General features: G+C 42.6%; 40 protein-coding genes, 1 tRNA gene and 7 pseudogenes. 31 read left to right on the top strand and 17 right to left on the bottom strand.

Features of this window, described 5'->3' with window-relative positions; genetic code table 11:
• From AC058W_RS09860 to AC058W_RS09850, 3 pseudogenes are all read left to right on the top strand, one after another.
• Positions 1 to 391 (top strand): annotated as a pseudogene (locus AC058W_RS09860) (MogA/MoaB family molybdenum cofactor biosynthesis protein); the annotation flags it as partial.
• An 82-nt stretch (positions 392 to 473) separates the two neighbouring features.
• Positions 474 to 906 (top strand): annotated as a pseudogene (locus tag AC058W_RS09855) (MOSC domain-containing protein).
• A gap of 128 nt (positions 907 to 1,034) precedes the next feature.
• Positions 1,035 to 1,812: pseudogene (locus AC058W_RS09850) on the top strand (TatD family hydrolase).
• Between the two features lie 59 nt (positions 1,813 to 1,871).
• Here the strand turns inward: AC058W_RS09850 and AC058W_RS09845 are convergent.
• Positions 1,872 to 3,461 (bottom strand): CapA family protein, encoded by a 1,590-nt coding sequence (locus tag AC058W_RS09845; protein ID WP_479390021.1) that lies wholly within the window; start codon positions 3,459 to 3,461, stop codon positions 1,872 to 1,874.
• A 192-nt stretch (positions 3,462 to 3,653) separates the two neighbouring features.
• On the opposite strand from AC058W_RS09845, the gene AC058W_RS09840 reads away from it, so the two are divergent.
• The 3 genes from AC058W_RS09840 to AC058W_RS09830 are packed head-to-tail and all read left to right on the top strand — an operon-like array spanning position 3,654 to position 6,278.
• Entirely contained in the window at positions 3,654 to 4,091 is a 438-nt protein-coding gene (locus tag AC058W_RS09840; protein ID WP_117675687.1) for a MarR family winged helix-turn-helix transcriptional regulator, read from the top strand.
• A 20-nt stretch (positions 4,092 to 4,111) separates the two neighbouring features.
• Positions 4,112 to 5,224 (top strand): phosphoribosyltransferase domain-containing protein, encoded by a 1,113-nt coding sequence (locus AC058W_RS09835; RefSeq protein ID WP_330489870.1) that lies wholly within the window; start codon positions 4,112 to 4,114, stop codon positions 5,222 to 5,224.
• 1 nt (position 5,225) lies between these two features.
• On the top strand, positions 5,226 to 6,278 hold the full coding sequence (locus AC058W_RS09830) for a cysteine protease StiP family protein (RefSeq protein ID WP_479390020.1): 1,053 nt from the start codon (positions 5,226 to 5,228) through the stop codon (positions 6,276 to 6,278).
• A 71-nt stretch (positions 6,279 to 6,349) separates the two neighbouring features.
• On the opposite strand, the gene AC058W_RS09825 is transcribed toward AC058W_RS09830, so the two are convergent.
• Positions 6,350 to 6,745, bottom strand: a complete 396-nt coding sequence (locus AC058W_RS09825; protein WP_479390019.1) for an HpcH/HpaI aldolase/citrate lyase family protein — start codon at positions 6,743 to 6,745, stop codon at positions 6,350 to 6,352.
• Entirely contained in the window at positions 6,711 to 7,313 is a 603-nt protein-coding gene (locus tag AC058W_RS09820; protein ID WP_479390018.1) for an HpcH/HpaI aldolase/citrate lyase family protein, read from the bottom strand. The genes AC058W_RS09825 and AC058W_RS09820 overlap by 35 nt, the downstream gene beginning before the upstream one ends.
• Positions 7,314 to 7,628: 315 nt before the next feature.
• On the opposite strand from AC058W_RS09820, the gene AC058W_RS09815 reads away from it, so the two are divergent.
• The 9 genes and pseudogenes from AC058W_RS09815 (at position 7,629) to AC058W_RS09775 (ending at position 17,332) form a co-directional block, all read left to right on the top strand.
• The gene (locus tag AC058W_RS09815; protein WP_117845331.1) at positions 7,629 to 8,219 is read left to right on the top strand and encodes a rhomboid family intramembrane serine protease; all 591 of its coding nucleotides are present in this window, start codon (positions 7,629 to 7,631) and stop codon (positions 8,217 to 8,219) included.
• 15 nt (positions 8,220 to 8,234) lie between these two features.
• Positions 8,235 to 10,262, top strand: coding sequence for a YceG family protein (locus tag AC058W_RS09810; protein ID WP_479390017.1), 2,028 nt, complete (start codon positions 8,235 to 8,237; stop codon positions 10,260 to 10,262).
• A gap of 37 nt (positions 10,263 to 10,299) precedes the next feature.
• Positions 10,300 to 10,506 (top strand): YceG family protein, encoded by a 207-nt coding sequence (locus AC058W_RS09805; protein WP_479390016.1) that lies wholly within the window; start codon positions 10,300 to 10,302, stop codon positions 10,504 to 10,506.
• A 6-nt stretch (positions 10,507 to 10,512) separates the two neighbouring features.
• Positions 10,513 to 11,674 (top strand): annotated as a pseudogene (locus AC058W_RS09800) (toxic anion resistance protein).
• 104 nt (positions 11,675 to 11,778) lie between these two features.
• Positions 11,779 to 12,360: a TerD family protein gene (locus AC058W_RS09795; RefSeq protein WP_117675675.1), complete on the top strand. Its 582-nt coding sequence runs from the start codon at positions 11,779 to 11,781 to the stop codon at positions 12,358 to 12,360.
• Between the two features lie 12 nt (positions 12,361 to 12,372).
• Positions 12,373 to 12,954: a TerD family protein gene (locus AC058W_RS09790; RefSeq protein ID WP_117675673.1), complete on the top strand. Its 582-nt coding sequence runs from the start codon at positions 12,373 to 12,375 to the stop codon at positions 12,952 to 12,954.
• Between the two features lie 11 nt (positions 12,955 to 12,965).
• Complete coding sequence (locus tag AC058W_RS09785; protein WP_117845333.1) at positions 12,966 to 13,586, top strand: TerD family protein; 621 nt, start codon at positions 12,966 to 12,968, stop codon at positions 13,584 to 13,586.
• 218 nt (positions 13,587 to 13,804) lie between these two features.
• Positions 13,805 to 16,441, top strand: coding sequence for a cation-translocating P-type ATPase (locus AC058W_RS09780; protein WP_117845334.1), 2,637 nt, complete (start codon positions 13,805 to 13,807; stop codon positions 16,439 to 16,441).
• Between the two features lie 99 nt (positions 16,442 to 16,540).
• Positions 16,541 to 17,332: an HAD hydrolase family protein gene (locus AC058W_RS09775; protein ID WP_117675717.1), complete on the top strand. Its 792-nt coding sequence runs from the start codon at positions 16,541 to 16,543 to the stop codon at positions 17,330 to 17,332.
• Positions 17,333 to 17,359: 27 nt separating this feature from the next.
• On the opposite strand, the gene AC058W_RS09770 is transcribed toward AC058W_RS09775, so the two are convergent.
• From AC058W_RS09770 to AC058W_RS09760, 3 genes are all read right to left on the bottom strand, one after another.
• Positions 17,360 to 18,064 (bottom strand): AIM24 family protein, encoded by a 705-nt coding sequence (locus AC058W_RS09770; protein ID WP_117675667.1) that lies wholly within the window; start codon positions 18,062 to 18,064, stop codon positions 17,360 to 17,362.
• Between the two features lie 13 nt (positions 18,065 to 18,077).
• On the bottom strand, positions 18,078 to 18,944 hold the full coding sequence (locus AC058W_RS09765) for a TerD family protein (protein WP_118629686.1): 867 nt from the start codon (positions 18,942 to 18,944) through the stop codon (positions 18,078 to 18,080).
• Between the two features lie 368 nt (positions 18,945 to 19,312).
• A complete protein-coding gene (locus AC058W_RS09760) occupies positions 19,313 to 21,073 on the bottom strand; it encodes a DUF885 domain-containing protein (RefSeq protein ID WP_117845336.1) in 1,761 nt (586 codons plus the stop codon).
• Positions 21,074 to 21,163: 90 nt separating this feature from the next.
• On the opposite strand from AC058W_RS09760, the gene trxB reads away from it, so the two are divergent.
• Both trxB and AC058W_RS09750 read left to right on the top strand, forming a co-directional pair.
• Positions 21,164 to 22,084: a thioredoxin-disulfide reductase gene (gene trxB / locus AC058W_RS09755; protein WP_117675661.1), complete on the top strand. Its 921-nt coding sequence runs from the start codon at positions 21,164 to 21,166 to the stop codon at positions 22,082 to 22,084.
• Between the two features lie 339 nt (positions 22,085 to 22,423).
• Positions 22,424 to 23,149, top strand: coding sequence for a C40 family peptidase (locus AC058W_RS09750; protein WP_117675659.1), 726 nt, complete (start codon positions 22,424 to 22,426; stop codon positions 23,147 to 23,149).
• Positions 23,150 to 23,894: 745 nt separating this feature from the next.
• Here the strand turns inward: AC058W_RS09750 and AC058W_RS09745 are convergent.
• The 9 genes from AC058W_RS09745 to AC058W_RS09705 all read right to left on the bottom strand — a co-directional run bounded on the left by AC058W_RS09745 (position 23,895) and on the right by AC058W_RS09705 (position 32,663).
• On the bottom strand, positions 23,895 to 24,512 hold the full coding sequence (locus AC058W_RS09745) for a V-type ATP synthase subunit D (RefSeq protein ID WP_117675657.1): 618 nt from the start codon (positions 24,510 to 24,512) through the stop codon (positions 23,895 to 23,897).
• A gap of 18 nt (positions 24,513 to 24,530) precedes the next feature.
• On the bottom strand, positions 24,531 to 25,913 hold the full coding sequence (locus AC058W_RS09740; protein ID WP_117675715.1) for a V-type ATP synthase subunit B: 1,383 nt from the start codon (positions 25,911 to 25,913) through the stop codon (positions 24,531 to 24,533).
• Between the two features lie 20 nt (positions 25,914 to 25,933).
• Complete coding sequence (locus AC058W_RS09735) at positions 25,934 to 27,706, bottom strand: V-type ATP synthase subunit A (RefSeq protein WP_479390015.1); 1,773 nt, start codon at positions 27,704 to 27,706, stop codon at positions 25,934 to 25,936.
• Positions 27,699 to 28,286 carry a V-type ATP synthase subunit E gene (locus AC058W_RS09730; RefSeq protein ID WP_117675654.1) on the bottom strand — a complete coding sequence of 196 codons (588 nt, stop codon included), beginning with the start codon at positions 28,284 to 28,286 and terminating at the stop codon, positions 27,699 to 27,701. Before AC058W_RS09730 ends, AC058W_RS09735 begins: the two co-directional genes overlap by 8 nt.
• Positions 28,287 to 28,298: 12 nt before the next feature.
• A complete protein-coding gene (locus AC058W_RS09725; RefSeq protein WP_008705340.1) occupies positions 28,299 to 28,607 on the bottom strand; it encodes a V-type ATP synthase subunit F in 309 nt (102 codons plus the stop codon).
• 1 nt (position 28,608) lies between these two features.
• A complete protein-coding gene (locus AC058W_RS09720; protein ID WP_019163225.1) occupies positions 28,609 to 29,040 on the bottom strand; it encodes an ATP synthase subunit C in 432 nt (143 codons plus the stop codon).
• Positions 29,041 to 29,175: 135 nt separating this feature from the next.
• Positions 29,176 to 31,116, bottom strand: a complete 1,941-nt coding sequence (locus AC058W_RS09715; RefSeq protein ID WP_340284145.1) for a V-type ATP synthase subunit I — start codon at positions 31,114 to 31,116, stop codon at positions 29,176 to 29,178.
• Positions 31,117 to 31,271: 155 nt separating this feature from the next.
• On the bottom strand, positions 31,272 to 32,315 hold the full coding sequence (locus AC058W_RS09710; protein WP_118411571.1) for a V0D/AC39 family V-type ATPase subunit: 1,044 nt from the start codon (positions 32,313 to 32,315) through the stop codon (positions 31,272 to 31,274).
• Between the two features lie 36 nt (positions 32,316 to 32,351).
• Complete coding sequence (locus AC058W_RS09705; protein WP_117845343.1) at positions 32,352 to 32,663, bottom strand: hypothetical protein; 312 nt, start codon at positions 32,661 to 32,663, stop codon at positions 32,352 to 32,354.
• Between the two features lie 259 nt (positions 32,664 to 32,922).
• On the opposite strand from AC058W_RS09705, the gene AC058W_RS09700 reads away from it, so the two are divergent.
• From AC058W_RS09700 to AC058W_RS09685, 4 genes are all read left to right on the top strand, one after another.
• Positions 32,923 to 34,188, top strand: coding sequence for an amidohydrolase family protein (locus tag AC058W_RS09700; protein WP_117675646.1), 1,266 nt, complete (start codon positions 32,923 to 32,925; stop codon positions 34,186 to 34,188).
• 106 nt (positions 34,189 to 34,294) lie between these two features.
• Positions 34,295 to 34,951 (top strand): tRNA (guanosine(46)-N7)-methyltransferase TrmB, encoded by a 657-nt coding sequence (gene trmB, locus AC058W_RS09695; RefSeq protein WP_118411570.1) that lies wholly within the window; start codon positions 34,295 to 34,297, stop codon positions 34,949 to 34,951.
• A gap of 212 nt (positions 34,952 to 35,163) precedes the next feature.
• On the top strand, positions 35,164 to 35,319 hold the full coding sequence (locus tag AC058W_RS09690) for a hypothetical protein (RefSeq protein WP_181977679.1): 156 nt from the start codon (positions 35,164 to 35,166) through the stop codon (positions 35,317 to 35,319).
• Between the two features lie 124 nt (positions 35,320 to 35,443).
• Positions 35,444 to 35,516: transfer RNA gene (locus AC058W_RS09685), tRNA-Lys, on the top strand.
• Positions 35,517 to 35,675: 159 nt separating this feature from the next.
• Here AC058W_RS09685 and AC058W_RS09680 read toward each other — a convergent pair.
• Positions 35,676 to 36,110, bottom strand: a complete 435-nt coding sequence (locus tag AC058W_RS09680) for a tyrosine-type recombinase/integrase (RefSeq protein ID WP_117675642.1) — start codon at positions 36,108 to 36,110, stop codon at positions 35,676 to 35,678.
• Between the two features lie 169 nt (positions 36,111 to 36,279).
• On the opposite strand from AC058W_RS09680, the gene AC058W_RS09675 reads away from it, so the two are divergent.
• From AC058W_RS09675 to guaA, 6 genes are all read left to right on the top strand, one after another.
• Positions 36,280 to 38,130: an AAA family ATPase gene (locus AC058W_RS09675; protein WP_479390014.1), complete on the top strand. Its 1,851-nt coding sequence runs from the start codon at positions 36,280 to 36,282 to the stop codon at positions 38,128 to 38,130.
• A 246-nt stretch (positions 38,131 to 38,376) separates the two neighbouring features.
• On the top strand, positions 38,377 to 40,755 hold the full coding sequence (gene recD2 / locus AC058W_RS09670; RefSeq protein ID WP_479390013.1) for an SF1B family DNA helicase RecD2: 2,379 nt from the start codon (positions 38,377 to 38,379) through the stop codon (positions 40,753 to 40,755).
• Positions 40,643 to 41,035 carry a DUF4186 domain-containing protein gene (locus tag AC058W_RS09665; protein WP_479390012.1) on the top strand — a complete coding sequence of 131 codons (393 nt, stop codon included), beginning with the start codon at positions 40,643 to 40,645 and terminating at the stop codon, positions 41,033 to 41,035. The genes recD2 and AC058W_RS09665 overlap by 113 nt, the downstream gene beginning before the upstream one ends.
• Before the next feature lie 96 nt (positions 41,036 to 41,131).
• Positions 41,132 to 41,293, top strand: a complete 162-nt coding sequence (locus AC058W_RS09660) for a hypothetical protein (RefSeq protein ID WP_242986755.1) — start codon at positions 41,132 to 41,134, stop codon at positions 41,291 to 41,293.
• 203 nt (positions 41,294 to 41,496) lie between these two features.
• Positions 41,497 to 43,890, top strand: a complete 2,394-nt coding sequence (locus tag AC058W_RS09655) for a glycoside hydrolase family 31 protein (protein WP_117845348.1) — start codon at positions 41,497 to 41,499, stop codon at positions 43,888 to 43,890.
• Positions 43,891 to 44,549: 659 nt separating this feature from the next.
• The gene (gene guaA, locus AC058W_RS09650; RefSeq protein WP_008705330.1) at positions 44,550 to 46,127 is read left to right on the top strand and encodes a glutamine-hydrolyzing GMP synthase; all 1,578 of its coding nucleotides are present in this window, start codon (positions 44,550 to 44,552) and stop codon (positions 46,125 to 46,127) included.
• A 292-nt stretch (positions 46,128 to 46,419) separates the two neighbouring features.
• Here the strand turns inward: guaA and AC058W_RS09645 are convergent.
• Positions 46,420 to 46,951 (bottom strand): annotated as a pseudogene (locus tag AC058W_RS09645) (helix-turn-helix domain-containing protein).
• A gap of 448 nt (positions 46,952 to 47,399) precedes the next feature.
• Between AC058W_RS09645 and AC058W_RS09640 the strand changes: the two are divergent.
• The 4 genes and pseudogenes from AC058W_RS09640 (at position 47,400) to AC058W_RS09625 (ending at position 50,151) form a co-directional block, all read left to right on the top strand.
• A complete protein-coding gene (locus tag AC058W_RS09640; protein ID WP_009247528.1) occupies positions 47,400 to 47,588 on the top strand; it encodes a helix-turn-helix domain-containing protein in 189 nt (62 codons plus the stop codon).
• Positions 47,589 to 48,680 carry a site-specific integrase gene (locus AC058W_RS09635; protein ID WP_009247527.1) on the top strand — a complete coding sequence of 364 codons (1,092 nt, stop codon included), beginning with the start codon at positions 47,589 to 47,591 and terminating at the stop codon, positions 48,678 to 48,680.
• A pseudogene (locus tag AC058W_RS09630) lies at positions 48,670 to 49,006 on the top strand (plasmid mobilization protein). The gene AC058W_RS09635 and the pseudogene AC058W_RS09630 overlap by 11 nt, the downstream one beginning before the upstream one ends.
• Positions 48,996 to 50,151 (top strand): annotated as a pseudogene (locus tag AC058W_RS09625) (AAA family ATPase). The pseudogenes AC058W_RS09630 and AC058W_RS09625 overlap by 11 nt, the downstream one beginning before the upstream one ends.
• Positions 50,152 to 50,158 lie beyond the last annotated feature (7 nt).

The raw sequence follows: 50,158 nt of genomic DNA, 5'->3' as shown, positions 1-50,158 counted from the left end.
ATGAGGTTGTATCTGAAGATATTTTACCGGATGACAGAAAGATGTTATCAGAGAGAATGGCAGAGATTGCGGATAGTGGTGCCGCAGAGTTGATCCTGACTACGGGTGGAACCGGTTTTTCCCCGAGAGATACCACACCGGAGGCAACAGAGGATATTATTGACAGACGTGTTCCGGGGGTTTCCGGAAGCAATGCGTGCGTATAGCATGACAATTACCAAGCGAGCAATGCTCAGCCGCGCGACAGCAGGAATTCGTAAAAAAACGCTGATCATTAATCTGCCGGGAAGCTCCAAAGGCGGTGAAAGAGAGCCTGGAGTATATTATTGATGCGCTGGGACATGGCATCGAGATTATGACGGGTGAAGGCTGGAAGACTGGCGCAAGATGAGTTGGATTAATGGCATCATTTTATGGGATTGCTATAAATAAACGGTGACGAATAAAATCAGGAAGGTAAAAGGGATAATCTTATGGGAAAAGTAATTGCGGTCTGTACAAGTGAGGCGAAGGGAACACAGAAGAAGAGTGTTCCGGAAATAAAGGTCGTTGAAGATTGGGGCATTGAGGGTGATGCACATGCAGGAAAATGGCATCGCCAGGTAAGCCTGCTTTCTTTTGACAAGATTGAAGATTTCCGCGCGCGCGGCGCTGAAGTGGAGGATGGAGCATTTGGAGAGAACCTGGTGGTTCAGGGGATTGATTTTGCGACACTTCCGATCGGTACAAAATTTGGATGCAATGATGTGGTTCTGGAGCTGACTCAGATCGGCAAAGAGTGCCATAGCGGATGTGCGATCTTTAAGAAAATGGGTGAGTGCATTATGCCGAAGCAGGGGAGTCTTTACAAGAGTTCTGCATGGCGGTGTGATTCATCCAGGAGATGAGCTTACAATACTGGATTAAAGATAATATCTGTTTAACCGGATAATAATCAGCAATATTTATAAAGTCGCTGTCAGTAATTTCTCTGACGTTTCACAAGGAATATAAGTTAGCGGATACATGGCGACCATACGAGGAGAACGAAGAAAATGATTATTGATACACATGCACATTACGACGACGACCTTTTGACGCAAGACAGGGAGGCGCTTCTTGTCATCTATGCATGATGGCGGGATTGAGAACGGATGAGTTAATGTCTGCGCTTCTGTAGACGGTTTACACGATACAGTGGAGCTGATGGAGAAATATCCTTTATATATGGAGCTGTGGGAGTTCATCCGGATGATGCGGATAAGATGACGCAGGAAACTCTGGATGAGATCCGCAGACTTTCTTGTATGGATAAGATGGTGGCAATCGGTGAGATCGGTCTGGACTATTACTGGCATAAGGGGAAAGAAGAGCATGAGATTCAGCAGAAGATGTTTCGTGCCCAGCTTGATATTGCGAGAGAAGAAAAAATGCCGTTTATGATTCACAGCAGGGATGCTGCGGAGGATACTCTTAATATTATCAGAGAGTATATGCAAGGCGGTATGTATGGCGGCATTATTCATTGCTTTTCCTATAGCAGGGAAATTGCGGCTGAGTATCTGAAGATGGGACTGTATCTGGGAATTGGCGGGGTGGTTACTTTTGCAGAATGCGAAGAAAGTCAAGGAGACTGTTCAGTATGCGCCGCTGTCTCAGCTTGTGCTGGAAACGGACAGCCCGTACCTGGCTCCGAAGCCGAACAGAGGGAAGAGAAATTCTTCTCTGAATCTGCCTTATGTGGCACAGGCAATCGCAGAGTTGAAAGGGATTACGGCAGAAGAGGTTATTGAAGTGACCAGACAGAATGCGGAGAGACTGTTAGGTTTATAAAAATAGCATGATATGTAAAAAGGACTATGCAGAGCATAGTCCTTTTTGCATATAAATAATCAATAGCTTTCATCGTAGCTGCTATCATAGCCGCCATCGTTATAACTACTGTCGTCACTGCTATCGTCACTGCTATCATAACTGCCATTGTCATAACTACTGTCGTCACTACTGTCGTCACTACTGTCGTCGCTGTTGTCGCTGTAACTGTCTGAGCTATCTGAACCGTCAGAATTATCTGTGGTGTCAGAGGTATCTGAGCTATCCGGACTATCAGAACCACCTGCAGTGTCTGCCAGGTATTCCCAGGAGTGAATAGATTCTGTATCTTCCACTACATTTCCGGTAGTCTTATCTATCATGTTGCCTTCCCAGTCAAATTTAACGTTCAACAAGTTGGTGTTAGTGGATGGTTTTACATTCATGGACATGATCTCTTTGAATTTGGCTTTCAGATTGTCGAGTGTGAATTCGTCACCAATTACGTTGCGGACACTGTGGGAAGAAGCGAGTTCTTCGGTATAATCATCCAGCATATATGGACCGTATTCTCCGGAGTCATAGTCATAATGCATGACCATAGGCTTCACTGTTGGAGCGAGAATCTGGATGGTGGACTTTCCATTTAAAGTGGATTTCTGAATTGTAAAGCTTGCCATTCCTTCCAGAAGTTCCGGGAGTTCCTGCTGAGTGGAAACAAAGTTTCCCAGAGAATAGAATACAGTAGTGGTATGTCCCTGGTCATCAGAAAGCTGTCCATAAGGCTGAAGTACATGTGGATGTCCGCCGATAATCACATCAACACCTTGCTGCATCAGGAAAGCAGCCCATTGTTTCTCGTATTCATTTGGCATGGTTTCGTCTTCTGTTCCCCAGTGGGCGACGAAGATAATGCAGTCGCTGACTTCTTTGGCCTTCTGGATCATTGTGGTGATCTTGTCTTTGTCAAAGATATCGAGCATATATTCGTAGCCGTCGCCGACACCGGAATTATTGGTGCCATATGTATAGTCAAGGAAAGCAATCTTGATTCCATTGACTTCTTTTACTTTTACCGTATCTGCGTCTTCCTGAGTGGAGTGGATTCCAAGTACAGGAATATCCGGATAGTTGGTGCTCCAGAAATCCAGAGTGTTTTTCAGGTAATCGTAGCCATAATCATCTGCGTGGTTGGTAGCAGATTCTACAACATTAAATCCGGCTTTGATAATGGCGTCACCAACCTCTTCGGGAGTGGCAAATGACGGGTAGGAACTGACTGCGTCATGGCTGGGTGCAAAAACAGTTTCCTGGTCGATCATAGCGACATCAGCAGCCTGGACCTGATCCAGAATGTGCGTATAAATATGGTCGTAATTCCATGTTCCGGAATCATACTCACCAGATTCATATAATTTGCTGTGATAGAGATTGTCACCGACTGCGATTACACTTGCAGTGGAGATCTCCGGTGTTTCTGCCGCTATTTTTTCCTGTTCTTCTTTGAGTGATGCCGCTTCGGCGGCTTCCTTCTGAGGTTTGCGTATCAGGGTATAATCGAGCTGATGGATCACCAGAACGAGCAGGACCATAACCACGATCGAGCACAGAAGGCTGATGCGGGAGTTGATTTTCTCCCGGAAATTAAGAGGTATATTATTTTTTTTCATAAAGTTTTTCCTTTAAGATCTTAGAATAGGCAAAATAAATTTTGTCCTGATGTCTTATCTTTTTATTATATCAAATTTCAGAGTCCAAAGAAAGAAGCCTGCGGGAATTTCTTTGAAAACATCTAAAAATGCTTTGTGAGACAAAGTATTTTAGTGTATAATAGAAGCAATTAAGAAGAGGGAGGTAGCCGGATGAACCATTATGAAGCGATCAATGATGTGCTGGTCAATTTATTTAATGAGATTCTGGACCTGGAAGAGAGAGCATTGATCACTGGAGAATATAAGAATATCTCAGTCAATGATATGCACATTATTGATGCGTTGGGTATCCGGGAACAGAAAAATATGTCAACAGTAGCCAGATTGTTGAATGTGACGGTCGGTACTTTGACAATTGCAGTAAACAACCTTGTGAAGAAGGGGTATATCCAGCGTATGCGAAGTGAAGAGGACAGAAGAGTGGTGCTGATCTCGTTGACTAAGCTGGGAGAGAGGGCTTATTATCACCATAAGGATTTCCACGAGAAGATGGTTCTGGCTGTATTGAAAGGACTAAATGTTGAGGAGACAGAAGCGCTGACTATGGCACTTACGAAGCTACAGACGTTTTTCAGATCATATGAATAATATAAAGGGACGACAGTAAAGTGGAACATAAAATAGAATATGTTGAAAATGACTTAGTCAGGATCGCAAAGAGAGAAAATAATATGAGGAGAAAATATCTGGTGGTAAATCCTCTTCAGGGGAAACATGTTCCGGTAGTACCATCAAAGGCATTAAAGTTGTTTACGGATTTGGCTGATGTATTCCGGAATGAATATAAGAATGAAAAGCTTTTACTTGTAGGTTTTGCAGAAACAGCCACGGCCATAGGAGCGCAGGCAGCAATATCTGTTGGTGCGAAGTATATTCAGACGACCAGAGAAGTAATCCCTAATGTAGAATATCTTTTCTTTTCGGAAGAACATAGTCATGCTACGGAACAGAAACTGGTAAAAGATGATATTGATAGTATTGTAGATGAAATCGACAGAATTGTGTTTGTTGAAGATGAGGTTACTACCGGAAACACGATTCTGAATATTATAAATATTCTTGACAGAGAATATACTGGGAAATTTAAATATTCAGTGGCATCTCTGCTAAATGGAATGGATAAAGAGTATTTGGAACAATACAGAAAAAAAGGAATTCCACTGCATTATCTGATAAAAACAGACCATAGTGATTATAGTGACAGAGCAGAAAAGCTTGCAGAAAAAGGCCATTATTATAAATGTTCAGACCATACGGTAACAACAGATTATATGACCATTAATATTTCTGGACGTATGGATGCACGAAGGATGGTTGATTCTGAGAAATATGGAGCTGCATGTGAGAAATTATGGACAGAGATTCAAACGCAGACCGGAAGTATTTCGGGTAAAAAAATACTGGTTATCGGAACAGAAGAGTTTATGTTTCCTGTGCTTTACATTGGCAGACAGTTGGAGAAAGAGGGGAATTCTGTGAGATGTCATTCGACAACAAGAAGTCCGATCGTAGTGAGTTTAGAGCGGGAATATCCGCTTCACAGCAGATACGAACTGAAAAGCCTGTATGATCCGGATCGAAGAACTTTTCTTTATGATATAGAAAAATACGATAAAGTATTTGTTATTACAGATTCTCCGGAAATTGAGGAAGGGCAGAGAACCTTGATAAATGCTCTTCAGAATTACAATGATGATATTACAGTTGTAAGGTGGTGCTGATTTGAGAAGTTCCTATTCAGATGAAGACGTAATCTTATTACTAAAGGATATTACCGGATTGGTAAAGCCTCAGCCTGCTGAGGAGCGGGAGAAGTTGATCCAATCGGGAAAACATTACAGTGAGATGCTTCCTGTTGAGTATGTCCCTACAGATCAATACATAAAAGTATATAATAATGCGCTGAAAAATTTTGCAAAGCCGGTTGCAAATGCTGTGGGTATACTTTCGGATAAGATTATAGAAAATAAAGGAAAAGAGATTGTTCTGGTATCTCTTGCCAGAGCCGGAGTTCCGGTAGGTATTCTTATAAAACGCTATATGAAGTATAAATATAAGATAAGTGTACCTCACTATTCGATTTCAATTATCAGGGGAAGAGGCATTGATGATAATGCTATGAAGTATTTATTGGGAAAATATAGGCCGGAACAGCTTCTGTTTGTTGATGGCTGGATTGGTAAGGGTGCGATTCTTAATGAATTGAAGAAAGATATATCCGCATACAAAGGGGTATCTTCTGACATAGCGGTTATTGCAGATCCGGCGAATGTTACCCAATTGTGTGGAACACATGATGATATACTGATTCCCAGTTCTTGTCTGAACAGCACAGTATCAGGTCTTATTAGCCGAACCTTCCTGCGAGATGATATTATAGGTAAGGATGATTTTCATGGGGCTGCGTATTATGGAGAACTGACAGACTCTGATTTGTCTTATGATTTTATTGAAACGATTGAGAAAGAGTTTGTCATGGAGAATGTTCCATATCGTAAGAATATGCCTGAGGACAAGGGAATTGATGAAGTCAAGGAGATAGGCAGAAACTTTGGAATAAATGATATTAATCTGATAAAACCGGGAATTGGTGAAACCACGAGAGTATTACTAAGAAGGCTTCCGTGGAAAATATTAATTGATGAACGTTATAAGGGAGATCCTCAACTGGAACATTTGGTCAGACTTGCACAGGAGAAAAATGTGTCTATAGAATATTATCAGCTTACACATTATAAATGTTGCGGGATAATTAAGAAAATAGCAGATGCATGAAATTGCCATAAATGAGTATGAATAAACAGATCAGGGAGATGTAAAATTGAAATTCCATCGCCCTGATCTGTTTATTTTGCGACACCAAAAGACTCAGCCAGATAAATGATCCTCTGGGCCCAGTTGATATGTGTTTTGTATTCATTCATTCTTTCCCTGACGTTATTTCCGGAGACAAGGGAAGCAGAATTTTTATTCCAGTTTAAAATCTCCTGGGCATCTTTAAAATCTTTCTCTGATACCTGATAAGAACAATTGACTACAGGTATCTGTGCAGGATGAATAACTGTTTTTCCAATAAAACCACAAAGCTTATCATCCTGAATTTCCTGGATCATACCATCTTTCCAGTTATCACCTGCATAGTATTCCCATACAGGACCTGACACAACGTAATCCATGCCATATACAGTGATGATATCGGAGAAAATATCAGAAACTGGTCGGATTCTGATGAATGGATTCATTGGAATGTCTCCTGAATCCAAACATATGACATAAATCATTTCCTCCGACGCGAATATTCAGCACAAGATCTTCAACTTGTGACAAGGAATCCTTTAATGAATAAAGAATATCTGTACGATTTCTGAGGTCGATAATAGAAGAATTTTCATAAATTGGCATCATGTAAATATTTTTTGAGGCGAGTTCGTTGGCACGGATTACTTCATTTATATAATCTGATGCGTTATCAAGACTGAACTTCGGAATGATGAAACCGGTGACTATTTCAACAGAACGTCCCAGAGATTTTATTAATCTGTGGATTTGCTGTGGGTTTCGAACCCGGATGAAGATTTTGGGCAAATAAAAAGGTATTATTTCATGTTGCGCAAAGATTGTGTCCAGAGAATGAATAAGTATCTGTTCTGCTTTTGCGACATAAGCATCGTTTATCGTATCTTCCAGACAGAGAGCAAGAGAAAATCTGTTTCCGAATTTTTCGTTTATTAAGGAATCAGTGATGGAAGCTTTATTGGCAGGGCAGTAAAGTAATGGTCCTACGCTGTAATATAAAACGTTATTTTTCATAATACTCCTTATTTATATCTACAGGGATTGTTATACACAGGAATATCTTAATGGCTTAAATGAAGAGAAAACTAGTTTTATTATAAATATTCGTGTGGTTATAGCGCGATGGGTGTGATATTCATAATATCATATTTTAATAAAAATGGAAACGCTAAATGAGTGGTTAGATTTTTTGGAATAGAGTGAATAATAAAATAATTATGTGCATTTGTGGAAAAACAGCAAGCTTTTTAATTGAATTTTTATTGAAATAGAAGTAGTGATATGGTACAATTTTTCTGTGCAGAATTTATATAATTTTCAGGTGAAAAGATGAATTTTAAAAATAAAAAAATACAAATTTCATTTAACTCTCCAGTTATATTAGCCTTTACTATAGCATGTTTTATAGTTTTGTTAGTGGATAAGATTACTGGGGGAGTATCTACAAATGCGCTGTTTAGTGTGTACAGATCATCATTGCTTAGTCCGTTGACTTATTTCAGATTCTTTGGACATGTATTGGGGCATGCTGGCTGGGAACATTTTATAGGAAATATAATGCTTATTCTGGTTGTTGGGCCGTTGCTTGAGGAGAAATATGGCTCAGCAAATATTTTGTTTGTTATTTTGGCAACGGCATTAGTGACCGGTATAGTCAATTTCATATTTTTTCCGTATACGCAATTACTTGGTGCGAGCGGAGTGGTTTTTGCTTTGATTTTACTTTCATCATTTGCTGGTTTTGAGGAAGGTAAAATACCGTTTACTTTTATTTTAGTTGCAGTTATTTATATTGGAGAACAGGTATATCAGGGAATTTTTGTTCAGGACAATATAGCTAATCTTACTCATATTGTAGGAGGAGGCGTTGGTTCTGCTTTAGGATTTGTAATGAACAAGAATAAAATGAGCAGATATTGAAGGTGAGAATGCTACATGTTAGAGCATAAGAAGATTCAGAACCTTAGCGATTATTTTGTCAAACTGGATAACAGACGGGAGAGGGGCGTTTACTTTTACCGGATCAATGGATACTCAGAAGAAGTTGGTGCATTTATCAAAAAATATTACGATGCAGCAAGGAAAACGGGAGTAGTGATCGAGGGTAAGATCCCGAATCCTGATGAGGGAAATCTTTCATATTATAATGAGATAATGGGCATGGATTTTCAGATGAACCCGGGGTTTATTCTGACAAGTCTGAAGAAATGGCTTCCCAGAATGAATGATCTCCAGAGACAAAATGTAGCAGAGTCTGTCTATGACTCATTAGATTCAATGAGAAAAGCCGGCAAAACGGAGAATATGCTGAAGAATGCATATATCAAGTTTATGTGCTGGCTTTATTATAAATTTGAACGAATTGTGAATCAGCTTGGAGAAAATAATATTCCTAAAATATTATATGAAGGAAATATAAGCAGCTATGAATTGATGCTTATATCAATTCTTTCTAATGCCGGATGCGATGTAGTTTTTCTTCAGTATGAAGGTGACAGTGGATATCTGAAGTCAGATCCGGGATCTGTGCTGTCAGACAGCCTGCAGATGAATGGGTTAGGCGCTTTTCCACAAGGGTATTGTATAAAGAAAGTCAGAGATGAGATTCAAAATGAGATCAATAACGAGCGATTGTATGGGACAAGACCAACGATTACAAACTGTACAAATGCCTGGATAAGTGGAAAAGGACTGGATGATATCCGCGAGAGTATCATGCTGAGGGGAAATGACGATCGCTTTTTTTATAACTGCTTTTGCAGGATAAACGGGGCAGAGGACAAGCTTACCTATGCAAATGAATTATTTAAATTACAGCAGGAATTGAAGAATTCAAAGAGGAATCTCGTTATAGTTAATGAGGAGATTCCGAAGCCGACACCGCAGGAGATCGCAGAGATAAAGAGAGACAATTATGCGAACAAAGATCAGATGATCCTTGGACTTGTGGGGAACATCCAATATACAGGAAATGTGGAACTGCAGAGGATTTTGCATAAAACATTTGTCGATGTTATTCTGGCGGAATCCAGGAGAGAAGGCGAGAATCTTAACCGACTGACAAACCGGGCGGTGTATCTGATCTGCTGGCTGCGAAGATATATGTCGAAGCTGTTTGCAGGGTGGAAACCTTCAGATATTGGATGTTTTATTTATATGGGTGGCTGCCGGGATGATAAGGAAGCTTTGTTTATGAGCTTTCTCGGACGGCTTCCGCTGGATGTTTTGATTCTATGTCCTGATCTGAACGTGAAATGCTGTCTTGAGGATAAGCTGTTATATGAAGTGAACTATACAGAGAGTCTTTTACTGACAAGGTATCCGGAAGAGAACTCGCAGGTAAAGATTGGAACGGTCGCATATCACGCGGAAAGAGAACTTGATACGCTGATGTATCAGGACAGTGGAATATATAGAAATCAACAGTATGTGAAAGCAAATGTCATTAATCTGCAGACCATGTATGAAGAAATAAAGATTCTGTGGGATCAGGAATTAAAGTACAGGCCTAATTTCAGTACTGTTGACGGAGTAGTAAATATGCCGGTTATTTTTTCAAAAATATCCGGGGTTAAAGACGGAAAGGTATCTCAGTATTGGAGTTCGATAAAAGAGCTGATGACAGAAGATACGGTCGTTATTAAAAGTGCTCCGTATATTCAGCCGACAACACCGAATCCAATGAAAGCTTTTTCCGCAGAGTTTTATAAAAACTGGAAACTTCAGCGTAATAAAATAAAGAATCATCCGAAATATCCATATGGGCTTCTACGTGAAGAAATGCAGGAGTTCATGCTTGATAAATTGGAGTTTCTGATTGAGCAGAAACTGATAAAAGGAATCGGGGAAAATGGCACAGAATATACAGTTATCGCCCAGGTTCTGAATTTACCGAAGGACATCATTCGTCTGATCCAGAAGTTTGATTTTACTGAAGAAGAATCCGAAATTAATATATATTAATACAGGTGAGACGATGATCTCCCTGGAAGATTCCATTTTGATCGCTTTTTTGAACCTGATAGGATTTGATATTCTGTTTTTTGTTCCGACAGGTTATCAAAGCGTGGAAAAGTATTTTACGGGTAACCTGATGGAAGAGCACCAGATCGGGGAATATAAATATGATATGCAGGTTCCGGATCTGAATAGCATTTCAACGAATGACACACGCCCTTCGTGGCGTAGATTTTTTAAGAGAGGTTAGTGGCTTATGGGACTTGATTTCAGCAGGGGTTCATCAATGGGAAATACACCTCAGGCAGGCAGCGGTTATTCAGCAGAGAAGAATGAGATTGAGGTAGTGGAGCAATACGATATTGTTGCTGACAGGCAGCAGATGAACGACAATTTAGTGAACTCAGAAGAAGTTGATCAGATCGTCAGTACGATTGAAGTTTATAACATGGATACGATCGTATCTTTTGGCGCAAAAGTAGCAGAAGAGATTTCAAAGGCATCGGACGTAGTTCTTAACAGTATGAACATGTCGCAGCTGGATGAGACGAGTGAGATGCTTAAGTCATTAGCCAAGATTATGGATCAGTTTGATATAAATGAGATCAAAGATAATCCGGGACTTTTTGGAAAGCTTTTCGGAAATTTCAAAAAGCAGCTTGATAAGATACTGGCGAAGTATCACACAATGGGCGAGGAAGTTGATAAAATTTATGTTCAGCTTAAAGGATATGAGGCTGAGATTAAGGAGTCAAACAGAAAGCTGAATACGATGTTTGATGTTAACGTAAATTATTATCATGAACTGGTTAAGTATATTCTGGCAGGCGAGCAGGCATGCAAGGAAATCGAAGCCTATATTGCACAGAGACAGCAGGACATGGAGAACACCGGAGATCAGTCGATTCAGTTTGAGCTTACGACATTAAATCAGGCATTGCAGATGATGGAGCAGAGAACACAGGATTCTGAGAACTGCTGAGAATGTTGCGATGCAGTCAATTCCTATGATCAAGACCATGGCATTCAGCAATTATAATCTGGTGAGAAAGATTAATTCAGCATTTATTGTTACTCTTCCGATTTTCAAGCAGGCGCTTGCACAGGCAATTCTTCTTAAGAGACAGAAGATTCAGGCAGATGCTATTTCAGAGCTGGATAAGAAAACGAATGAAATGCTTATCAAAAATGCCCAGAATACCGTTGATGTTTCAAAGGCAACAGCCAGAATGGCATCGGGAAGTTCGATTCAGATCGAGACTCTGGAGAAAACCTGGAGAACCATTACAAGTGGAATCGAGGAGACGCAGAGGATTCAGGAAGAAGCCAGAAAGAAACGTCAGGATGATCAGATTCGTTTAGAGGCTATCAAACAGGATTTCAACCGGAATTATCACATGCCACAGGCGAGGAGATAATAGTTACCGGGAACGGAATGAACAGTAACAGATAATATATAACATAGCGATTCAGAATGATAAAGCTGATGAACAGTTAAAAAATATTAAGGAGGACCACTAATATGCCAATCAATTTATCCAAAGGACAGAAAGTAGACTTAACAAAGAAGAACCCGGGACTTAAGAAGATTATGGTAGGTCTGGGATGGGATGTAAATGCGTTTGATTCAGGTTCAGATTTTGACCTTGATGCAGCAGCATTTATGCTTGGCGCTAATGGAAAATGCCCGACAGAGAAAGAATTTATTTTCTATGGTAATCTGAAACATGCAAGCGAATCTGTTGAACATATGGGAGATAACCTTACCGGTGAGGGTGAAGGCGATGATGAGCAGATCATGGTTGATCTTACAAAAGTTCCGGCAAATGTTGAGAGAATCGCATTTACAGTTACCATTTATGAAGCGGAAGAAAGACGCCAGAATTTCGGACAGGTTTCCAATTCTTATATCCGTCTGGTAGATGAAGCAAATAATGTGGAACTGATCCATTACGATCTTGGAGAGGATTTCTCCATTGAGACTGCTGTAGTTGTCGGAGAGCTTTACAGACATAACGGAGAGTGGAAGTTTAATGCCATTGGAAGTGGTTTCCAGGGCGGACTTGCAGCACTCTGCGGTCATTATGGTATTGAAGTAGCATAGGAGGATAAAGATATGCCGATTAGTTTAAAAAAGGGCCAGAAAGTAAGCCTTACAAAAGAAAATCCGGGACTCAAAAATGTGGTTGTTGGTATAGGATGGGATATCAATGCATTTGATACAGGCGGAGATTTCGATCTTGATGCAGCAGCATTTTGTCTGACTGATTCCGGAAAAGTTTCCGATCAGAAGGATTTTGTATTCTATGGAAATCTTACACATCCATCCGGTGCGATTCAGCATATGGGAGATAACCTTACCGGAGCAGGCGATGGAGATGATGAACAGATAAAAATCGATCTTTCAAAGATTCCTGCAAATATAACAAAGATTGCATTTACCGTTACGATTTATGAAGCGGAGGAGAGACGTCAGAACTTTGGACAGGTTTCCAATGCTTTTGTAAGAATTGTTAACGAGGCTACAGGACAGGAGATTCTTCGCTATGATCTTGGCGAGGATTTCTCTATCGAAACTGCAGTTGTATTTGGCGAATTATATAAGAATGGTAATGAGTGGAAATTCAATGCCATCGGAAGCGGTTATCAGGGCGGCTTAGCTGCTTTGTGCAATAGCTATGGTATCGCAGTGGAATAGGAGGAAAACTTATGTCAGTCAGCTTACAGAAAGGACAGAAAGTAAATCTGTCAAAGGATAATGCAGGATTAGCGAAGGTTATTGTCGGACTTGGATGGGATGAAGCGAAACCGTCAGGTGGCGGTGGTGGTGGATTCTTCGCAACGTTGTTTGGCGGCGCTGCTACAACACATCAGGCAATCGATTGCGATGCTTCTGCAATCATGCTGAAGAATGGAAAATTCGTGGACAGAACCGATTTAGTATATTTCGGAAATCTGAAACATAAATCCGGCACAGTAAATCATATGGGAGATAACCTTACCGGAGAGGGAGAAGGAGATGACGAACAGATTGTTATCGACCTGTCAAGAGTTCCGGCTGAATACGATAAGATCGTTATTGTTGTAAATATTTATCAGGCAGTTCAGAGAAAACAGCATTTCGGAATGATTGAAAATGCCTTTATCCGTCTGGTTGATGCCAGAAACAATAAAGAAATGTGCAAATATAATCTGACCGAAAATTATTCAGGAATGACTGCGATGATTTTTGGGGAAATATATAGACATAACGGTGAGTGGAAATTTAATGCGATGGGAAATGGAACAACCGATCCGGGAATTGGAGAACTCTGCCGAAGATTTTCATAATCCTGAGTATTGGAGATAACCATTTATTTACGAATAAGAGGGACTATGCGATAGTTCCTCTTTTGTGAATATCTAACAGTCTTTTATTTCAGAGAGAGATTCTGGTATAAAAGCGTAAGAGTATGAGATATATAAGTCAAAATCCTGTCACTATAGTCAACCTCGCTGGTAGGAATTTGTTCTTATAAGAGATTAAAATGAGGAGGTCATTCAGATATATGAGTGATATGAACAAAAAACAATTAATGTGCGGATTATCCGATTCGCAGGTTAATGAAAGTAAAGCGAAATATGGCACCAATGAGCTTGCCAAGAAGGAAACAGAGTCACTCTGGTCCATGTTTATCGGCGCATTTGATGATATCTGGATCAAAGTTCTGTGTGCGGCACTGGCGCTTAAAGTGATCCTGGCAATTCTTGGAATTTTTGTCCCGGCATTATCTGGCGGAAATGACGTTGTAGAGATCATCAGTATTGTAATCGCAATCGCACTTGCCACCGGATTCAGTACTTTGTCAGAATACAGAAATACTTCAAGAAGTGAAGCACTTCAGGAAGAATACAGTAAAACTTATGCCAAAGTTATGAGAAACGGAAAGCTTGTCAATATTCTTACAAGCGAGATTGTGAAAGGCGACACGATTCTTGTACAGGCGGGAGATAAAGTTCCGGCCGATGGCTTAATATTTGAAGGAAAAATCAAAGTTTCCCAGGCTGCCTTAAACGGTGAGTCAAGAGATGAAAACAAGGCAGCAGTGTCAGATATGGCTGATGCAGAATCCACTGATTATTCCTCAGTAGGAAAAGTTTTCATGGGTTCTGTAGTAACTTCCGGTGAAGGATATATGGTTGCAACAGTCATCGGCGATAACTCAGAATTAGGAAAGATTAATAAAGCACTGACTGATACTGATGAGGAAGAAGAGAGAAAAGATACTTCCAGCCTTAAACTGGAGGGGGTTGCAGCAGGAATCGGTAAATTAGGTGTCTCTGCAGCGGCAATTGCTGGTATCTTACATGTTGTGCTGACTCTTGTAAGAGCGGACGAAGCAATTACAGTTGTTTCAGTTCTTCTTGTTATCGCAGAGGCAGTTATGCTTATGGCATCTATCGTAATCATGGCAGTTCCGGAAGGTCTTCCGATGATGAACAGTCTGGTTCAGTCAATGAATACAGAGTCCATGTATAAGAAGAATATTCTTGTCAGCCATAAAGCAGCATTCTCTGATTCAGCTTATATGAACGTGCTGTTCAGTGATAAAACAGGAACAATCACAGAAGGAAATCTGTCATTGGTTGAGTTTATCACAGGTAAAGGCGATATCATTGATTCTATTCAGAACAAAGAGTTTATTGAGGCAATTACCCTGAATAACCTTGCAAAGGTTTCTGCCGAAGGAAAAGCCATCGGCAGTAACAACATGGACAGAGCGCTGCTTTCTTATGCGCTCAATCATGGATACAATGATTCAGACAACGATCCGGATAAGGTAGAAGACATCAGCGGGTTTGATTCAGAGAAGAAATGTGCAACTGTAACACTTAAGAATGGACTTGTTTACTGGAAAGGTGCTACAGAGAACATCATTGAGAAAGTAACACACTATATGCTTCCTGACGGAGAAGAAAAAGAGTTCACAGAAGCAGATAAGAATAAAGTAAAAGAACAGATGCACGCACAGGCGAAGAGAACAATGAAGCTTCTCTCCGTAGCAAAGATCGACGGTGCGAAAACCGTTCTTATGGCTGTTCTGTGTCTGCGTGATAATGTAAGAACAGATGCAATCGAGACAGTTGAGATTCTTAACCATGCAGGAATCCAGGTAGTCATGGTTACCGGTGATGCGGAAGAAACTGCTGTTGCGATTGCAAAAGAAGCGGGAATCCTTATGGATGAGAAGAAGGATGTTGTTCTCACTCATGAGCAGTTAGAGAAGATGTCTGATGAAGAACTTAAGAAAGTTCTTCCAAATCTGAAGGTAGTCAGCAGAGCGAAACCTCTTGATAAGAAGAGACTGGTATCTATGTCACAGCAGCTTGACAATGTCTGTGGTATGACCGGTGACGGTGTCAACGATGCTCCGGCATTGAAACAGGCAGATATCGGTTTTGCAATGGGAGATGGTACAGCAGTTGCGCAGGAGGCCGGAGATGTTGTTATTCTTAACAACAGTCTGACATCTATTAAGGACTGTGTACTTAACAGTAGAACAATGGCTAAATCTGTTGGTAAGTTCCTTATTTTCCAGCTTACTGTAAATATCAGTACATTGTTAATGAACATTATCGCTCCGATACTTGGATGGACAGAGCCGTTCTCCATTGTCCAGATTCTGTGGATCAACCTGATCATGGATACACTGGCAGCTATGGCATTTGGCGGTGAGCCGATTCTGAACAGATACATGAATGACCAGCCGGCAAAGAGAACAGATAATATCCTGACTTCTTATATTAAATCTGCGATTGGTACGAGTGCTATCTTTATTACTCTGGGATCTATTTTGATTCTTGAGAATATTGGCGGTATTACAAGCTTTGTAACACCGGCATCATGTGCAGATCCGGAGCTTTATGAGAAGACATTTATGTTTGCATTTTTCATCTATGCGATCATCTTTAACAGTCTGAATACGAGATCAGAGAAGTTTAACCTGTTTGAGCACATTAGCGAGAACAAGAACTTCTTACTGGTAATGGGTGCGATTTTTGTGCTTCAGACGATCATCATTGAGATTGGTGGAAAAGTATTCAGCACAACCATGCTTGAGCCTAAGGCTTTATTGGTATCCATGGCACTTGCCATACTGATCATACCGGTGGATCTTATCAGAAAGGCAATCGTTTCAAAGTAAATTAAAAAGTGATATGATTGTGAATGTATGAAGCAGTTATGAAGTTTCATGAATGTGGTGCAGGGAACACTTGTACCACATTCTTTTTGGAGAAAATGGATGAAAAATATTTTGTGCGTTGATATGGATAACACGATTATATATTCATATAAGCATGATATCGGAGAGAAAAAATTAAACGTTGAGTTATATAATGGACGGGAAATCTCATTTATTTCTGAAAGAACCTACTCGTTGTTAAAAGAAGTAAATGACAAGATGCTGATTGTACCAACTTCTACGAGGACGGAAGAACAATACAGACGTATCAATCTGCATATAGGAGCTATACCGTATGCACTTGTCTGCAATGGCGGTGTATTACTTGTGAATGGCGAACGGGACAAAGAATGGTATTACGAATCCTTGAAGATGATCGCGGAAAGCAGACCACAGCTGGATAAGGCCATCGGTATTCTTGAAGTGGATCCGCGGCGGAAATTTGAAGTAAGATTTATAGATGAGCTTTTTGTTTTTACAAAATGTGAAAAGCCGGATGAAGTGATTAAGGATCTGAACAAAACGCTGAAGACGGAACTGGTGGATGTGTTTCATAATGGAGAAAAAGTATATGTTGTTCCTAAGAAGCTGAATAAAGGGATGGCTGTGAAACGACTTCGGAAAAAAATGAATCCCGGATATATTCTGGCTGCCGGAGACAGTGAGTTTGATGTTTCTATGGTAGAAGAGAGCGACTTTGGATGCGTTCCGGATGGATTTGGGAAGATGTTTCGTTTAAAAGAGGATTTAAAAGAAGACTTAAAAGAAAACGTAATGGAGATGGAAAGCGGAAAATTATTTTCGGAAGCATTACTGGAAAAATGCTTAAAGAAAGAGGCAGAACTGACGTGATGAGTTCTGCCTCTTCTTCTATCCGGATTAGTCCATGCTTACGCGAATTCCCCCCTGGCGTTCTGATGGCTGAATGATAACCGTAACGTTGTCTCCGGCGTGCCATTCAAACTGATAAGATTCGCCGGATGCCTGTCCGATGAAGGTTTTCCAGGATACATCGGCAGTAACACTTGGATCGCAGTGGCCGTTTCCTACCCAGCAGATGACTGCATCAGGATCGACAGAAATGGTATTGTTTTTACCAATATTGCTCAGTACGATTGGGTTGCCGTCTGACAGTACTGCAACATATGCATTCTTGCCGCGTGCAGTGAGTGTTGAAGTAGCAAGTCCTTTCTGGGAGAGAACTCCGACACCGATAAAGCGGACGCTATAATCACAGTCCTGAGTAAATGCCAGAATGTTCTCAGATTCAACAGAAATAGTTTCGCCCTGGGCCAGCTGGTAGATCACAACATGTTGTCCGTAGTTTGCATAATATGTAACGGAATCACCGTTCAGATTGACTTTCATCAATGGAAGGTTTTCACCAGTGACTCTTCGTGCCAGCTGTCCGAACAGGGCCTGCCCGAGATTCTGCTGCGGGCCGAGAAGAACTTTTTCAAACCGGTAATTCTTTGGGCCGGAATTGTCTCCGGCTATAAAAGCTCCTGCTTTTACAAAAAGAACATCATTGCCGGTACAGGTAACTTTCAGAGTTAATTCGTTGATGGTTTCAAATGTTAACATGATAGTCCTCCTTTTAAATAACCTGAACTCCGTATAATTCACAGAGTCCGGCGAGATCTCTGGAAACGCCGTTTCCGATCGCGTTAAATTTCCAGATGCCGTTATGCTGGTATATTTCGCCTATCATCATGGAAGTAACGTTGGAATAGTATTCATCCATTTTGAAACTGACTAATTCAGTGTTTGAAGCATCGGTAATCTGGATATACGCGTCTTTGATCATGCTGAAATTCAGATGCTTTTCCAGGGCTTCATTTATGGTAAGGACAAAAACAATTTTTGAAACGGCTGGGTTTAATTTTACGAAATCTATAGAGATCATTTCACGATTCTGTCCCTGATCGGCAAAAAAGACAGTGCTTCCGTCAGGACTGGATTCCTGTCCATAGAATACAAACCATGAATCACCGATAACCTTTCCGGTATTATTCAGAAGAAATGCGGATACGTCTACATCACAGTCCGGATTTGTAATATTCCATCCAAGATGCGCCTTAATTCCTGTAAGCCGGGATTGAGTTTCAAGTGGTATTTTCTGACCTTTTCGGACTGGGTTCTTAAAGGCAGGAATTCTGATAGTTGGAACAGGTCTGGAATTGAAACTATGATTGCCTGAATTTGTAGGAGCAGTATTTGCAGATCTGGTATTTACCGGACCAGCAGATCTGGAATTGGTATTTATATAAGCGGCATTTACAGATTGGGTATTAATAGAACCAGTATGCGTGGAGTTGGAATTGGGAGAAGCAGCATTTACAAATTTGGTGTTTATAGAATCAATATTGCGAGATGACAGAGGCTCCTGGATTTTCTTATTGTTAATATTCATAACGGTCTGTCTGTTGACTGCTCCGGATAAGTTTGATGGTACATTGATCATAATGATTGTCCCCTCGATGATAGCAATTATAGCAATTCCCGAAAATACTGTAATTAATCCAACCCATCAGAGCGTGAAGTCCTGCATCAGATATCTTTGTCGTGCGTTAGCACGCCTGCAGATATCTTCCTTGTCCTTCGCACTCTGCTAGACGGTCTTATTTGCATTATTTTCTGGAATTCCTATAGGAATGTTATAGTTACTGTTCACATTAAACAGTTATAATATTTATCAATATTTTACTGTGTTTCGCTGAAAGTGTCAAATAAAATGAAGTACATAAGCGAAAATTGTGAAAGAAACCTGCTGTCCACTTTGTTTTCAATAATAAAAACAAGATTCTTAAGAACAAAGCAGACAGCCAAAGGCTATTTCAGATATTTTTCCAACACCGGAAACTGTACGGGGCCGATTTCGAGGATCCTGCGGTGGAATTCTTTCAGGTCGAAATCATCGCCAAGTTTTTTCTGGCTGGCTGTTTTCAGATCAAGGAAGTTAAGGTATCCCCAGTAGTATTTCAGATAATTCCCGGGGGTTTCAACAATATACTGGTAGATTTCATTTGCAGTGGAGGCGTTGGTGATGCCGAAAGCTTTTAGAAAAGCAGCAGTGCGGGCGGCGTCCCAGCCACGATAGTGGATGCCAATGTCTATCAGCGAGTAGATGCACAGGTTCATACTACGGTTCAGCCATGCCAGACGGACTGCGCCTTTGGCTGCGGCAGAGTTTTTCATAAGGGAGGCAGCATATTCGTAACCGTAGGATTCCACATAAGTGGCCCAGCCTTCCACATAACCGGAAGAAGTGACAAGGTATCTGATGTCAGAGGGATTGCTCCGGGCGAAGGAAACTGTCTGATACAGGTGTCCGGGAAATCCTTCGTGGGCAAGAGTGCCGAAGAGTTCCAGACTGGTAGTGCGGCCGGAATCATTAATGTAAATCACATTTGGCTTCTGGGTGTCAACAGGTGGTGTGAGGTAAAAGGCCGGACTGAGGAAACTTTTCATGGATGGATGGACAGACCGGATCTCGTAGGTCACATCGCTTAATGTGGGAAAATCTTCAGTCATAAGCTTGGGCAGTGCATCCAGCATTTGTTCCGGGGACAGTGTAAGTTCGCTGACGTATCTGGACAGACCAGAAATCAAGTCAGGATCTTTCTGAAGAAGAGAACGGGTCTGCTGATAATCAGAAAGAAGCTGGGAGGACAGGCGCTGTTCGATTCTCTTGACAGGGACGTAGGTTCCGGTCTGGCTTCTGAGCAGATAAATATAGTATTCACGACCGCCCTCAAAAAAAGCCAGTCCCCGGCTGCTTTTCCCGGTTCCGCGAAGTTTCTCCAGACCATTAATCAGCTCCTGATAGGCAGGAATTACTTCTTCGCAGATTAGTTTGTGATGATATGTACAGAGCTTTTTCTGGTCTTTGTCAGTCAGGGCAGGATTAGAGAAGGCTTTTAATTTCTGAGTGAAAATGTCATCCATATAGTTGGAGTCAGGATCAGCAATAAAGGAACGGCATTGCTTCAGAATCCGGTCAAGGGTTGTATTGCTCATGAAAAGACCAGCCTGGGACTTTTGATTTTCAAGTTTCAGGATGCTCTGGAAATATGGTTTTATGGTACTTAGGAGTTTCAGATAATCGGAAATATCTTCTTTTTTATAGAAAGAATATTCTGCGAGAAGAACCGGGAGCTGTGCCTGCACGCCCAGGCTTGGACCTAGCGGCTCATCCAGAATGCTGTTTTTTCCAAGGGATACCCTGGTGTGGAAGTAGAGAAGGAGCAGATCACAGGTAAGCTGGTTTTCTTTGGAGAGTTTGGAGTAGGCAAAGGATTGCAGTTTTTTTTCATATTTCTGGCAGATGTTGGTTGTTTTGTCTGAGTCTGAGAGGACAGTACCCAGGGTGGCTTCGGGTTTTTTGATTCCTTTTTTGGAGGGATTGGCGAGGGTGTAATGCAGGGTGAGCGTGTTATTGCTTACTTCAGACTGAAATAATTCGTCGGTAAAAGCCTGAAAACGGGAATTTTCTGAAATAAAATGATCGGACAGGCAGCCCAGTCCGATTCCTGTGGCAAAAACCAGGCAGAGGGCAAGGAGTCTTTTGGGGATGCTCTTATAAATACGCATATCCACCTCGGAAGGCGCTTTTTACTATCTTATTGGAAAAGAGGGGTGAGTATGCTATCATATTTGGTAACAACAGATGGAGGTAAGAGGATGTCAGAGATTTATGATATAGCGATTCTGGGAGCAGGTCCTGCGGGAATCAGCGCAGCAATCTATGCTGCCAGAGCGAAGATGAATATTTTATGGCTGGATAAGCAGTTTGCCCAGGGCGGACAGGTACTTAACACTTACGAGGTGGACAACTATCCGGGAATGCCGGGAATCAGTGGGATGGATCTTGGTGAGGCTATGGGAGCACATGCGGCTAAGCTGGGAATTGAACCTGTAAGGGAGAATGTCCTGTCAGTAGAAGATGCCGGAACTGAGAAAATTATCCGAACAAAGAAACATGAATACAGAGCGAAAACAGTGATCCTTGCCTGTGGTGCAAGCCATCGCAGACTGAATATTCCTGGCGAAGAAGAACTGTCCGGAATGGGTGTTTCTTACTGCGCTACCTGCGATGGTGCTTTCTTTAAGGATAAGACCGCGGTTGTCGTTGGTGGTGGAAATATGGCAGTAGAGGACGCAATCTTTCTTTCAAGAATCTGTAAGAAAGTTTATCTGCTTCACAGACGGGATGAATTGCGCGCAGACGAGATCCTACAGGAGAGCTTGTCAGCATGTGAGAATGTGGAGATGATATGGAATAGTGTGGCAGTGGAGATTCAGGGTACAGAATGCGTCACAGGACTGAAAATCAGAAATGTCCTGGATGATACAGAATCCGTAATCGATACAGATGGAGTTTTTATTGCTGTAGGAATCCTTCCGAATACAGAAAAATTCAAAGGTCTGGTGAAACTTGACGAAGCCGGATATATTATTGCGGGAGAAGAGGGAATTACGGAAACACCGGGTGTTTTTGCGGCGGGAGATATCCGCACAAAGATGCTGCGACAGGTTGTGACAGCGGTGGCGGATGGCGCGAATGCGGTGATTTCTGCACATAATTATCTGATTCGGCATTAATGTTATACTTCACTCTGATTTTGAGAATTCGTTAACAGAGAGCTTGATTAGTATATCTATTTCATACTTTTTTTATTTGACATAACTTGGAAACTATGCTAATATACACAAATGCGTAACTTGTTGTAACAAAAACGTAACAATTAACGAAGCTTCATTATTCAAGGAATGTAGAGAATGATGTTTGTTACTGGGCACGGAGTGAACAGTAAATGATGTTCGCCAGCTGATATTTGGAAGGTGTTTGTCTGATTCATGGCAATATGAAATATGCCAAATAGAAGCATAGTGAAAGTGTCCCAGAGATTGGAGTGTATATTAACAGGAGTTGACAGGTAAATGAATAATAAAATAAAAGCAATTTTAATGGCAGTAGCTGTAAGTTCTATGGTTCTGACACAAGGAGTGAGTGCGGCACAGTTTGATGACGGTGAGCAGGTGTTTTCTGATGGAACAGACAGCAGCGAAGCAACCGGAAGTGTGAGTGCTCTGGCAAGTGCTCTTGCGAAGCAGACAGAAGAGGAAACTCAGAAGTTTGTAGCGAAGAAAGAGGAAGCAGCCCAGATCCGCGAGGAGAGAAGAATCGAGAAGGCGGAAAATGCATCTGAGAAAGCAGAGCAGGAAAAGGCAGCAGCGTTGGAGAGTATCCGGCAGACAGTTGAGGATGCAAAGAAGAAAGCAGCCGAAGAGGCAGAAGCAAAGCGTGTCGCCAAGAGACAGGCAGTAGTGGATTTTGCACTGCAGTTTGAGGGAAATCCTTATGTATACGGTGGAACAAGCCTTACAAACGGTGCTGACTGTTCTGGTTTTGTAATGTCTGTATTTGCCAACTTTGGCTATAGCCTTCCGCGTGTGGCAGCAGCCCAGTGTGATGCCTCCACTAAGAAAGATATCAACCAGATTGAGCCGGGAGATCTGGTATTCTATGGAAGCGGAGCTATCGATCATGTAGCGCTTTATATCGGTGATGGAAAGATCATTCATGCCAGCGGTGCTGCTACAGGAATCAAGATTTCCAACTATGATTATGAACAGCCGACAGCGATTGGAACATTCATGGAATAATAAGAAATAATTGTGATTATGTAAAAGCCTCGTTTAGAGCTTACTCTTATATTTGAGTAACGATAAATGAGGCTTTTTATGTGTCTGTTTAACCGAATCAAGTAAGTCCCCTGCGGAGATCGCAGACAGTAATAAGTAGTGAGTAGAGTCTTTCTTGAATATTCATTTATCCACCCATAAGAAGCATAAAACAGAGGATTCGACAAATTGCACAAAGAATGTCGAAAGGTGGGATAAGTGGATAAAGTCATACACATTCTATCCACATGTATAACCTTTAAAAAATCCCGTAAATTAAAGTTATACACAAAGTTATCCACATTATCCACATTTTATGTGTGTGGAATACTTGATTTACATAACAGAAAAAGAAACGAATGTTTTGTGTAAAATGATAAATCCGCATTTTACGACAGAAAAAATCAAAAATCTATTGACTTTTTTATATTCTAAAAATCATATAATATTGCGCGCAAAAGGCAAAATAAAGGATTATATATAAAAATAATCAGAATATTCAAAAAGGTATTGTGCAGATAGACACAACAGAATATAAAAAGAGAATCCGAGTGTGTAAAAGATGAAATTTCCACATAGGAGAGACAGATGTGGATGACAGATACACAAAACAAATAATGATGGGGATAACTTTTTAAATAGTTTTCCACATGTAAAAAGCAGCCAGATGGGTTCAGAATTTTTGGATTCCGGACATACATCTGGCTGTTTTTTAATTACTTTATATTTATTTTTGCTTCATTCGCTTGATGACTTTCAATCTGGTGAATTCCTCACGCTCTTTTTCTTCCAGTGCATTCTGGATATCCTTGGTCAGTGCCTCGTACTTCGGAATTGTGATATTCTTCAGTGCGTTGGCACGTTTCTGCGTCTTTTTGATGTTGGCTGCGAGACGGATGGCTGCGTTTTCCACCATAGAGAGGCGGATGGACAGCTCTTTTACCTTCTCGAATGCAGCCTTGGCTTCGTCCAGGGACATCTTTGTGCTGTAGTAAGCGTAGGTTGGGGTATTGCTGGTTTTGTCATATTCCACAAGAGGAATCTCCGTACCCATAACGCTTCGGGTTTTGATACGGATGGAATTCTCTATGGGAACGGTACAGGCAATCTGCTGGACAAAGGCAATGCCGATTTCCATATTTGCCTTCTGGAGCGCAGCGTAAGCGGCGCGGAAAGTGACATCAATCTGCGTCTGGATATCCTTTGCCTGATCAATCAGATCCATCATCTCGCGGATCAGGATGTTACGCTTCTTGTCCATCAGTTCATAACCCTGACGGGAAAGTTTCAGCGAGTTTTTTGCAAGTATCAGGTTTCCCTTGGTGGGAAAGGTATTCGGATCCATTCAATCACCTCGCTTCTTTTAGCGTACTGTTTCGTGATAGTATTTATCGAGGATCTTCGTATCGATTCGGTCAAGTTCTTCCTTCGGAAGAAGTCCCAGAAGCTCCCAGCCTTTATCAAGAGTCTCGGTGATGCTTCGGTTCTCCGTCTCTGACTGACCGACGAATTCATTTTCAAAAGCCTTACCAAATACCAGATATCGTTTATCCAGTGGAGAGAGCTCATCCTCACCGATAACAGAAGCAAGGGCTCTGGCATCTCCAACCTTTGCATAACAGGAGAAAAGCTGGTTTGCTACGTCCTGGTGGTCGGCTCGGGTGTAGCCTTCACCGATACCATCTTTCATCAGACGGGAAAGGGATGGCAGTACGTTGATCGGCGGGTAGATTGCCTGCCCATGAAGCTGTCTGTCCAGAACAATCTGGCCCTCGGTGATATAACCGGTAAGGTCAGGGATTGGGTGAGTGATATCATCGTTAGGCATGGTCAGGATTGGAATCTGAGTTACAGAACCTGGTTTGCCTTTGACGATACCGGCGCGCTCGTACAGGGTTGCAAGTTCACTGTACAGATAGCCCGGGTAACCTTTACGGGACGGAATCTCACCTTTTGAGGATGATACTTCTCGCATGGCCTCGCAGAAAGAAGTGATATCTGTCAGAATGACCAGGATGTGCATTCCTTTTTCAAAAGCAAGATACTCTGCGGCGGTGAGGGCAATCTTCGGTGTAAGAAGACGCTCAACAACCGGATCGTTTGCCAGGTTCAGGAACATGACTACGTGGTCTGCAGCTCCGCTTTCCTCGAAGGTACGGCGGAAAAATTCTGCGACATCATATTTGACACCCATTGCTGCGAAAACAATGGCAAATTTTTCATCAGAGCCTTCTCCCAGGGATGCCTGCTGTACGATCTGTGCAGCCAGCTTATCGTGTGGAAGACCATTTCCGGAAAAAATCGGAAGCTTCTGACCACGGATCAGCGTGGTCAGTCCGTCAATCGCGGAGATACCGGTGTTGATATAGTTTCGTGGGTATTCGCGGGCTACCGGGTTCAGTGGAAGTCCGTTGATGTTTAATTTGACTTCCGGGGTGATGTCGCCCAGTCCGTCGATTGGCTGGCCGATTCCGTTGAAGGTTCGTCCCAGGATCTCCGGGGAAAGTCCGATCTCCATTGGGTGTCCGGTCAGTCTTGTGTGGGTATTGCTTAAGGACATGCTGTCTGTTCCCTCGAAAACCTGGATTACAGCTTTGTCCTCGTAGATCTCAATAATACGGCCGATCTTGCGAGTCCCGTCGTCCATGTGAAATTCTACGATTTCTTCATAGGAGGCATTTTTGACTCCTTCCAGGACCACCAGAGGTCCGTTTATTTCGCTTAAGCCTAAATATTCAATTGCCATAAACTTCTCCTCTCCCGGCATCAGCCGTTTCTCTTCATAATGTCGTCGTAGAAAGTGTCGATATCCTGTTTATACTGGTCAAATTTCTCAAGCTGATTATTTGCTACATCATATTTAATGGAAATGATTTTTTCAAAAATATTGTTGCCTTCTTTGAGTATGGAAACAGGCATTCCGCGGTTGATCAGTGCGCGGCATTTTTCATAAAGATAGAGAATCGTTTCCATCATCTTAAATTGTTTTTCCATAGGTACGCAGGTGTCTTCTGCGTGGAAAGCATTCTGCTGGAGGAATCCCAGACGGATGACTCTGGCGATTTCCAGTGTCAGTTTCTGGTCATCAGGAAGAACGTCACTACCTATCAGTTTAACGATCTCCATCAGGGAACTTTCCTGATTCAGAATCGCCATCAGCTGGTTTCTGTCTGCCACAAATTTCGGGGAAACATGTTCTCTGTACCATGGTGTCAGGTCTTCCAGATATTCACTGTAGCTGGTCAGCCAGTGGATCGCAGGGAAGTGACGGGCATAGGCAAGAGATTTGTCCAGCCCCCAGAAGCAGCGGACGAAACGCTTGGTGTTCTGTGTGACAGGCTCTGAGAAGTCACCACCCTGAGGGGAAACAGCTCCGATAATGGAGACAGAGCCTTCCGTTCCATTTAAGTTCTGCATCATTCCCGCACGCTCATAGAATGCGGACAGCTTGGATGCCAGATATGCAGGGAAACCTTCCTCGGCAGGCATTTCCTCCAGACGTCCAGACAGCTCTCGAAGTGCCTCAGCCCAACGGGAAGTGGAGTCTGCCATGATGGCTACGTCGTAGCCCATGTCGCGGTAATATTCCGCGAGGGTAACACCTGTATAAATAGAAGCTTCACGTGCCGCAACCGGCATGTTTGAAGTATTGGCAATCAGTGTGGTTCTGTCCATCATCAGGTTTCCGGATTTCGGGTCGATCAGTTTGCTGAAATCTTCCAGAACCTGAGTCATCTCATTACCACGCTCTCCGCAGCCAATGTAGATGATGATATCTGCGTCAGACCACTTGGCAATCTGATGCTGTGTCATTGTTTTACCGGTACCGAAACCTCCCGGAACAGCGGCTGTACCGCCTTTTGCAATCGGGAAAAGGGTATCCAGGATACGCTGGCCTGTGACAAGCGGAACGCTTGCAGGGAAACGTTTGTGTGTCGGTCTTGGGATACGGATCGGCCATTTCTGCGCAAGTGCCAGATCTTTGGTAGTGCCGTCTGCGAACTGAATGGTTACGATTGGTTCCAGAATGGTGTATTCTCCGTCAGGAACCGCATGGATAACTGTGGCTTCTGTGAGATTCGGAGGCACCATGGATTTATGAAGGATAGAATCGGTTTCCTGGGTTTCTGCGATGATAGAACCAGGTCCTACGACATCTCCTTCTTTTACTGTGATGTGTGTTTTCCATTTTTTTTCTGTGTCAAGAGAGTCTACGCTGACACCTCGGGAAATATATTTGCCTGAAGCTTTGGCAATTTCTTCCAGGGGACGCTGGATACCGTCAAAGATGTTGTGAATGATTCCAGGTCCGAGAAGTACGGAGATGGCATCTCCTGTACCTGTAACTGTATCTCCTGGTCTGAGGCCTGTAGTTTCCTCAAAAACCTGTACGGTGGTCATGCCTTTTTTCAGGCCAATGATCTCACCTACCAGATGTTCCGGACCTACATAAACCATCTCGGAGATTTTAAATCCATTGTCGCCCTTCAGATAAATGACGGGGCCGTTGACACCGTAGATAATACCTGTATTACTCATGTTCTGGTCCTCCGTCAAACTTGAATTCTTTGTATGCTGCCTCAAAATTTCCTGCAAAAGAGTGATCGATCAGGATGTTCTTGTGAGGAATCGTGGCGCGGATACCGCCAAGGAAGGAGTCTTTGGCGAGCTGAATGGCTGCGCCTGTGCGCTGTTGAAGCTTCTCTGAAAGTGCGCTGTCTTCCGGGGAAAGATAGATGGAGATTTCATCGTTTTCGGCAAAGTCCAGAGCTTCTTTGATCTTTTCACTGAGATAATCTTCATATTCCGAAGTTTTGGTGAAGGATTTGAGAAGTTCTTTTACCTCAGAGAAGATTTTCTCTTTTAAATCATTCTGTTTCTTGGTCCAGTCGCGTTTGATCGTGAGCTGTTCTGCGGAAAGCGCCTTGTTTACTTCACGTCTTGCATTGGCGGTTTCTGCTTTGATCTGTGCCTGGGCATTTTCCTCACTGAGGGCCTTGCGCTCTTCTGTCATTTTTTCCAGAGTCTGTCTGTGCTCTTCAAGAATGGCGGCAGCTTTTGCGCGGGCATCTTCAACAGTGATATCATAAAAATGGCTGAGTTTTTCATCAATTGTCATGTTAACACCTGCCTATAGTTTTAGTCCAATCGCCTCATTTACATATGAGGTAATAAAATCCGGTTTGCGTCCAGTACCGTGCCTGTCGGGGATTTCGATGATCAGAGGGGTCTTGTGATGAAGCTTTACATCATCAATAATTTCAGGAAACTCCCGGCCGAATTTCTCGGTCAGGAGTATGATTCCGATTTCTTTATTGGAGATGGCTTTCTGCAAAGCATCTTTTAATTCATCATGTGTGTGAACAACTACACCCTCTACACCTGCCAGTCTCATCCCTGTGTAGGTATCGATATTGTCGCTGATCAAAAACATCTGCATCTTATAACTGTCCCAGAATCATGAAGGAGATGATCAGTCCGTAAAGGGCAACACCTTCTGCAAGACCTACGAAGATAAGGGATTTACCAAGGATACTCTGATCCTCGCTGATAGCGCCTAAAGCTGCGCTTGCCGCACTGGCAACGGCAATACCACCACCGATACAGGAAAGACCGGTTACAAGGGCTGCTGCGATGTAGCCCATACCTGTTGCAAGACCTGCCTCAGAACCGGCAGCAGCCTGTACAGAAGAAGCACCTGTGAACATTACGGCGATGGCGATGAGCATTGTGCCAAAGAAGAAGAATGCGTTTACGCCGATGGCTGTTTTGTAACGACCGCGGTTTTTCTCGCCAATGAGATAGTATCCAAATGGAAGGATGATGCTGAGTACCAATGCGATTGCTAAAATAATCTGTGCTATTGTTGTCATAATTAAATCTCCTCTTGGTTTTATTTTAACCGAATAAACTGCGAAGCAGTTATTCGGTTATGAGCAAGTAGCGAAGCGGATTGCGAATATCCGCTTGACTGAAAAGTATTATGCGTTTTGATATTTTTTCTTTATTTATTTTACGGAGCGGAATGGCTCAAATTTACGTCCCGTACCTTTGTAGAAACGGCTGAACATTTCGTAATATTCCAGACGAAGTACCTGGATACCTACGATCAGACCTTCCATACCGCATACAAAAAGGTTTCCAAGGACTACCACTACCCAGTTAAGATTTCCGCTTTCCGCGCCTGCGAGCATGAGGACAACTTCCATCATAGCTGCATGGCTGACTGCGAAAGCTCCGATACGGACAAAGGAAAGGGTATTGGAGAAGTAGCTTAACAGGACTTCAAACATTTCAAAAAGTCCCTGTACAATGAACATTCCTTTTTCCTTCGGCATAACTTCTGATTTCTTCTCGATAAGGGCTGTGAGAGGCTCTTTCAGGAAAATCAGGATCAGCGGCACACCAAACATGATAAACAGTACGATTCCTCCCGGAAGTGTATGACCGGTCAGGATCAGTGCGATGGAAACAACTGCGGATCCGTAGAATACCAGACCTGCTATGGAGTTTGTATCGAACCAGATATGCTCGATATCTCCGGCTTTCCACGCGTTTAAGATGTTAAATACCATACATAAAAGGATGATTCCCATACCAAAACCAATGGCAATGATAAATACAGTATTCAGTTTTCCGATAAACGGAACAGACATCATATTGTTCATCGGACGCAGCCACAAGGCAGGTATCACATCTTCAAATCCGAAGATACTTCCGAACATAAATCCGAAGAATGTGGAGAATACACCTGCGCAGCTGATGATACCTGCCAGTGTGATATGTTTAAATTTATAAAGCAGGAAACCACCGATAAAGAGCAACAATCCCTGTCCGACATCACCGAACATTGCACCGAAGATAAAGGAATAGGTCAGTGCCACAAACCATGTCGGATCCATCTCATTGTAGGCTGGAAGGCCATACATTTTGATATACATTTCAAAAGGTTTGAACAGCTTCGGATTCTTTAATTTGGTCGGCGGCTGCTGGTGCACGCCAGGTTTCAGATGCTCGTCTTCTTCACCATCAATAATGCAGAAGATACGGCTGTCATCCTTGATATCTGCCTGGAAAGAATGTGCATCTTTCTCAGTCATCCATCCACATAAAATATAGAAGACATCCTTATCCCCATGGGTACATGCTGCAAGTCTGCGCACATCAAAATTGCCGGAAAGCTGTGCGATCGCGTTGCGGGATGCTGCGATATCTTCTTTGTTCTGCTGGAGAAAATCAGCTTTTTTCTGGTTCGCAGACTCCAGTCTGGCAGCTACATCGCTGCGTTTTTTGGTGAGTTCTTCGAATGCTGATTTGGCAGTCCCTTCATAAGTATCCGGCATATAAATCCGCTCGAAATGCATGGAAGAGTAGACGGCTTTGACCTTCTGTGCTTCATGTTCCGGCACGAAATATACACCCCAGATATACTGGTCATCTTCGTCACATTTGATAAAGATCGTGTCCAGATTCTCATAAATATACTTCTCAAATTTCTGATAATATTCCTTCTCAATTCTTCCGAAACGGAAGTGGATGAACTGGAATTTCAGGATTGAGGAGAGGTTGTAATTGATGTTTCTGAATGGTCTGATCACTCGCAAAGATTCATCAAGTGCTGCAAGCTGACTCTCCAGATCCGCGCGGGTATTGCTCAGTTCCTGATAATCGGACTGAAGCCGGCGGATGGTATTTAATGCCTCTTCCGTATTCATTGATCGGACGGAAATCTGCTTTGTATCCGTCAGCTCCTCATAAAAGCTGTTAGCAGTAGTGAGTGCTTCTTTATATGGATTAATCTCCATAAAGGGAGAAAGACTCTCCACTGCAGTCAGCTCGGAAAGGGCATTTTCCAGATGGATTTCGTACTTGCATAGGTAGGTGTTTACCACTCTGTCAATATCGGTTTTCGGACCGGTAATGCTCAGAAACTTCATTTTCTCAATCATAAATTCACCTCCTGGTTAGTTGTATTTAATACAGTTTACATAATATGAATATATAACTTGTATGAAATCTGCTGTATTATTCTATAGTTTTTATAGTCTGCAAAAAATATTATGTGCAGATTATAAAGCTTGTGGATATCAGCTCATGAGTTATGTCAGTTATTACATATATAACGCATGGCTTCATCATGCTGTACGCCATAACGGACGCATTCAATAGCAATCGTCAGGCGGTTTACTTCATGTTCCTTATGATATAGGTAGGAATAGATCACTGCCACAGAATAGGGATTCCTGTGCGCTTCTTTTTCCAGGATACTGCGGAGGATATAGTTGTAAAATTCCTCCAGATTGGCAACAGTAAGCTGCCCATATCTGGTGCCGTACCATGTTTTCTGGAAAATCCTTCTGGCATCTTCCGGTGTCGGAGCTTCTACCAGAGCGGTGAGCTCTTCTTTCTTTAATTTATAATTCATAGGGATCAGAAGCGCATAAATACTTGCCGGATCCATGTTGAAATATCGTTTGGAACGTTGGATAAACTGCAGGTTCAGCATATCGAATTTCTCGCCGTAGGTACGGGTGATTTCTTCCAGATCCTTGCCTTTAAACAGCTTCTTGCGTACGTTCCAGATCTGTGTAAAATAGTACAGATCCAGTGCCATACCGTAGTCAAAAAGAAGCGCCGTTTCGTGTTCCTGAATCTTCGAAAGCGGGATATAAAACTCGTTTCCTTTGAGGCAGGAGATCAGTTCTTCCATGGTGGAACAGGCTGTGATCTGGTCTACATCGATGTTGGAATGCAGGCGGAAGAAGTCACGATACGGAGAGACATCAACAGGGTCTGTGTCGCGGTGATCGAAGATATTTGTCATAACTTCTTTCAGTACACGAATCTCATATCGCTTGGAATACAGATCCAGAAACTTACGCTGTTCGAGATTTGCAAAGTGATAGATTCTGGAGAAATTCTGGAAAATAGATTTCTTCAGAAGCTTCTCAATCTGGCCCCGGTGCAGGGTATTTTCATCCAGTGCATCCCATTTGGAAGAATATTCCGGCATTCGTTTCAGATAGGCAGCTACCTGTGTAACGTTGGAGAGCTGGAGAATTTCCTCGAACTGCTCCATGGTAGTGAGTCTGCTCTGCATTGCGCGGATTTTCGTGGAAAGTCCGCTGTAGGAGAGTACGCCTCCCATTATTGCTCACTTCCTTTCCTGATATTTTGTATTTGATTACATAGATAAAATTTTCTCAAATAGTTCCCGGGAAAGCTGTGTGTGCTGCTGCTCATACTGGGCATCAAGAGAAGAAAAGGTAGCCTCGGTGTCTGCCCGTAACTGCGATAGTCGGGAGTCTTTTTCTTCTTCAAGCTGCTGACGGATCTTTAGAATCTGTTCATTTGTCTGAGATTCCAGCAGATCATCGTAATCTTTACATTTCTTTTCCGCTTCTTCAGAAAGCACTTGCTTTTGTCGGTCGCAGTCTTCCATGATGCGTTGGGCTGTAAGCTCGATTTCAGATAATTTGTTAAGTATCTGCTCCATCTTCAACCTCCTTAGTTGTCAAATTTTTACAAAAAAATCAGATTTACTATGTGTAAAATAGTAATATCTGTTAGATATAATACACCCTTTTGTTGAAAAAAACCATCTAAATTTTCTTTAGAGAGAAAAACTTGTTATTTTTTAAACAAGGCGGGGAAATGGATGTTATTGGGTGAATGGGTGTGGTATAATGACTTATCGCAATTGTTCAGTGCATTAACAGTTACGTTTTATGTATAATTAATTCAGGAGGGATAAAATGGCGGATTTTGTATGTCATGGAGATATTTTATATTCGGAAAGTATAGAGAAACTGAAAGTATTTGAGGACAGCTATCTGGTAGTGCAGGATGGTTTCGTTGAGGGAATTTATGAAACTCTTCCTGAGAAATTTCAGGGAGTGGAGGTAAAAGATTATGGCAGAGGTCTGATCATACCGGCATTCTCTGACCTGCATATTCATGCTTCCCAGTTTGTGCAGCGTGGAGTCGGAATGGACAAGCTGCTTTTTGACTGGCTTAATGATTATACATTTCCGCAGGAAGCCCGTTTCGCATCCATGGATTACGCAAAGAATGTGTATGATCAGGTAGTGACAGAACTGCTCAGACAAGGAACGTTTCATGCGAGTCTTTTTACGACGATTCATTATGATGCGTCAGATTACCTGTTCAGGGCGCTGGCTGATAAGGGAATGTATGCGTATGTGGGTAAAGTGAATATGGACATGAATTCTCCTGAGTATCTGTGTGAGACGACAGAAGAATCCCTGAAAGAGACAGAGCGCTTCCTTGCAGAACATCAGGGAAAAGGAACTGTGCAGCCGATTCTGACACCGAGATTTGCACCGACCTGTTCTGAGCCGTTAATGAAAGGACTGGGCGAACTGGCTGCAAAATATCATTGCGGATTGCAGACTCATCTGGTAGAATCTCAGGCAGAGGTGAAATGGACGTTGGAATTATTTCCAGATTATGGTTCGGATGCAGAGATTTATGAGAGAAATGGACTGCTGGAACATGGACCGTCTATTTTTGCACATTATATTTTTCCATCTCAGGCAGATCTGGATATTATCCGCAAAGCTGGCAGCGTAACAGTGCATTGCCCGGATGCAACTACCAATATTATAGCAGGAATTATGCCGGCGAAAGCATTAAGTGAGAAAGGCGTTCCGATCGCCATGGGCTGTGATATCGGAGGCGGACAGCATGCGGCTGTTTACAGACAGGTTGCAAGAGCAGTACAGCTTTCGAAACTGAAAGAGTTTTATGAACCGGAAGGAAATGGAAGCATAACGTTTGCACAGGCATTTCATATGGCAACCAAGGCTGGCGGAAGCGTATTTGACCGCGCAGGTTCTCTGGAGAAAGGCTATCGGTTTAATGCGCTGGTGCTTGACGGACTGGAGGATGAAGGCTTTACCCTGAGCCCGGAGGAAAGAGCGGAGAGATTCTGCTATGCGGGAGATGACAGGAATATAATAGGAAGATTTATTGATGGCAAGGAGATAATTTTGCCGTAATATCAAAGAAAATAGAGATGGAATTGCTATAGTTTATATTGTCTGATATAAAGAGACAGAGGTTGGACGATTAACGTTTTACTAATAAAATATATAAGGAGAGACTATGAGATTAAGAAATATCCCTGGGGCACAGGATTCGATTCTGGAGAGCCCTTATGTGGTGCAGGAGCCACAGACAAAGAAAGGACACTGGGCGGAGGTTTTTGCGAAAAAGCAGCCGCTTCATATAGAAGTAGGAATGGGAAAAGGACGCTTTCTGATGGACCTGGCGCGTCTTCATCCGGAGATCAATTATGTGGGAATCGAGATGTATGACAGTGTACTTCTGCGTGCGCTGCAGAAGAGAGAAGAGCTGGAGCAGAACGGAGAGGTTTATTCCAATTTATTCTTTATGAGAGTAGATGCCAGACTTCTGCCGGATATTTTTGAAAAGGGAGAGGTGGATAAAATTTATCTGAACTTTTCCGATCCATGGCCAAAAGCACGCCATGCAAAACGCCGTCTGACATCGAGAGAATTCCTGGCGCGTTACGACCAGATTCTGGTGCAGGACGGAAAGGTGGAATTTAAGACGGATAACAGGGATTTGTTTGAGTTTTCGTTGGAAGAAGTGAAAGAGGCAGGCTGGAATCTGGAAAACTATACCTTTGATCTGCATCATAATGAAGAGATGGTGCAGGGGAATGTGATGACGGAGTATGAGGAGAAATTTTCCTCTATGGGGAATCCAATCTGTAAGATGGTGATTTCAAGGGGATAATTTTTGCTATGTTTCAGCCTGGTGTAGAGATGTGTAGTGAAAACAGATTGTGGATATCTGTCTGAAGTCTTAGTGTTTCGCTGGATAGCTAATGGACAGGAATACAATATTTTACAGATGTAGTATTTCTGTGACTGGAATATGAAGCCTGCGTTGCATAATATAGTGTAAGAAAATCCAAGGGGCGCTTCGCGCCCCGAAGGAGTCTGCCTATGAAACGAAAAAGTTCTTTCCATAATAAGATGGTACAGTTTGGATATGAGCATAAAAAATTTGACAATACTTTCAGCCAGGTGCGAAAGTCAGCAGAAGAGGTCAATAAGATGCTAAATAAGATGTCTAAAAAGGATGAAAAAAAGGAAAAATAAAAGAAATAGAAAATTTTCTAAAATTTTTTTAAAATACCTATTGACATTTTATCTCACATTATATATAATATCACTTGCGTTGAGGAGTTAACAAGACATCAACACAAAGAAAACAAAAGAATATGCGCCTTTAGCTCAGTTGGTAGAGCACCTGACTCTTAATCAGGGTGTCCAGGGTTCGAACCCCTGAAGGCGCACTAAGAACACTGTTTTTGCGGACAAAGCGATTGCCGCGGGGACGGTGTTTTTTATGTTTTATGGGAAAGTGAAAAATAAAGGTGTCTGGGAAATAGATAGAAATGAAGTATTTACGCCCCTATGGAGAAAGTTCCACAGGGGCGTAAAAGTATTTTATGCTATTGATACCTCTTAAAGAACACAGGGTCAAGCTGGTAAATATCTTCATGGAGAAGGGAAGACTGCTGCGCAAGATGCAGATAAACCCTGGTTACCTTATAATCCGTATGTCCAAGAAGCAGGCGGAGCATCTCGATGTTACCGCCGCCTTTAATATATGACGTTGCAAAAGTATGTCGACAAAGATGGGGATGAAGCCGATCTATGCCGGATTTCTTTTTTATCCGGGCAAAGAGCTGCTTGATCACATTGGAGTTGATCGCTTCCTGTTGTCTCATCTGTAAAAACACATAGGACATAGGAGAAAGAGCTGTATACTTGCGATGGATCACACAATACTTCATCAGGTTTACTTTCAGCCGGGGGCAGAGAATCACAAGTCTTGTCTTGGATCCCTTAGATTTATATACCTGAATGATATTTTTATCAAACATAAGATCACAGACGGAGGCCAGGAATCATTTTTAACTAGAAAATATACTGTTAAATGTGAGAAACTGGGCATTTTATCAGAAATACAGAGGAAATATAATGGAAATCCAGAGGAAATAAATTACTGAAATTTCCGATAAATGCTATACTATTTCCGAAAGGAGCGATAACATGACCGATATCAGATATATTTCAACAAAAGAAGCCGCCGGGATTATGGGATTATCAACAAGAAGAGTAGTAGGGTTATGTAATGCTGGAAAACTGGAAGGCGCTTTAAGAAAAGGTCGCAATTGGATGGTTCCGGAGGAGACTGTATATGATTACATTGGCATTAAAAAACCTGAAGCAGGAAATGCAGAGGTTCTTTCTTGCGCAGTTGGGAATACATCTTACATGGATGTAGTAAAGAACAGTTATTATGTAGATAAAACACTTCTGATCCGTGATTTGATTGATGATCAGGTTCCGGTCATTTTGTTTACCAGACCACGAAGATTTGGAAAGACACTTGCTCTTGATATGCTTAAAACTTTTTTTGAAAAAACAAAAGAGGATACTTCCGTTTACTTCAAAGATAAGCAGATTTGGGCATGCGGTGAAAAATATCAGAAGATGCAAGGTGCATTTCCGGTGATTTTCATCACTTTCAAGGATGCAAAGTTTTCGGATTGGGCTAGTACTTATGCGGCAATTAAAAATGTAATTCGTGATGAGTTTATGCGGCATGATGAGCTTTTTACAAGCGACAGCCTTAATCCGGTGGAACAGGACTATTTGTCCAGAATGCAGTTGGATGAGCTGAGTGAGGTGGAGTATACCAGAGCACTCCTGAATCTGGGACGCATGTTGGAAAAACATCATCAGTCCAAGGTAGTCATTCTCATTGACGAGTATGACACTCCAATCCAACAGGGACATTCCGGAGGTTTCTATAATGAAGTGATTACATTTATGCGTAATTTGATGTCCGGAGGTCTTAAGGATAACCCTGCTCTTGCTTTGGGTGTTCTTACCGGCATCCTCCGTGTGTCAAAGGAGAATCTGTTTAGCGGACTTAATAATCCAATCGTAAATTCTGTGCTTGATGAGAAATACAGCAAATACTTTGGATTTACTGTGGATGAAGTGGACACTATGGCAGCATATTATGGACAGGAGGAAAAACTGGAAGAACTTCGTGAGTGGTACGACGGATATCGTTTCGGAAGTACAGAAATCTATAATCCCTGGTCTGTTTCCAACTATTTCTATAATAACTGTCAGGCGAAACCATATTGGACCAATACCAGTGATAATGAGATCATCCGGGAGATCATGATATCTCTTACACCGGATATTGCAGAAAACCTTTTTGCGCTGTTGCAGGGGCAGACCGTTCAGGCATCGCTAAATATGGATGTCATCTGTCCGAGGATAACGGATGGAACCGATACCATCTTCAGCTTCTTGTTACTTGCGGGATATTTAAAACCTGTAAGTGATGTAGTTGAAACAGAATTTGGGACATTTATGGAGCTGGCGCTACCGAATAAGGAGATTCGCAGAGTTTACAATACAGAGATTTTATCCTGGCTCAGGGGGACAGTGGATGGTAATATCATGGCAGGACTTGAAAAAGCACTGTATCTGAATGATGGGAAGAAACTTCAGGAATTCCTTCGAAAATATATGATTACCTGCATCAGTTGTTTTGATGGAGCCACAGAAAGCTTTTACCATGGCATGATGCTTGGACTGGCAGCAGGCATGTCCTCAAGATATTATATCAGATCAAACAGGGAATCCGGAGAGGGAAGATTCGATCTTGTGTTGGAACCTAAGGTACATTCTTTGCCGGGCGTTATCATGGAATTCAAAGCGATAAAGGATGATGCTGGTTTATCTGCATCCGCCGCAGAGGCTCTGAAGCAGATTGAGGATAAGCACTATGATACAGATATGGAGGATCACGGAATCAAGGAAATTGTAAAATACGGAATTGCCTTTGCTGGTAAAAATGTAGAGATTGCAAAAGGCTAAAAAAGATAACTCATACCCATTTGCTCGAGTCAGGTTGTTTTTTTGTTACCAATAAAGTCATAAAAGCTTCCTGGATGAAACAATACAAAGAGCAAAGATTGGAAATGCCCAGAGGGAAGCAGAACAGGCTTATAACTACAACAAATGGAAAGACAACCATGAAAATATAGTAGAGCCAAAATTCATTCCATTGCCGCAGGCAATCTGGACAGATAATCATTTGTACGACGGAGAAAGGAGACGGATATGGAGCACTTGCGTTGTGTAGTGGAGCGAATTACATATCAGAATGCAGACAATGGATATACGGTTCTGAAATGTGCAGTGAAGAATTACAGTGATCTTGTTACGGTAGTTGGCACAATGCCGGATACCCATGTTGGCTCTGTGTTGTCTCTGGAAGGGATGTGGAAGATGGATGCCAGATATGGGCGGCAGTTTTCCGTAGAGAAATTTGAAGAAACACTCCCCGCTACGGTATACGGAATTGAAAAATATCTGGGTTCCGGTCTGGTCAAAGGAGTTGGTCCTAAATTTGCAAAAAGAATTGTGGAGAAATTTGGGAAAGATACGCTGAATATCATAGAAGATACTCCTGATAAATTGCTTACGGTACAGGGAATAGGGAAAGTTCGGGTAGAACGGATTAAAACAAGCTGGCAGGAGCAGAAAGAAATCAAAAATATCATGCTTTTTCTGCAAAGTCATGAAGTCAGTACCTCTCATGCGACAAAGATTTTTAAGACATATGGCAGTGAGAGTATTGCAATTGTAAAAGAGAATCCATACCGTCTTGCAGATGATATCTGGGGGATTGGATTTAAGACAGCGGATTCCATTGCGCAGAAGATGGGAATTGATAAAGGGAAATTTGTCCGTCTGCGCAGTGGTACTTTTTATACATTGAACAAGCTGGCAGAAGCCGGACACTGTTATGCTACAAGAGAGCAGCTGATCGGGAAAGCAAGGGAACTTCTGGAAGTGGAAGATGCGGAGCTGGAAATCACACTGGATGAAATGATCCGTACAAATGATGTGATCCGGGAGGTGGCCGGTGAGCAGGAAGCGGTCTATCTGCCACCCTATTATTTTTCGGAAAGTGGATGTGCAAAACGGCTGATCCGGCTTATGTCCTGTGGAAAGAAGAAATCTGAGGATGCAGAAGAAATACTAAAGAAAGTAGCAGCTTCGTCAGAAATTACCTATGATGAAATCCAGTGGCAGGCAGTAAAGACAGCTATTTCCTCTAAAGTTATGGTACTGACCGGCGGACCTGGAACCGGAAAGACTACGACAACCCTGGGAATTATTTCAGCATATAAGCAGGCAGGCTCTCAGATTATTCTCGCAGCACCTACAGGAAGGGCAGCAAAAAGAATGTCCGAGGCTACCGGTATGGAGGCTAAGACCATTCATCGGTTATTGGAATATAAACCGCCGGAAGGTTATCAGAAGAATGAAGAACATCCGCTGGAAGGCGATGTGCTGATTCTGGACGAATGTTCCATGATTGACATTATGTTGATGTACAATCTTTTAAAAGCGTTGCCGGAACAGATGTCTCTTATTCTTGTGGGAGATATTGATCAGCTTCCGAGTGTCGGGGCAGGCAATGTTCTCAGGGATATTATTGATTCCGGATGTGTTCCCGTTGTACGTCTGACCAGAATTTTCCGTCAGGCACAGGGGAGCAGGATCATTATGAATGCACACAGGATCAATAAAGGGGAAAGCATTGATATGAGAGGCGGAAAAGATTCAGACTTTTTCTTTGCCACTAAACAGAGCAATCAGGAAGTGGTGGATACCATCGTTCAGTATTGCAGGATGAACCTGCCGAGATATTATCATGTGGATCCATTGCAGGACATTCAGGTGCTGACTCCGATGCAGAGAGGCGAATGTGGAGCAGTAAATCTGAACCAGGTGCTGCAGGAAGCCATGAATCCGTCAAAGATTTTTTTGAGGAGAGGCGGGACACAGTACCGTCTGAAAGATAAGGTGATGCAGATACGGAATGATTATGACAAGGAAGTATTTAACGGGGATATCGGCACCATCACAAAAGTAGATATGGAAGAGAGGGAACTGACGGTTTTGTTTGATGAACGGGAAGTAATCTACGATGTGACGGAGCTGGATGAGCTGACACTTGCCTATGCAGTGACAATCCACAAATCACAGGGAAGCGAATATCCAATCGTTGTCATGCCATTTACCATGAGTCATTTTGTCATGCTGCAGAGAAATCTTCTTTATACAGGGGTGACCAGGGCGAAAAAGATCCTGGTACTTGTGGGGGAGAAGAAAGCAGTGTATTATGCGATAAAAAATGAGACAACCACCGGGCGAAATACCATGCTGGCAAGACGTTTGCAGCCGGATAGCAAAGAAGCACAGGAAGTGAAGACACAGCTTTTGCAAGAGTCATTTGATGAGACAGTAAATGAGACTGGCAGTGCTCCTGTGGCAACCTCACCACAGAAGAGAGAAAAAAAGATTGTCTACAAGGATGGCATACAGCCTTCGATGGTATGTGAGACCCCGGCAGTTTTACGAAGGAAATCTGTGGAAACGCCTGTCGCAGTCAAAGTTCAGAAGCAGTTTTTCCCTGAAAGCAAATGACAGGAGCTATGTATCAGACAAAGGAATGGATAAAGTACGCGAGCATGCCTGTGATTTTATCAGAAAACGTCTTGCGCAGGCAGACATACCAAATGATGGAAAACAGACACCGATGAGAGGACATCCTGTTTTTGTGGCACAGCATGCTACAGCTACCTGTTGCAGAGGATGCCTGGAAAAATGGCATCATATTCCCAAAGGACGGGAACTGACAGAAACTGAGCAGGAATATATTGTAAATGTAATTATGGAATGGATCAGTCGTGAAATGAAGAAATAAAATGTGGAATAGACAAGTGTGAATGATTGCAATAAAATGGCAATATGGTGAAAAAATATCCGGACAAATCGGACATCATTAATATAGGTATATCGAATGAAAAAAATACTAAAAAGAACAGGCAAAGTATTTTGCCTTTTCCTGCTGATCGTGGTGCTGGTAAATGTACTTTTGCCCCTTTTTTGCAGGAAACCGGACGAAAAATATGTGGAAAATCTGAAAAAGACAGAATTTACATCAGAGACAACAGGCGTTTGAAAAATCATTCCCGCAGGCAATCTGGAATGAATTTTGGCTACGTTACTGAGAACGGAGTGAACAGTAACGTATATGTCACATAATTTGTTCAGCAAATTTGTTCAGCAGTTGAAAAAATCGTTGTCAATCGGACCGCAGAAGATTAAAATAGACATAAAAGCAGCTATTACAACTGTTGTTGATGTAAAGGAGGAAAAGCTTTTATGGACTTAAAGAAATTTGTACTGGAAGGTAATCCTGTATGCAGAAAGGAAGCTGTGATCGTGGGCGATCATTTCAGGATTACAATGCTGACAACTGCCCTGATCCGTTTTGAGTACAGCGAAGACGGAGGATTTGAGGACAGAGCAACACAGATGGTATGCAATCGTGATTTCCCGGTGCCAGAATTCAGGGTGAGCGATGGTGGTGAGGAATTACATATTTACACCAAAGACCTGGAAATCCACTATGACAGGCAGAAATTTTCTCCAAGCGGTCTGATGATACGTGTTGCGGGTGGAAAAGCCAGCGAGCGTGTGTGGCATTATGGTGATGAACCGAAAGATCTGCTGGGAACAGCCAGAACCCTGGATGAAGCAGACGGTGAGATTCCGCTGAGTCATGGCATTATGTCCAGAAACGGTTTTTCAGTGTTGGATGATTCCCACACAATGGCTATGGGCGAAGATGGAATGGTAGAGCCACGTCAGGGAAACAGAGCAGACTTCTATTTCTTTGGATATGGTCACAGATATGTGGAATGCCTGCAGGATTTTTACAGATTATGTGGAAAAACACCTCTGCTTCCAAGATACACCTTCGGAAACTGGTGGAGCAGATATCACAAATATACAGAGACAGAATACAAAGAACTGGTAGAGCGTTTTGAGAAAGAAGAAGTGCCATTCTCTGTTGCAGTTGTAGATATGGACTGGCATCTGGTAGAGGATGTACCTCCTGTATATGGAAGCGGATGGACAGGATATACCTGGAATAAGAAGTTTTTCCCCAATCCGCCTGAATTTATGGACTGGCTGCACAAACATGGATATAAGATCACACTGAACGTACATCCGGCAGATGGAGTACGTGCTTATGAGGAAGCCTATCCGAGAGTTGCAGAGAAGATGGGAATTGATCCTGCAAGCAAGGAACCGGTGCTTTTTGACATGACAGATCCGAAATTCATTGAGACATATTTTGAAGAATTGCATCATCCGATGGAAGAAGAGGGAGTAGACTTCTGGTGGCTTGATTGGCAGCAGGGAACTGTAACCAAGGTTCCGGGACTGGATCCGCTCTGGATGCTGAACCACTATCACTATCTGGACAGCAAGTGGAAAGGAAAACGTGCGCTGACTTTCTCAAGATATGCAGGACCCGGAAGCCACAGATACCCGGTTGGTTTTTCAGGTGATACGGTCATTACCTGGGAAAGTCTGAAATTCCAGCCATATTTCACGGCAAATGCCAGCAACATCGGTTTTGGATGGTGGAGTCATGATATCGGTGGACATATGTTGGGATACAGAGACGACGAGCTCACTGCAAGATGGGTACAGCTTGGAGTCTTTTCACCAATGAACCGTCTGCACAGCACAGACAACCCGTTCAATGGAAAAGAACCATGGAAATACAACCAGATCGTAGAAACAGTAATGAAGAATTTCCTGAAACTGCGTCATAAGCTGGTTCCGTATCTTTACACTATGAACCGTCGTGCAAGCAGAGCGGGACTGCCGCTGGTACAGCCAATGTATTATCTGGAGCCGGAGCGTGAGGAAACCTATGAAGTGCCGAACAACTATTATTTCGGCACAGAGATGATGGTATCTCCAATTACAGATAAGCTGGATCAGGTAACAGGACTGGCAGGTGCGAAGACATGGATCCCGCAGGGAATCTGGTATGATTTCTTTAACGGAAGAGCATATAAGGGCGGCAGAAAAGTGGATCTCTGGAGAGATATTTACGAGATGCCGGTACTTGTGCGTGAAGGCAGCATCATTCCGCTGAAGGACATGGAAGGATATGATAATTCCATTGAGAATCCTGAGAAACTGGAAGTACTTGTATATCCTGGAAAATCCGGGGAATTTGTACTCTGGGAAGACGGTGGGGACACACCGGAAGACCTGGATGAGAACTGGGTGTCCACCAGAATGACGAAGACTGCAGATGAGAATGGAACAGTATTTATTATAGAAGCTGCACAGGGAAATACAGCAGTGATCCCGCAGAAACGTTCCTGGAAGATCCGCTTCTGCAATATTCTGGACAAACCGCAGGAGTTTACTGTAAACGGACAGGCATATAAGGAGGCAGAGTTCGCAGAGGATGAGAAGCTTCATGGAACAATAGTGATCCTGAAGGATGTGCCGGCAGATGCACAGGTGAAGATTACTTTTGCGGCAGATGCAGCTGTTTATCAGAGAGACTATGCAGAAGAGGTCTATGAGATTCTGGAAAAAGCACAGATTACCTATGCACAGAAGACAGACGTCTATAAAGTAGTGAAAGAGCTGGGCACAGAGGCAGTGCCTGTTCTGGTATCCATGAATTTGAATCCGTCATTGCTTGGGGTACTGATGGAGATTCTTACAATGGGAATTTAACAGAATCAAGTAAGTTCCCTGCGTTAACACAAAAATCCCGCTCACAGTTGTGTCTTACTGTGAGCGGGATTTCGTATTTTAAAAGAAGGAGTGCCGGATCTTGCGATCCGGCAAGTATGAAAAAGAAAAAGTTTTATTATAAATAAAGCGTTTGCTTTATTTGCTTATTAATATACAAGGAAAATGTGAGCAAAATGTGATGGACTGTTGAAGAAAATGTGATTAAATTCTAAAAAACTTATAAAAAAAGAAAAAGACCTGAAAAGGTCTGTAAAAAGAAGGAGGGCCGGACCTTGCGGCCCGGCATAAGTATGAAAAAGAAAAAAGTTAAAAATCTATGTGAAAAAGCATTTGCAACCTGTTTGTAAAGCATTTGCTTTATTTGCTTATTAATATACAGGGAATTTGTGAGCAAAATGTGATGGACTGTTGAAAAAAACGTGATTAAATTCTAAAAAACTTATAAACTGGAAGTAAGATTACTGTTCACACACCACTACGTTACTGAGAACGGAGTGAACAGTAACGCAGTAAGGAAACACAAGGTGGAAAACTGAAAATAAGCATTGTAAAAATTCGAACTGTAATTTATAATAAAATTCAATGGTAACGGTTCAATATCTTTACAGTTACAAATAATGAGAAACAAGGAGGAAAACATGAAAAGAGAAACAGTCGTCGTACTGGATTTCGGCGGTCAGTACAATCAGCTGGTTGCCAGACGTGTGAGAGAATGTAACGTATACTGCGAAATCTATTCATACAAGACCGATCTTGAGAAAATCAAGGCAATGAATCCTAAGGGAATCATCCTTACCGGTGGCCCGAACAGCTGCTATGAGGCAGATTCACCTACATGCAATAAAGAATTGTTTGAGCTTGGTATTCCTGTTCTGGGACTCTGCTATGGCGCACAGCTTATGATGCATGTTCTGGGCGGAAAAGTTGAGAAAGCAGATGTGAGCGAATATGGAAAGACAGAGGTTCTGGTAGATAAGACAGATTCTAAAATCTTCAAAGACGTATCTGACAAAACAATTTGCTGGATGAGCCACACAGATTACATTTCCCAGGTTGCACCAGGATTTGAGATCGCTGCTCACACAGCAGACTGTCCGGTAGCAACTGCACAGAATGAGGAGAAGAAGCTGTATGCGATCCAGTTCCATCCGGAAGTACTTCATACAGTAGAAGGAAAGAAGATGCTTTCCAACTTCGTTCTTGGTGTCTGCGGATGTGCTGGAGACTGGAAAATGGATGCCTTTGTTGAGCACACTATCAGAGAAATCCGCGAGAAGGTCGGAGATGGAAAGGTTCTTCTTGCCCTGTCAGGCGGTGTTGATTCTTCCGTTGCAGCAGGACTTCTTTCCAGAGCGATCGGAAAGCAGCTTACCTGTGTATTTGTAGACCATGGTCTTCTTCGTAAGGATGAGGGAGATGAGGTTGAGGGTGTATTCGGACCAAACGGTCAGTTTGACCTGAACTTTATCCGCGTCAATGCACAGCAGAGATACTATGACAAGCTGGCAGGTGTTACAGAGCCTGAAGCAAAACGTAAGATCATCGGTGAAGAATTTATCCGTATTTTTGAAGAAGAGGCCAAGAAGATTGGTGCGGTAGATTTCCTGGCACAGGGAACTATTTATCCGGACGTTGTAGAGAGTGGTCTGGGCGGAGAGTCCGCAGTGATCAAATCTCACCACAATGTAGGCGGACTTCCGGATTTCGTTGATTTCAAGGAAATTATTGAACCGCTCCGCGACCTTTTCAAGGATGAGGTTCGTAAAGCAGGTCTGGAGCTTGGAATTCCGGAGAGACTGGTATTCCGTCAGCCATTCCCGGGACCGGGACTTGGAATCCGTATTATCGGTGAAGTTACCGCAGAGAAGGTTCGTATTGTACAGGATGCAGACTTCATTTATCGTGAAGAGGTAGACAATGCTGCAGCTGAATATAAGAAAGAACATGGTGAAGATCCTTCATGGATGCCGAACCAGTATTTCGCAGCACTGACAAATATGCGAAGCGTAGGCGTTATGGGCGACTTCAGAACTTATGATTACGCTGTAGCGCTCCGCGCAGTGAAGACCATCGACTTCATGACAGCCGAGTCTGCTGAGATTCCTTATGCAGTACTGAATAAGGTTATGAACCGCATTATTAACGAAGTTAAAGGCGTTAACCGCGTATTCTATGATTTGACCAGCAAGCCACCGGGTACGATTGAATTCGAATAAATCGAGTTGCTTAAAAAAGCCAGTGTTTATGCGGGTTTCAGCGATTTCGATTAGTCTTTTGATAACAAATTGATAACAGTCATAGCAAGTGCCATTATTCTTGTTATCCAGTGGTTTATGGGTAACGGAACAATTAACAGGTGGCTTGCAGACTAAAGTTCGGAGCTTGGCTCTGAACAAATTCCATATTATAAACTAAGCCCTTAGCTGTGGTTAATAACCATAGTTAAGGGCTTTTTTGTCGTTGCCAAAGCATCTGTAGGGAGCTGCCAGTGGCAGGTCCTGTAGGTGCTTATTTATCTTTCAAGTGGTCTTTGAATGCTTCCACGAGAGCGTCACTTAATTCCTGTGATGGAACTTTTGCCCAACGCTGTGTGGTGTCGAACTCTGGATAATGGTAACGCCAGTTATCGTATTCTTCTCTGTTGATTTCTTCGGAAGATAGCTTGTCTGCCTGTTCTTTCCAAGCATACAGCATTTTGAGGAGTTCATATGCTTCTCTGCCTTTGTCCTTGTTGACCTTTAAGCATACCTCTCCGTCTGCTTCACTGACAGTAAGACCGTAAATATCTTCAAGGGTAAACAGAGTGTGCATAAGACCGATATAGCTGTCTATGTCAGGAACATCAAGAGCCTGTGGAGAAACATCAAGCACCTGTGCCAATGCATTTGTAAGGTCTGCTTTCGGTTTGCGTGTACCAGTTTCGTACTGTGCCAAACGCACATCAGCACTCTTTTCTGGAAAACCGATTGCTGTACCGAGATACTTTTGTGTCATACCACGCATTAGTCGTGAAAAAATGTATTCTTTCGCTGATAGCCATAATGATACGCTCCTTTTATATTTAGTGAAATAAGTATAGCAGAAATGTTTAGTGGAAGTCAAGAAAAACCGAAACAAAAATGTTTAATATTTTCTTTGCAACCACTTGACAATAGCAAATATGTTTAGTAAAATAAATTACGAATTAAACAAATATGCTTAATGCGACAACTGAATGACCGTCCGAAAAGCCAAACCGCCAAGACCTCGTCGGAGCAAGTTCCGTATCGTTCGCTTGTGTGCAAGCACAAAAGCTCATTCGCTGCACTGCTCCTCCTCTTCCCCAAAAGTCTCCGACTTTTCGGGAACCCCTATACGAGCGAGCGCCTGATGTACTGCGGTGCATTGGGACAGCACAGCGCCTGCCGACAAGCAGGAGTGCCTGTTGGAACTTTAACACGGAGAAAGCGGCAAGCAAAAAATTATTTTAAGAAAGGAAGAAAAAGGATATGGAAAACAGATTTATCCGAGCCGAAGATGTGGCTCAGGAACTAAACGTATCAAAACCTTATGCATATAAACTCATCAGACAATTAAATGAGGAATTGAAAGCAAAGGGCTTTATTACGATTGCAGGGCGTGTAAATCGCCAGTATTTTTACGAAAGGCTCTACGGAGCAGGAAAGGGGGAAATGTAAATGCCGGTATTTAAGAATGAAGATAACGGTACTTGGTATGTGATGGCAAGGTATGTGAACTGGAAAGGGGAACGCAAGCAGAAATGCAAGCGTGGCTTTGCTACCAAACGAGAAGCACAGGAATGGGAAAGAATGTTCAAATTGCAGACTTCTTCAGACCTTGATATGAGTTTTGAAGCCTTTACGGAGCTTTATATCAATGATGTGAAGAACCGTTTGAAGGAAAACACGTGGCTTACCAAAGAGCATATCATACGCACAAAGATACTTCCGTATTTCGGGAAACTGAAAATCAGCGAGATTTCCACAAAGGAGATTATTACTTGGCAGAATGAAATGCTTGCCTATCGTGATGAGAAGAAAAAGCCTTATTCACAGACGTATCTGAAAACGCTGCACAATCAGTTGTCCGCCATTTTCAATCACGCTGTCCGCTACTATGAACTGCGTTCCAATCCTGCGGCAAAGGTGGGAAATATGGGACGTGAGGAACACAAGGAAATGCTGTTCTGGACAAAGGAAGAATACAAGAAATTCTCTTTTGAGATGATGGACAAGCCTGTTTCCTTTTATGCGTTTGAAATGCTTTACTGGTGCGGTATCCGAGAGGGCGAGCTGTTAGCTTTGACTCCGGCAGATTTCAACTTTGATAAGGAAACAGTCACAATCAATAAATCCTATCAGCGTTTGAAAGGGCAGGATGTGATTACTTCTCCGAAAACGAAAAAGAGCAACCGCACGATTAAAATGCCGAAGTTTCTGTGTGAGGAAATGAAAGAATATCTCGGTATGCTTTACGGATTGAAGAAGAAAGACCGTATCTTTACGGTGACGAAAAGCTATCTTCATCACGAGATGGACAGAGGGGCAAAGGCGGCAGGCGTGAAGCGTATCCGCATTCACGATCTCCGTCACAGCCACATTTCACTCTTGATTGATATGGGCTTTTCTGCGGTGGCGATTGCTGACCGAGTTGGTCACGAAAGTATTGATATTACTTATCAGTACGCACACCTCTTTCCGTCAAAGCAGATTGAGATGGCAGAAAAATTAGATGATTTAGGGAAAGGAGATTTTGAAAATGTCAGCTAAGAACAGAGATAACAAAAATCGTTGGAGGAATATCACAGTAGGGTTTCGAGTATCGCCCGAAGAAAACGAACTCATTAACAGAGCTGTAGCTCTATCAGGATTGCCAAAACAGGAGTATTGTTACCGCCGTTGCTTAAATCAGGATGTGGTGGTACAGGGCAATCCGAGAGTGTATAAGGCGTTGAAAACGGAATTTGCCACAGTCCTTGCGGAACTGAAAAGGATTGAAGCAGGAAAAGGTGTGGATGATGAACTTGCTGAGTGTAATAGAACTGATTTCCATTATTCTCGGCGGTTTGAAAGGAGAGGATGCGAATGGAGAATAAAAAAGAAATGACTATTCCAAATGTATCTGCGGCAACAGATGCGGAACAGTCACTTTCCAAATGTACTGACAATAGTATAGTCAATCAGGATACGGATTTCAAGGGGTACGAGCAATCTTTTGAAGAAATGCAAAGGGAAATACTCAGACAGTTAGACCCTTCCGATCTCGAAAACAGTATCAATGACAACGCTGTATGATACGGTGTTTGAGGTTCAGACACCACTTATCGACGGTCTGCTCCAAAGGGGAACTTACCTTTTCGTAGGTTCCCCGAAAGTGGGAAAGAGCTTTATGATGGCACAGCTTGCCTATCATATCAGCACAGGCACACTGCTTTGGGAGTATAAGGTGCGTAAGGCAACGGTGCTTTATTTTGCCCTTGAAGATGATTACCCACGTTTGCAGAAGCGATTGTTTCAGATGTTCGGTGCAAAGGAGACAGGCAATCTGTATTTCGCAACGGAATGTAAAACGGTCAATGGCGGACTGGAAGAACAGATAAGAGGGTTTATGAGGGAACACCCAGACACAGGCTTGATTATCATAGACACCTTAAAGCGTGTGCGTGAAGCAGGCGGAGCAGATTACAGCTACGCAAGTGATTATGATGTTGTGGCAAGGCTGAAAGCGTTGGCAGACAGTTACAAGGTTTCAATGCTTATTGTTCATCATACACGCAAACAAAAATCGGAAGATATATTCGATATGATTTCAGGCACGAATGGTCTGATGGGTGCGGCAGACGGTGCATTTGTTCTCAGTAAGGACAAGCGTACTTCCAACAATGCCACACTTGATGTTGCTGGCAGAGACCAGCAGGATATGAAAATCCATCTTGTAAGGGACAGCGAGCGATTGGTGTGGAACTTTGCAAAATCGGAAACGGAGATGTGGAAAGAACCGCCCGAACCTCTGCTTGAGAAGATAGCGGATACGCTCTTTTCGGAAAGTGACAGATGGGAAGGAACTGCTTCGGAACTTTGCGAAAGGCTTGCGGTGGATATAAAGCCGAATGTACTTTCTTTAAGGCTCAGTATCAACGCAAGCAGGCTGTTTCGTGATTACGGTATCCGTTATCAGAACAGCCGCACACACGACGGAAGAAAGGTTTCACTTTGGAAAGAAACCGAGCAGACGGCGTGACAAACGG

It is taken from the genome of Blautia sp. CGZ-1-C1, from assembly GCF_056504575.1.
This window is presented reverse-complemented; position numbering and strand designations above follow the sequence as displayed.

What these genes read in the sequence shown, in the direction of transcription:
- AC058W_RS09725 (WP_008705340.1), bottom strand. Translation starts at nt 28,607, where the DNA reads ATGCAGATGTTTTTGATCAGCGACAATATCGATACCTACACAGGGATG.
- AC058W_RS09750 (WP_117675659.1), top strand. Translation starts at nt 22,424, where the DNA reads ATGAATAATAAAATAAAAGCAATTTTAATGGCAGTAGCTGTAAGTTCT.
- AC058W_RS09735 (WP_479390015.1), bottom strand. Translation starts at nt 27,706, where the DNA reads ATGAGTAATACAGGTATTATCTACGGTGTCAACGGCCCCGTCATTTAT.
- AC058W_RS09770 (WP_117675667.1), bottom strand. Translation starts at nt 18,064, where the DNA reads ATGTTAACATTTGAAACCATCAACGAATTAACTCTGAAAGTTACCTGT.
- recD2 (WP_479390013.1), top strand. Translation starts at nt 38,377, where the DNA reads ATGGAGCACTTGCGTTGTGTAGTGGAGCGAATTACATATCAGAATGCA.
- AC058W_RS09785 (WP_117845333.1), top strand. Translation starts at nt 12,966, where the DNA reads ATGTCAGTCAGCTTACAGAAAGGACAGAAAGTAAATCTGTCAAAGGAT.
- AC058W_RS09705 (WP_117845343.1), bottom strand. Translation starts at nt 32,663, where the DNA reads ATGGAGCAGATACTTAACAAATTATCTGAAATCGAGCTTACAGCCCAA.
- AC058W_RS09775 (WP_117675717.1), top strand. Translation starts at nt 16,541, where the DNA reads ATGAAAAATATTTTGTGCGTTGATATGGATAACACGATTATATATTCA.
- AC058W_RS09780 (WP_117845334.1), top strand. Translation starts at nt 13,805, where the DNA reads ATGAGTGATATGAACAAAAAACAATTAATGTGCGGATTATCCGATTCG.
- AC058W_RS09745 (WP_117675657.1), bottom strand. Translation starts at nt 24,512, where the DNA reads ATGGATCCGAATACCTTTCCCACCAAGGGAAACCTGATACTTGCAAAA.
- AC058W_RS09825 (WP_479390019.1), bottom strand. Translation starts at nt 6,745, where the DNA reads ATGAATCCATTCATCAGAATCCGACCAGTTTCTGATATTTTCTCCGAT.
- AC058W_RS09840 (WP_117675687.1), top strand. Translation starts at nt 3,654, where the DNA reads ATGAACCATTATGAAGCGATCAATGATGTGCTGGTCAATTTATTTAAT.
- AC058W_RS09720 (WP_019163225.1), bottom strand. Translation starts at nt 29,040, where the DNA reads ATGACAACAATAGCACAGATTATTTTAGCAATCGCATTGGTACTCAGC.
- AC058W_RS09640 (WP_009247528.1), top strand. Translation starts at nt 47,400, where the DNA reads ATGGAAAACAGATTTATCCGAGCCGAAGATGTGGCTCAGGAACTAAAC.
- AC058W_RS09655 (WP_117845348.1), top strand. Translation starts at nt 41,497, where the DNA reads ATGGACTTAAAGAAATTTGTACTGGAAGGTAATCCTGTATGCAGAAAG.
- AC058W_RS09680 (WP_117675642.1), bottom strand. Translation starts at nt 36,110, where the DNA reads ATGTTTGATAAAAATATCATTCAGGTATATAAATCTAAGGGATCCAAG.
- AC058W_RS09765 (WP_118629686.1), bottom strand. Translation starts at nt 18,944, where the DNA reads ATGATCAATGTACCATCAAACTTATCCGGAGCAGTCAACAGACAGACC.
- AC058W_RS09815 (WP_117845331.1), top strand. Translation starts at nt 7,629, where the DNA reads ATGAATTTTAAAAATAAAAAAATACAAATTTCATTTAACTCTCCAGTT.
- trmB (WP_118411570.1), top strand. Translation starts at nt 34,295, where the DNA reads ATGAGATTAAGAAATATCCCTGGGGCACAGGATTCGATTCTGGAGAGC.
- trxB (WP_117675661.1), top strand. Translation starts at nt 21,164, where the DNA reads ATGTCAGAGATTTATGATATAGCGATTCTGGGAGCAGGTCCTGCGGGA.
- AC058W_RS09635 (WP_009247527.1), top strand. Translation starts at nt 47,589, where the DNA reads ATGCCGGTATTTAAGAATGAAGATAACGGTACTTGGTATGTGATGGCA.
- AC058W_RS09700 (WP_117675646.1), top strand. Translation starts at nt 32,923, where the DNA reads ATGGCGGATTTTGTATGTCATGGAGATATTTTATATTCGGAAAGTATA.
- AC058W_RS09760 (WP_117845336.1), bottom strand. Translation starts at nt 21,073, where the DNA reads ATGCGTATTTATAAGAGCATCCCCAAAAGACTCCTTGCCCTCTGCCTG.
- AC058W_RS09810 (WP_479390017.1), top strand. Translation starts at nt 8,235, where the DNA reads ATGTTAGAGCATAAGAAGATTCAGAACCTTAGCGATTATTTTGTCAAA.
- guaA (WP_008705330.1), top strand. Translation starts at nt 44,550, where the DNA reads ATGAAAAGAGAAACAGTCGTCGTACTGGATTTCGGCGGTCAGTACAAT.
- AC058W_RS09820 (WP_479390018.1), bottom strand. Translation starts at nt 7,313, where the DNA reads ATGAAAAATAACGTTTTATATTACAGCGTAGGACCATTACTTTACTGC.
- AC058W_RS09795 (WP_117675675.1), top strand. Translation starts at nt 11,779, where the DNA reads ATGCCAATCAATTTATCCAAAGGACAGAAAGTAGACTTAACAAAGAAG.
- AC058W_RS09790 (WP_117675673.1), top strand. Translation starts at nt 12,373, where the DNA reads ATGCCGATTAGTTTAAAAAAGGGCCAGAAAGTAAGCCTTACAAAAGAA.
- AC058W_RS09690 (WP_181977679.1), top strand. Translation starts at nt 35,164, where the DNA reads ATGAAACGAAAAAGTTCTTTCCATAATAAGATGGTACAGTTTGGATAT.
- AC058W_RS09710 (WP_118411571.1), bottom strand. Translation starts at nt 32,315, where the DNA reads ATGGGAGGCGTACTCTCCTACAGCGGACTTTCCACGAAAATCCGCGCA.
- AC058W_RS09660 (WP_242986755.1), top strand. Translation starts at nt 41,132, where the DNA reads ATGAAAAAAATACTAAAAAGAACAGGCAAAGTATTTTGCCTTTTCCTG.
- AC058W_RS09740 (WP_117675715.1), bottom strand. Translation starts at nt 25,913, where the DNA reads ATGGCAATTGAATATTTAGGCTTAAGCGAAATAAACGGACCTCTGGTG.
- AC058W_RS09665 (WP_479390012.1), top strand. Translation starts at nt 40,643, where the DNA reads ATGGCATACAGCCTTCGATGGTATGTGAGACCCCGGCAGTTTTACGAA.
- AC058W_RS09845 (WP_479390021.1), bottom strand. Translation starts at nt 3,461, where the DNA reads ATGAAAAAAAATAATATACCTCTTAATTTCCGGGAGAAAATCAACTCC.
- AC058W_RS09675 (WP_479390014.1), top strand. Translation starts at nt 36,280, where the DNA reads ATGACCGATATCAGATATATTTCAACAAAAGAAGCCGCCGGGATTATG.
- AC058W_RS09715 (WP_340284145.1), bottom strand. Translation starts at nt 31,116, where the DNA reads ATGATTGAGAAAATGAAGTTTCTGAGCATTACCGGTCCGAAAACCGAT.
- AC058W_RS09730 (WP_117675654.1), bottom strand. Translation starts at nt 28,286, where the DNA reads ATGACAATTGATGAAAAACTCAGCCATTTTTATGATATCACTGTTGAA.